This is a genomic window from Smaragdicoccus niigatensis DSM 44881 = NBRC 103563 (genome assembly GCF_000380645.1).
Lineage (GTDB): Bacteria > Actinomycetota > Actinomycetes > Mycobacteriales > Mycobacteriaceae > Smaragdicoccus > Smaragdicoccus niigatensis.
Genome location: NZ_AQXZ01000016.1, coordinates 171,156 through 227,455 on the forward strand (window position 1 = coordinate 171,156; position 56,300 = coordinate 227,455).

The 56,300-nt window shown below is 64.9% G+C and carries 58 protein-coding genes (2 of these 58 cut by a window edge); 30 read left to right on the forward strand and 28 right to left on the reverse strand.

Features of this window, described 5'->3' with window-relative positions; translation table 11 throughout:
- Window positions 1–311, forward strand: the end of a protein-coding gene (locus F600_RS0111260; RefSeq protein ID WP_018160717.1) for a wax ester/triacylglycerol synthase family O-acyltransferase. The gene continues 1,048 nt to the left of window position 1, outside the view; only the last 311 of its 1,359 coding nucleotides appear in the window; its start codon lies off the left edge, out of view; its stop codon occupies window positions 309–311.
- Window positions 308–1,516 carry an HRDC domain-containing protein gene (locus tag F600_RS0111265; protein ID WP_018160718.1) on the forward strand — a complete coding sequence of 403 codons (1,209 nt, stop codon included), beginning with the start codon at window positions 308–310 and terminating at the stop codon, window positions 1,514–1,516. Before F600_RS0111260 ends, F600_RS0111265 begins: the two co-directional genes overlap by 4 nt.
- Here the strand turns inward: F600_RS0111265 and dxs are convergent.
- The 3 genes from dxs to F600_RS0111280 all read right to left on the reverse strand — a co-directional run bounded on the left by dxs (window position 1,506) and on the right by F600_RS0111280 (window position 6,734).
- Window positions 1,506–3,386, reverse strand: coding sequence for a 1-deoxy-D-xylulose-5-phosphate synthase (gene dxs, locus F600_RS0111270; RefSeq protein ID WP_018160719.1), 1,881 nt, complete (start codon window positions 3,384–3,386; stop codon window positions 1,506–1,508). The two genes, F600_RS0111265 and dxs, sit on opposite strands and share 11 nt — an antisense overlap.
- Window positions 3,387–3,579: 193 nt before the next feature.
- Window positions 3,580–4,743: a class I SAM-dependent RNA methyltransferase gene (locus F600_RS0111275; RefSeq protein ID WP_018160720.1), complete on the reverse strand. Its 1,164-nt coding sequence runs from the start codon at window positions 4,741–4,743 to the stop codon at window positions 3,580–3,582.
- A 2-nt stretch (window positions 4,744–4,745) separates the two neighbouring features.
- Window positions 4,746–6,734 carry an APC family permease gene (locus F600_RS0111280; protein WP_026306428.1) on the reverse strand — a complete coding sequence of 663 codons (1,989 nt, stop codon included), beginning with the start codon at window positions 6,732–6,734 and terminating at the stop codon, window positions 4,746–4,748.
- A 127-nt stretch (window positions 6,735–6,861) separates the two neighbouring features.
- On the opposite strand from F600_RS0111280, the gene F600_RS0111285 reads away from it, so the two are divergent.
- Window positions 6,862–7,527, forward strand: a complete 666-nt coding sequence (locus tag F600_RS0111285) for a potassium channel family protein (RefSeq protein ID WP_018160722.1) — start codon at window positions 6,862–6,864, stop codon at window positions 7,525–7,527.
- A gap of 12 nt (window positions 7,528–7,539) precedes the next feature.
- Window positions 7,540–8,220: a potassium channel family protein gene (locus F600_RS0111290; RefSeq protein WP_018160723.1), complete on the forward strand. Its 681-nt coding sequence runs from the start codon at window positions 7,540–7,542 to the stop codon at window positions 8,218–8,220.
- Between the two features lie 3 nt (window positions 8,221–8,223).
- Here F600_RS0111290 and F600_RS0111295 read toward each other — a convergent pair whose 3' ends face one another.
- Together F600_RS0111295 and F600_RS0111300 are read right to left on the reverse strand one after the other, a co-directional pair.
- On the reverse strand, window positions 8,224–8,871 hold the full coding sequence (locus tag F600_RS0111295; protein ID WP_156024534.1) for a DUF3159 domain-containing protein: 648 nt from the start codon (window positions 8,869–8,871) through the stop codon (window positions 8,224–8,226).
- A 33-nt stretch (window positions 8,872–8,904) separates the two neighbouring features.
- Complete coding sequence (locus F600_RS0111300) at window positions 8,905–9,279, reverse strand: OB-fold nucleic acid binding domain-containing protein (protein ID WP_026306429.1); 375 nt, start codon at window positions 9,277–9,279, stop codon at window positions 8,905–8,907.
- A 266-nt stretch (window positions 9,280–9,545) separates the two neighbouring features.
- Here F600_RS0111300 and F600_RS0111305 point away from each other — a divergent pair, with 266 nt between their 5' ends.
- Complete coding sequence (locus F600_RS0111305) at window positions 9,546–10,148, forward strand: alpha/beta fold hydrolase (protein ID WP_018160726.1); 603 nt, start codon at window positions 9,546–9,548, stop codon at window positions 10,146–10,148.
- Here the strand turns inward: F600_RS0111305 and F600_RS0111310 are convergent, their stop codons facing one another.
- On the reverse strand, window positions 10,149–10,844 hold the full coding sequence (locus tag F600_RS0111310) for a DUF3710 domain-containing protein (protein WP_018160727.1): 696 nt from the start codon (window positions 10,842–10,844) through the stop codon (window positions 10,149–10,151). It lies immediately after the preceding gene.
- Window positions 10,845–11,324, reverse strand: coding sequence for a dUTP diphosphatase (dut, locus tag F600_RS0111315; protein ID WP_018160728.1), 480 nt, complete (start codon window positions 11,322–11,324; stop codon window positions 10,845–10,847).
- A gap of 69 nt (window positions 11,325–11,393) precedes the next feature.
- Between dut and F600_RS0111320 the strand changes: the two genes are divergently transcribed.
- The gene (locus F600_RS0111320; RefSeq protein WP_018160729.1) at window positions 11,394–11,861 is read left to right on the forward strand and encodes a DUF3093 domain-containing protein; all 468 of its coding nucleotides are present in this window, start codon (window positions 11,394–11,396) and stop codon (window positions 11,859–11,861) included.
- 74 nt (window positions 11,862–11,935) lie between these two features.
- On the opposite strand, the gene F600_RS0111325 is transcribed toward F600_RS0111320, so the two are convergent.
- Window positions 11,936–14,287 (reverse strand): ATP-binding cassette domain-containing protein, encoded by a 2,352-nt coding sequence (locus F600_RS0111325; protein WP_018160730.1) that lies wholly within the window; start codon window positions 14,285–14,287, stop codon window positions 11,936–11,938.
- Window positions 14,288–14,422: 135 nt separating this feature from the next.
- The gene (locus tag F600_RS0111330) at window positions 14,423–14,725 is read right to left on the reverse strand and encodes a DUF4193 domain-containing protein (protein WP_018160731.1); all 303 of its coding nucleotides are present in this window, start codon (window positions 14,723–14,725) and stop codon (window positions 14,423–14,425) included.
- Window positions 14,726–15,127: 402 nt separating this feature from the next.
- Between F600_RS0111330 and cei the strand changes: the two genes are divergently transcribed.
- Both cei and F600_RS27805 read left to right on the forward strand, forming a co-directional pair.
- Window positions 15,128–15,811 (forward strand): envelope integrity protein Cei, encoded by a 684-nt coding sequence (gene cei / locus F600_RS0111335; RefSeq protein WP_018160732.1) that lies wholly within the window; start codon window positions 15,128–15,130, stop codon window positions 15,809–15,811.
- Between the two features lie 110 nt (window positions 15,812–15,921).
- Complete coding sequence (locus F600_RS27805; protein ID WP_018160733.1) at window positions 15,922–16,101, forward strand: hypothetical protein; 180 nt, start codon at window positions 15,922–15,924, stop codon at window positions 16,099–16,101.
- Window positions 16,102–16,111: 10 nt separating this feature from the next.
- On the opposite strand, the gene F600_RS0111345 is transcribed toward F600_RS27805, so the two are convergent.
- The gene (locus F600_RS0111345; protein ID WP_018160734.1) at window positions 16,112–17,008 is read right to left on the reverse strand and encodes an inositol monophosphatase family protein; all 897 of its coding nucleotides are present in this window, start codon (window positions 17,006–17,008) and stop codon (window positions 16,112–16,114) included.
- Window positions 17,009–17,058: 50 nt separating this feature from the next.
- Between F600_RS0111345 and ppgK the strand changes: the two genes are divergently transcribed.
- The 3 genes from ppgK to F600_RS0111360 all read left to right on the forward strand — a co-directional run bounded on the left by ppgK (window position 17,059) and on the right by F600_RS0111360 (window position 20,192).
- Window positions 17,059–17,820, forward strand: coding sequence for a polyphosphate--glucose phosphotransferase (gene ppgK, locus F600_RS0111350; RefSeq protein ID WP_018160735.1), 762 nt, complete (start codon window positions 17,059–17,061; stop codon window positions 17,818–17,820).
- Window positions 17,821–18,058: 238 nt separating this feature from the next.
- Window positions 18,059–19,483, forward strand: coding sequence for an RNA polymerase sigma factor (locus tag F600_RS0111355; RefSeq protein WP_018160736.1), 1,425 nt, complete (start codon window positions 18,059–18,061; stop codon window positions 19,481–19,483).
- Window positions 19,484–19,544: 61 nt separating this feature from the next.
- Window positions 19,545–20,192, forward strand: a complete 648-nt coding sequence (locus F600_RS0111360; RefSeq protein ID WP_018160737.1) for a cyclase family protein — start codon at window positions 19,545–19,547, stop codon at window positions 20,190–20,192.
- Here the strand turns inward: F600_RS0111360 and F600_RS0111365 are convergent.
- The gene (locus F600_RS0111365) at window positions 20,189–20,821 is read right to left on the reverse strand and encodes a hypothetical protein (protein WP_018160738.1); all 633 of its coding nucleotides are present in this window, start codon (window positions 20,819–20,821) and stop codon (window positions 20,189–20,191) included. The genes F600_RS0111360 and F600_RS0111365 overlap by 4 nt on opposite strands.
- 156 nt (window positions 20,822–20,977) lie before the next feature.
- On the opposite strand from F600_RS0111365, the gene F600_RS27810 reads away from it, so the two are divergent.
- Entirely contained in the window at window positions 20,978–23,014 is a 2,037-nt protein-coding gene (locus F600_RS27810) for an ATP-binding cassette domain-containing protein (RefSeq protein ID WP_156024535.1), read from the forward strand.
- On the opposite strand, the gene F600_RS0111375 is transcribed toward F600_RS27810, so the two are convergent.
- From F600_RS0111375 to F600_RS0111400, 6 genes are all read right to left on the reverse strand, one after another.
- The gene (locus F600_RS0111375) at window positions 23,011–23,439 is read right to left on the reverse strand and encodes a QcrA and Rieske domain-containing protein (RefSeq protein ID WP_018160740.1); all 429 of its coding nucleotides are present in this window, start codon (window positions 23,437–23,439) and stop codon (window positions 23,011–23,013) included. The two genes, F600_RS27810 and F600_RS0111375, sit on opposite strands and share 4 nt — an antisense overlap.
- Window positions 23,440–23,452: 13 nt before the next feature.
- Window positions 23,453–24,010 carry a DUF6529 family protein gene (locus F600_RS0111380; protein ID WP_018160741.1) on the reverse strand — a complete coding sequence of 186 codons (558 nt, stop codon included), beginning with the start codon at window positions 24,008–24,010 and terminating at the stop codon, window positions 23,453–23,455.
- On the reverse strand, window positions 23,997–24,635 hold the full coding sequence (locus F600_RS0111385) for a hypothetical protein (protein ID WP_018160742.1): 639 nt from the start codon (window positions 24,633–24,635) through the stop codon (window positions 23,997–23,999). The genes F600_RS0111380 and F600_RS0111385 overlap by 14 nt, the downstream gene beginning before the upstream one ends.
- Window positions 24,636–24,772: 137 nt before the next feature.
- Window positions 24,773–25,192, reverse strand: a complete 420-nt coding sequence (locus F600_RS0111390; RefSeq protein WP_018160743.1) for a DUF4383 domain-containing protein — start codon at window positions 25,190–25,192, stop codon at window positions 24,773–24,775.
- Between the two features lie 88 nt (window positions 25,193–25,280).
- Window positions 25,281–26,450: a cation:proton antiporter gene (locus F600_RS0111395; RefSeq protein WP_018160744.1), complete on the reverse strand. Its 1,170-nt coding sequence runs from the start codon at window positions 26,448–26,450 to the stop codon at window positions 25,281–25,283.
- 46 nt (window positions 26,451–26,496) lie between these two features.
- Complete coding sequence (locus F600_RS0111400) at window positions 26,497–26,979, reverse strand: cation:proton antiporter regulatory subunit (protein WP_026306436.1); 483 nt, start codon at window positions 26,977–26,979, stop codon at window positions 26,497–26,499.
- A 177-nt stretch (window positions 26,980–27,156) separates the two neighbouring features.
- Between F600_RS0111400 and F600_RS31145 the strand changes: the two genes are divergently transcribed.
- The 9 genes from F600_RS31145 (at window position 27,157) to F600_RS0111450 (ending at window position 35,427) form a co-directional block, all read left to right on the forward strand.
- Window positions 27,157–27,339 (forward strand): DUF7455 domain-containing protein, encoded by a 183-nt coding sequence (locus tag F600_RS31145; protein ID WP_026306437.1) that lies wholly within the window; start codon window positions 27,157–27,159, stop codon window positions 27,337–27,339.
- A 162-nt stretch (window positions 27,340–27,501) separates the two neighbouring features.
- A complete protein-coding gene (locus F600_RS0111410) occupies window positions 27,502–27,747 on the forward strand; it encodes a hypothetical protein (protein WP_018160746.1) in 246 nt (81 codons plus the stop codon).
- 80 nt (window positions 27,748–27,827) lie between these two features.
- Complete coding sequence (locus F600_RS0111415; RefSeq protein WP_018160747.1) at window positions 27,828–28,679, forward strand: universal stress protein; 852 nt, start codon at window positions 27,828–27,830, stop codon at window positions 28,677–28,679.
- Window positions 28,680–28,752: 73 nt separating this feature from the next.
- Window positions 28,753–30,453: a GAF domain-containing sensor histidine kinase gene (locus tag F600_RS0111420; protein ID WP_018160748.1), complete on the forward strand. Its 1,701-nt coding sequence runs from the start codon at window positions 28,753–28,755 to the stop codon at window positions 30,451–30,453.
- Window positions 30,454–30,522: 69 nt separating this feature from the next.
- Complete coding sequence (locus F600_RS0111425; RefSeq protein WP_018160749.1) at window positions 30,523–31,398, forward strand: alpha/beta fold hydrolase; 876 nt, start codon at window positions 30,523–30,525, stop codon at window positions 31,396–31,398.
- A gap of 5 nt (window positions 31,399–31,403) precedes the next feature.
- The gene (locus tag F600_RS0111430; protein WP_018160750.1) at window positions 31,404–32,534 is read left to right on the forward strand and encodes an acyltransferase family protein; all 1,131 of its coding nucleotides are present in this window, start codon (window positions 31,404–31,406) and stop codon (window positions 32,532–32,534) included.
- A 13-nt stretch (window positions 32,535–32,547) separates the two neighbouring features.
- On the forward strand, window positions 32,548–33,687 hold the full coding sequence (locus F600_RS0111435) for a site-2 protease family protein (protein WP_018160751.1): 1,140 nt from the start codon (window positions 32,548–32,550) through the stop codon (window positions 33,685–33,687).
- Window positions 33,688–33,719: 32 nt separating this feature from the next.
- Window positions 33,720–33,974, forward strand: coding sequence for an acyl carrier protein (locus F600_RS32685; RefSeq protein WP_018160752.1), 255 nt, complete (start codon window positions 33,720–33,722; stop codon window positions 33,972–33,974).
- Window positions 33,975–34,752: 778 nt separating this feature from the next.
- Window positions 34,753–35,427, forward strand: a complete 675-nt coding sequence (locus F600_RS0111450) for a VIT1/CCC1 transporter family protein (RefSeq protein WP_018160754.1) — start codon at window positions 34,753–34,755, stop codon at window positions 35,425–35,427.
- Between the two features lie 45 nt (window positions 35,428–35,472).
- Here F600_RS0111450 and F600_RS27815 read toward each other — a convergent pair whose 3' ends face one another.
- From F600_RS27815 to F600_RS0111475, 5 genes are all read right to left on the reverse strand, one after another.
- Window positions 35,473–36,465, reverse strand: coding sequence for an alpha/beta hydrolase (locus tag F600_RS27815; RefSeq protein ID WP_018160755.1), 993 nt, complete (start codon window positions 36,463–36,465; stop codon window positions 35,473–35,475).
- Between the two features lie 116 nt (window positions 36,466–36,581).
- Window positions 36,582–38,864, reverse strand: coding sequence for a wax ester/triacylglycerol synthase family O-acyltransferase (locus F600_RS32620; protein ID WP_018160756.1), 2,283 nt, complete (start codon window positions 38,862–38,864; stop codon window positions 36,582–36,584).
- On the reverse strand, window positions 38,848–39,951 hold the full coding sequence (locus tag F600_RS0111465) for a 3-oxoacyl-ACP synthase III family protein (protein WP_018160757.1): 1,104 nt from the start codon (window positions 39,949–39,951) through the stop codon (window positions 38,848–38,850). Before F600_RS0111465 ends, F600_RS32620 begins: the two co-directional genes overlap by 17 nt.
- Before the next feature lie 14 nt (window positions 39,952–39,965).
- Window positions 39,966–40,844: a universal stress protein gene (locus F600_RS0111470; protein ID WP_018160758.1), complete on the reverse strand. Its 879-nt coding sequence runs from the start codon at window positions 40,842–40,844 to the stop codon at window positions 39,966–39,968.
- Window positions 40,841–41,797 (reverse strand): universal stress protein, encoded by a 957-nt coding sequence (locus tag F600_RS0111475; RefSeq protein ID WP_018160759.1) that lies wholly within the window; start codon window positions 41,795–41,797, stop codon window positions 40,841–40,843. The genes F600_RS0111470 and F600_RS0111475 overlap by 4 nt, the downstream gene beginning before the upstream one ends.
- A gap of 227 nt (window positions 41,798–42,024) precedes the next feature.
- Between F600_RS0111475 and F600_RS0111480 the strand changes: the two genes are divergently transcribed.
- Window positions 42,025–43,029 carry an Acg family FMN-binding oxidoreductase gene (locus F600_RS0111480; RefSeq protein ID WP_026306442.1) on the forward strand — a complete coding sequence of 335 codons (1,005 nt, stop codon included), beginning with the start codon at window positions 42,025–42,027 and terminating at the stop codon, window positions 43,027–43,029.
- Between the two features lie 2 nt (window positions 43,030–43,031).
- Window positions 43,032–43,442 carry an OsmC family protein gene (locus F600_RS27820; protein WP_018160761.1) on the forward strand — a complete coding sequence of 137 codons (411 nt, stop codon included), beginning with the start codon at window positions 43,032–43,034 and terminating at the stop codon, window positions 43,440–43,442.
- Between the two features lie 2 nt (window positions 43,443–43,444).
- Here the strand turns inward: F600_RS27820 and F600_RS0111490 are convergent, their stop codons facing one another.
- From F600_RS0111490 to F600_RS27825, 3 genes are read right to left on the reverse strand one after another with little or no spacing between them, the layout of a single operon-like run.
- Complete coding sequence (locus tag F600_RS0111490) at window positions 43,445–44,059, reverse strand: DUF47 family protein (protein ID WP_018160762.1); 615 nt, start codon at window positions 44,057–44,059, stop codon at window positions 43,445–43,447.
- Entirely contained in the window at window positions 44,056–45,060 is a 1,005-nt protein-coding gene (locus tag F600_RS0111495; protein ID WP_018160763.1) for an inorganic phosphate transporter, read from the reverse strand. Before F600_RS0111495 ends, F600_RS0111490 begins: the two co-directional genes overlap by 4 nt.
- 14 nt (window positions 45,061–45,074) lie before the next feature.
- Window positions 45,075–45,296 (reverse strand): three-helix bundle dimerization domain-containing protein, encoded by a 222-nt coding sequence (locus F600_RS27825; protein ID WP_018160764.1) that lies wholly within the window; start codon window positions 45,294–45,296, stop codon window positions 45,075–45,077.
- A 210-nt stretch (window positions 45,297–45,506) separates the two neighbouring features.
- Here F600_RS27825 and F600_RS27830 point away from each other — a divergent pair, with 210 nt between their 5' ends.
- Complete coding sequence (locus tag F600_RS27830) at window positions 45,507–47,450, forward strand: serine/threonine-protein kinase (RefSeq protein ID WP_425423177.1); 1,944 nt, start codon at window positions 45,507–45,509, stop codon at window positions 47,448–47,450.
- A gap of 21 nt (window positions 47,451–47,471) precedes the next feature.
- On the opposite strand, the gene F600_RS0111510 is transcribed toward F600_RS27830, so the two are convergent.
- On the reverse strand, window positions 47,472–48,047 hold the full coding sequence (locus F600_RS0111510) for a CBS domain-containing protein (RefSeq protein ID WP_026306443.1): 576 nt from the start codon (window positions 48,045–48,047) through the stop codon (window positions 47,472–47,474).
- Window positions 48,048–48,293: 246 nt separating this feature from the next.
- On the opposite strand from F600_RS0111510, the gene F600_RS0111515 reads away from it, so the two are divergent.
- The 6 genes from F600_RS0111515 (at window position 48,294) to F600_RS0111540 (ending at window position 55,395) form a co-directional block, all read left to right on the forward strand.
- On the forward strand, window positions 48,294–48,941 hold the full coding sequence (locus F600_RS0111515; protein ID WP_026306444.1) for a response regulator: 648 nt from the start codon (window positions 48,294–48,296) through the stop codon (window positions 48,939–48,941).
- Window positions 48,942–49,068: 127 nt separating this feature from the next.
- Window positions 49,069–50,163, forward strand: coding sequence for a zinc-dependent alcohol dehydrogenase family protein (locus F600_RS27835; RefSeq protein ID WP_018160768.1), 1,095 nt, complete (start codon window positions 49,069–49,071; stop codon window positions 50,161–50,163).
- A 28-nt stretch (window positions 50,164–50,191) separates the two neighbouring features.
- A complete protein-coding gene (locus tag F600_RS0111525) occupies window positions 50,192–51,172 on the forward strand; it encodes an Acg family FMN-binding oxidoreductase (RefSeq protein WP_018160769.1) in 981 nt (326 codons plus the stop codon).
- Window positions 51,173–51,269: 97 nt separating this feature from the next.
- Window positions 51,270–52,136 (forward strand): universal stress protein, encoded by an 867-nt coding sequence (locus tag F600_RS32375; protein ID WP_018160770.1) that lies wholly within the window; start codon window positions 51,270–51,272, stop codon window positions 52,134–52,136.
- Window positions 52,137–52,174: 38 nt separating this feature from the next.
- Window positions 52,175–54,490, forward strand: coding sequence for a heavy metal translocating P-type ATPase (locus F600_RS27840; protein WP_040631173.1), 2,316 nt, complete (start codon window positions 52,175–52,177; stop codon window positions 54,488–54,490).
- A 32-nt stretch (window positions 54,491–54,522) separates the two neighbouring features.
- Window positions 54,523–55,395, forward strand: a complete 873-nt coding sequence (locus F600_RS0111540; RefSeq protein ID WP_026306445.1) for a universal stress protein — start codon at window positions 54,523–54,525, stop codon at window positions 55,393–55,395.
- Here the strand turns inward: F600_RS0111540 and F600_RS31150 are convergent.
- Entirely contained in the window at window positions 55,392–55,661 is a 270-nt protein-coding gene (locus F600_RS31150; RefSeq protein WP_026306446.1) for a DUF1918 domain-containing protein, read from the reverse strand. The genes F600_RS0111540 and F600_RS31150 overlap by 4 nt on opposite strands.
- Window positions 55,662–55,762: 101 nt before the next feature.
- Window positions 55,763–56,300, reverse strand: the 3' portion of a protein-coding gene (locus tag F600_RS0111550) for a hypothetical protein (RefSeq protein ID WP_245541520.1). It continues 329 nt past the right edge of the window; 538 of the gene's 867 nt are visible here — the last part of the coding sequence; its start codon lies beyond the right edge, outside the window; it ends in the stop codon at window positions 55,763–55,765.

Sequence of the window (56,300 nt, forward strand, 5' to 3'; positions counted from 1 at the left end):
TCGCCGACGCGATGCGGGCCTACACACAGCTGCGACTCGGCGGTTCGCGTGGTTCGTACAACTTGCTCGTTGCCAACGTCCCCGGTCCGCAGCAGCCGATGTACCTCCTGGGTGCACGCATGGTCGGTTACTACGCGCTCGGTCCGGTCCTGCAAGGTGCAGGCCTCACGATCACCGTCACGTCGCTCGAGGACAAACTCAACGTCGCGCTCATCGCGTCCGCGGAGTTGGTGCCAGACCTGTGGTCCCTGGCCGACGCCTTCTCCGACGCGCTCGACGAACTCGCGGCGGCGGCCGACGCCACCCCATGACCGAACCCGAGTTGCGCTCGCTCGATCACCCGAGTGAGGGCGTTCCCGATGTCGTCACCACCGCGGCCGGCGTGGCGCAAGCGGCACAAGAACTCGCTGCGGGAACCGGACCGGTGGCAGTCGACGCCGAACGGGCCTCGGGGTATCGCTATTCGGCGCGGGCTTACCTGATCCAATTGCGGCGCAAAGGCTCCGGGACGTTCCTCATCGACCCGATCGGCGTCCGAATCGAAGAGTTCGCTCCCCTCGCCGAGGCGCTGCGCGAGCCCGAGTGGATTCTGCATTCGGCCGATCAGGACCTGCCCGGGCTCGCCGAACTCGGTTTGGTGCCCAAGCGCATCTTCGACACCGAGCTCGCCGGACGCCTCTGCGGACACGAACGGGTCGGTCTGGCCGCGATGGTGGCGAACACGCTCGGTTTCGAACTGAAGAAGGGCCACGGCGCCGCGGACTGGTCCCAGCGACCACTGCCGCATGAATGGCTCGTCTATGCCGCGCTCGACGTCGAACTCCTCATCGAACTTCGCGACCAGATCGCCGCCGAACTCGAGGAGCAGGGCAAGACCGATTGGGCGGCCGAGGAATTCGACTACGAGCGACTCAAGCCCCCACCGCGCCACAACCCGGAACGCTGGCGTCGAACTTCGCAGATCCACACGCTGCGAAAGCCCCGACAACTGGCCGCGGTCCGCGAGCTGTGGCTGGCACGCGATGAGATCGCACGTACCCGGGACATCGCACCGGGCCGGATTCTTCCCGATGCGGCAATCATCCAGGCCGCAGTCCAAGACCCGCAGTCGGCCAACGATCTGCGTCAACTCGCCGTGTTCGGCAGCCCCCGTCAGCGCCGCAACACCGTAGCCTGGCTGCAGGCACTCAATCGCGCACGCGCTCTTGACGAAGACGACCTGCCACCCGTCTCGCTCCCGCAGATCGGTCCGCCGCCGGCCAACCGCTGGGCTCGCCGCAATCCCGAGGCGGCCGACCGACTCACTGCCGCGCGAACCGAGCTGATGGCATTGAGTGAAGAAGTCAAGGTGCCGCTCGAGAACCTCGTGTCACCGGAGTTGGTTCGACGACTGTGCTGGGACTGGTCGCCCACGACGGACCCAGCCCAATACATCGATGAAACCTTCGCCGCCGGGGGTGCAAGACAGTGGCAGCGTCAACTGACAGTGCCCCGCTTGGCCGCAGCTATCGGCTGACGTTCACTCCGGCCAGCCAGTCCGAGACCGACTTCGCCACACCGGCGCCGGTAAGGCCCAGTTCCTTGAGGATCTCGCCGCGCGTCGCGTGGTCGAGGAACCGTTGCGGTACACCCAGGTTCCGGCACGCGACGTCGACACCCGCAGTGCGCAGCGCAGCCGACACCGACGACCCCACGCCACCGTGCAGCCCACTGTCTTCGACCGTGACGACGAGACGGAATTCCTCGGCGAACTTCAGGAGCGAATCCGACACCGGAATGATCCAGCGCGGATCGACGACGGTCACACTCACACCCTGATCGGTGAGCTGACGAGCCGCCTCCAGAGCAATCGGAGCCATCGCGCCGACGGCGACGACGAGCACGTCCTTGCGTGCCGAAGCATGCAGGATGTCGACACCGTCGAGATGGTCGATCGCTTCGACGTCTGCACCGATCGCTCCCTTGGGGAAACGCAGCGCGGTCGGACCGTCGGAGATGGCCAGTGCCTCCGAAAGCTCGGCGCGGAGCGTCGCCGCATCACGCGGTGCGGCAACGCGCATCCCGGGAACGATGCCCAGGAGCGAAAGGTCCCACATACCGTTGTGGCTCGCACCGTCGTTGCCGGTGATTCCAGCGCGGTCGAGCACGAGCGTGACCGGCAGCTTGAGCAGCGCAACGTCCATGAGGAGCTGGTCGAACGCGCGGTTCAGGAACGTGGAGTACACGGCGACGACCGGGTGCAGACCGCCGATCGCCAGACCTGCCGCCGAGGTCAGAGCGTGCTGCTCGGCGATCCCGACGTCGACCATCCGGTTCGGGAAGCGCTGCCCGAACGCGGCCAGGCCCGTCGGACCGGGCATTGCCGCGGTGATCGCCACGATGTCTTCGCGCTGTTCACCGTGTTCGATGAGCGCCTGGGAGAACACCGACGTCCAATCCATGGCCGGTGTGCTCTTCGCGCGACCGGTCAGCGGGTCGATGATGACGCACGCGTGCATCTTCTCGGCCTCGTCGTGCTCAGCGGGCTCGTAGCCCATGCCCTTGCGGGTGACGGCGTGCACGATGACCGATTCGCCAAAGTCTTTGGCGCGCTGCAGCGCCGCCTCGACTGCCGGGAGGTCGTGGCCGTCCACCGGTCCGAGGTACTTGAGACCGAGGTCGCTGAAGAGCTCCTGTGGGCTCATCATGTCTTTCACGCCGGCTTTCACGCCGTGCAAGAACTTGTAGGCCGTGTCGCCCGCGGGCCCCAGCTGCTGCAGCTGCTTCTTGCCGCTTGCCAGCACCTTCTCGTAGCCCGGCTTGAGTCGCAGCGACGACAACCGATCCGCGACTCCGCCGATCGTCGGCGCGTACGAGCGGCCGTTGTCATTGACCACGACGACCACCGGTCGGTGCTTGGATGCCGCGATGTTGTTCAGGGCTTCCCAGCACATGCCACCGGTGAGCGCGCCATCGCCGACGACAGCGACGACATGCCGTTCCTGACCGGTGAGCTCGAAGGCCTTGGCCAGGCCGTCGGCATACGACAGTGCCGCGGAGGCGTGCGACGACTCGACCCAGTCGTGTTCGCTCTCGGCGCGACTCGGGTAGCCGGACAGGCCACCGCGCTGGCGCAGCGTGTCGAACTGGTCCTTACGGCCCGTCAGGATCTTGTGCACGTACGCCTGGTGACCGGTGTCGAAGAGGATCGCATCGGTGGGAGAGTCGAACACCCGGTGAAGACCCAGAGTCAGCTCCACAACACCGAGGTTCGGTCCGAGATGACCACCCGTCGCCGAGACCTTCGCAACGAGGAAGTCGCGAATCTCATTCGCCAGGTCGGTGAGCTCATCGCCGCTCAGTTCACGGAGATCCTCCGGCCGGTTGATCCGGGAAAGAATTCCCAAACCGAAACTCCCTCCCGGTCGAGTTCATGTCGCACCGCGGGCCATGTTCCGGCGACGACGCTGTGTGGACACCGTACCCGGTGCGCTACCGGCACGGTTCCATGGCTATTGGCAAGTTTACGGAGCCAGCGGACTTTGTCCCACTTTAGGGGTGAAAGCCACACTTGGATCTAAGGCGTCGGCGCAGATCACCTCATGCGGTAGCGGGTGTCAGTGACGCCAGACATTCCATGTGATGGGTGAGCGGGAAGGCATCGAAGGCGCGGATTTCGTCGATTCGATAGCCAAGTTCTTGGAAAAGTCCCAGGTCACGTGCGAAAGACGCCGGATCACAACCGATTTGAATGATCTTCCCAGGCCGGTGCGCGGTCACGAGCCGGGCGACTTCCTTGCCGGTCCCTTTTCGCGGCGGATCCAGCACCACAACGTCCGGCGTTCCGCGGACCTTGCGTAGTCCCACCTCGGTTCGCGCGGTGATGAAATGGATCGGCAGGTCCTCGAGGGCGATCGCCCCGTCACGCACCGCTTCCTGGCCGAATTCGATCGCCACGACGTTCGCGCCACCTTCGGCAAGCCGCGCCGCGAACACCCCGACGCCGGCATACAGGTCCCAGGCGGTCGCCGGACTCCCCGCCCAGCCCGCGACGACGTCCGAATACGTCGAAGCTGCGGCGGAATGTGCCTGCCAGAACCCGCTTGCGGAAACCTCCCACCGGCGGCCGGCGACACGTTGCACCGCACGGCCGTTTCCCTTCACCACTCGGCGGTCCGCGATGACGTGTTGGGTGCCGTCGTCGTCGAACGCCGCGACCACCTCGGTGTCGACGGCGAATCGCCGATCAGCGATCCCGTCGAGCAGTCCGGCGACCGGCTGCGCGCACGCAACACCGGAAACCACCTCGCTGCCGCGGTACTTGCGGAATCCGGCATGACCGTCCGCGCCCACCGCCAGCCGCACGCGGGTCCGGTACCCGGTCCCGTCGGACCGTCCAGGCAGCGCTTCGACGGCTCCTGTCCAATCGATGTGTGCCAGTCGGCGAAGTTGCTCCGCGACGACGAAGGCCTTGATCGAGCGAGACGCCCCGATCTCCGCATGCGCGAGGTCGCAACATCCCGACCCGGCTGCCGCGGCCGCACACACCGGCGCGACGCGATCCTTCGACGCCTCGATGACCTCGATCACGTCGGCGCGACAGAAGGACTTTCCCCGGTCTTCGGTGATGTCGACGGCGACCCGCTCACCGGGGAGCCCACCGTGCACAAAGATCACGCGGCCTTCGTGGCGCGCCACGCACAATCCACCGTGCGCGGGGTTTCCGAGCTCAACTTCGAAGCGTTGGCCGTACCAGTCGGTCATCTCTAGGCGTCTTCGTAGCCGCGGCGAACCGCGCCGGCCACGGATTCAATGTCGTTGGCCTTGACGCGCGCCGACGAGCGAAGCTGCCACGGCACGCTCGTCACCATGACGCCGGGTTCGAAGAGCAGACGTCCCTTGAGTCGAAGCGCACTCTGGTTGTGCAGAATCTGCTCCCACCAGTGGCCGACGACGTACTCCGGGATGAACACCGTCACGACGTCCCGTGGGGCGTCCTTGCGAACGCGCTTCACATAGTCCAGGACCGGCTTGGTGACTTCGCGATATGGCGACTCCACGACCTTGAGCGGCACCGCGATCTCGGCCTTCTCCCATTCGCGGACAAGCCGGCGAGTGTCGGGTTCGTCGACGTTGACGGTGATGGCTTCCAGGTTGTCCGGCCGCGTGGCCCGCGCATAGGCGAGCGCACGGAGCGTTGGGAGGTGCAGCTTGGATACCAACACGATGGAGTGCGTCCGGCTGGGCAGGACGCCTTCCCATTCGTGCTCTTCGAGCTCGCGGGAGACGGAGTCGTAGTGCTTCCGGATCAGCGTCATGATCACGAAGATGATGATCATGACGAGGATCGCGTACTTCGCACCCTCGATGAACTTCGTGACGAGCACGATGACCAGCACCACGGCAGTGCACGTCAGGCCGATCACGTTGATGACCCGGGATCGCATCATCCGGAGCCGCGCCGCACGATCCGTCTCGGTCTTGAGCAGACGGGTCCAGTGGATCGTCATACCGGTTTGACTGAGAACGAACGAGACGAACACACCCACGATGTAGAGGTGAATCAGCTGCGTCACCTCGGCCTTGTACGCGACGACGAAGGCGATCGCGCCGGCGGCCAGGAAGATGATGCCGTTGCTGAACGCCAGGCGGTCACCGCGAGTGTGCAACTGGCGCGGCAGGAAGCGGTCCTGCGCGAGCACCGAGCCCAGCACGGGGAAGCCGTTGAACGCGGTGTTGGCGGCCAGAACGAGGATGAGCGCGGTGATCCCGGCGATGAAGTAGAAGCCGACGGGGAAACCGCTGAAGACGGCATTGGCGACCTGCGCGACGAGGGTCTTCTGCTGGTAACCGTCCGGTGCACCGATGAGATGCGACGGGTCGTGTGCCTGGACGACGCCGATCTTGCGGGCGAGGAAGAGAATGCCCATGAACATCGTGACGGCGATGACGCCGAGGATCAGGAGTGTCGTCGCCGCGTTCTTCGACTTTGGCTTCTTGAACGCCGGAACACCGTTGCTGATCGCCTCGACACCGGTCAGGGCCGCACAACCGGAGGAGAAGGCCCGAGCCAGAAGCATTGCGAACGCGAAGCCGACGAGATGTTCGGTGTGCTCCGGTATGAGGCCGTAGTTGGCGGACTCCGCGCGCACGTTGTCGCCCAGCACGTAGATCCGGAACATTCCCCAGATCAGCATCGCGATCATGCCGAACATGAAGGCGTACGTCGGGACCGCGAACACCACTCCGGACTCCCGGATGCCACGCAGGTTGATCGTGGTGAGGATGACGATCGCGATGACCGCGAACCCGACCTTGTGGTGCGCGATGAACGGGAACGCCGATCCGATGGTCGACGCCGCCGAAGCGATCGAAACGGCGACAGTCAGGACGTAGTCGACGAGGAGTGCGCTGGCGACGGTCAGTCCGGCGGTCCGTCCGAGGTTCGTCGTGGCGACCTCGTAGTCACCACCGCCCGATGGATACGCGTGCACGTTCTGCCGGTAGCTCGCGACGACGATCGCCATGACGAGCGAGACGGCGAGCCCGACCCAGACCGAATAGACGTACGACGTCAGCCCCGCGACCGAGAGCACCAGGAAGATTTCCTCCGGTGCGTACGCCACCGAGGACAGCGCGTCAGAGGCGAAAACCGGAAGCGCGATGCGCTTCGGCAGCAGTGCGTGTCCGAGCGTGTCACTGCGAAAGGGGCGTCCCACGAGGAGTCGCTTCGTCGCAGTCATCAGCCGAGCCACGGAGAAAACTGTAAGCCGTCGACGATCTTGCGCGCAGACGCCTGTAGACAATCGACGATCAAGCTCCACCAATCGGCAATAAAGGAAGGGGCGAAATGTTGCCGGAACGGCCGGTAGCGTGCGGGGCATGTATGTGGTGGTGATGGGATGCGGCCGTGTCGGCGCATCACTGGCCAAGGCGCTCGTGCGCGTCGGCCATGAGGTAGCAGTGATCGACCGGGACGGGAACGCGTTCCTCCGGCTCGGCGACAACTTCCCTGGGCGCACTGTCGTCGGCATGGGGTTCGACCGAGACGTGCTGGTCAAGGCCGGAATCGAGAAGGCTGACGCCTTCGCTGCGGTGTCGTCCGGAGACAACTCGAACATCATCTCCGCGCGCGTCGCCCGCGAGATCTTCGGCGTCGAGCGAGTGGTCGCGCGCATCTATGACGCCAAGCGCGCAGCGGTGTATGAGCGGCTCGGAATTCCGACCGTCGCGACCGTTCCGTGGACGACCGATCGCTTCCTGCACACGCTCATCCACGACGGCCAGCCCACGAAATGGCGCGATCCATCAGGCGCCGTCGCAGTGGCAGAGCTCACACTTCACGAGGACTGGATAGGCCACGCGGTGCGCGATCTCGAGTCCGCGCTGCACGCCCGCGTCGCATTCATCATCCGTTTCGGCGATGGCGTACTCCCCGACCGGAAGACCCTTATCCAGTCCGGCGATATCGTCTACATCGCCGCGGTGTCGGGCACCGTCGGTGAAGCGGTCGCGCTGGCCCACAACCCTCCCCCTTCGGAAAGCTGAGCGGACGGCACAATGCGAGTCGCAATTGCAGGCGCGGGTGCGGTCGGACGTTCGATCGCCCGCGAGCTCATCCGGAACAACCACGAAGTCACACTCATCGAGCGATTGGTTGAGCACGTCGACCGGGCCGCGATCCCGGAAGCCAACTGGGTGCTCGCCGATGCGTGCGAGTTGGCGCTCCTCGAAGGCGCGCACCTGGAAACGTTCGACACCGTCATCGCCGCGACGGGTGACGACAAGGTCAATGTGGTGGTGAGCCTGCTCGCCAAAACCGAGTTCGGCGTCCGCCGCGTCGTGGCCCGAGTCAACGATCCCCGCAACGAGTGGCTCTTTGACGCTCAGTGGGGTGTGGACGTCGCGGTCTCGACGCCGCGGATCATCGCCTCGCTCGTTGAGGAAGCGGTGTCGGTCGGCGACCTCGTCCGACTGATGACGCTCCGTCAGGGCCAGGCGAACCTCGTCGAGTTCACGCTGCCGCCCAACACTCCCCTGGCGGGCAAGCCGGTCCGGAAGCTGCAGCTACCGCGTGATGCCGCGCTGGTGACCATCCTGCGCGGCGGACGCGTCATCGTGCCGCAGAGCGATGATCCGCTCGAAGGCGGCGACGAACTGTTGTTCGTGGCATCCGGCGAGGTCGAGGACGAACTGCGATCCGCGGTGGGACTCGCGCACCGATCAAACGACGACGGATAAGGCTCAGCCGGCGGTCGGTTGAGTCTGGGTCGTTTCGTCTTCGTCCTGCGGCTTGGGGTCGGTGTGCCCAGCCCGGCGAACGGCCCAGATCGTCACGAGGGTCGCGAGCGCCGTGATGCCCCAACCCATCATCTTCACGATGCCGAGCAGGGTCGCCTGGTTGGTGACGTAAAGCCACGACTGCACGCTGCCGCGCACGAGAAACGAGACTGCCCAGACCGCGGTCGCGATGTCGTAGGCACGCAGCGCCCGGCGATCGTGACGCCAGTCCTGGCTCATCCCCTTGACGAACGTCCACATGACACCGGCAAGCGGGCGGCGCACCAGGATCGAAATGGTGAACGCGAGTCCCCAGACCAGGTTCAGCACGATCCCGTAGAGGTAGAAGCCCCTCGCCTCGCCGAGAAGGTGTGCGATGAGCGCCGAGATTCCGACTCCGATGAATCCGGATATCGCGGGAGTGAGGTTCTCGCGGCGCACAACGCGCCACAGCATGATCGCGGCGGCCACGCCGAGCGCCGAGTACAGCGCGACGTTCAGCGTCGACAGCAGATTGACGGGAATGAACACCGCCACCGGCAGTGAGGAATAGACGAGGCCGCTGATGCCGCCCATCTGCTCCATCAGCGTGGGTTCGCCTTGGTCAGTCACCAGACGAGGGTACAGCGTGGGCGGAGAACGCCCCTAGAGCGCTTCGCGCAGCTCGTAGTAAGGGTTGTAGATGACCTTCTCGCCGGCGCGCTCGCCGACGCGGCCACGGACCATGACGCGCTTGCCGGGTTCGATACCCGGGATGCGGCGCTGGCCCATCCAGACCAGTGTCACGGTGTCGGTGCCGTCAAAGAACTCGGCTTCCAACGATGCGCCAGCACATCGCGGCGCCATCTCGACGCTCCGCAGACGACCCAGCATGGTGACCTCATCACCACGGCAGCATTCGGAAGCTCGACACGCGCCGGAGGCGTCAGCAGTCTCCGCCATCTCCTCCGCATCAAGCCGATCAAGATCTTCTGTCAACCGACGGCCAAGCCGGCGCAGGTATCCTGCGTGTGCAGCCATTGCACGCTCCTTGAGACGGTGAGCCCAGATTTTGGTCTTGCCCTCTACCCAAACTCTAGACCTGACATGGACTCCTCGCGAGTAAGTCAAGTTTGCAGTGTCGGCCGCGATCAAGTTGTTGGCGCTTTGTGACACAAAGGAGATCTCTTTCCATGGCGTCTCCGAAATCCGTTGCACTGAAAGCTGTTTCGTTGCCCGGCACAGGCATGGACCAACACCTTGCACGAGCCGCATTCGGCCCCGGGTTGGCCTCCAGAGGCGTAGATGTGATCGCTATCACTCCCGCGCCCGCGCGGCTCATCGAGGGCTACTTCGAGGCCATCGAAAAGGTCGCGGAAACCGCCGAACGTCTTGTCTTGACCGGAATTTCGATCGGTGCGGTGGTGTCGGTGCAGTGGGCGCTCGCCAATCCCACCCGAGTGGCGGCCGTCATAGCCGCGCTGCCCCCATGGACCGACAGCCCGGCCGACGCGCCAGCTGCGTTGAGTGCCGCATACACCGCACAGTCCCTGCGAGCCGAAGGACTCGAGCCGGTTGTCGCGGCTATGCGCGGATCAAGTCCACCGTGGCTCGCGGACCTCGTCGAACGCGCCTGGCGCGCGCAGTGGCCTGATCTGGCCGTCGCGATGGAGGCCGTCTCGACCTACGCGCACCCGACGAGTGCCGAACTCAAGCACCTCGATGTTCCGGTGGCACTCGTGGGCGCGATCGACGATCTCGTCCACCCTGATCACGTGTGTGACGACTGGGCTGCGCTCATCCCGCGCAGCGCCGTCGCCAAGGTGCCGCTATCCGACATCGGACTCGACGTCGGGCTGATCGGTCACGCCGGGATTCGCGCATTGGAATCCCTCGGCGTCACTTTCTGATCAGGCTTCCTGCTGCTCCGACTGTTGCTCGATCCGCATCTGGTGCGCCTGTGCAAGCTGCTCGGCCATCGGCGGCGGCAGCGTGATCGGCAGCGGCGACTTCGGCGGGTGCGGATCGGTCCCCCGGCGGACGACGGTCGACGCCAGGATCGCGCGCGACGCTGCGGTCAGCTCGCTGTCCGCAGCAGCCGAGCCGGCCGGGCCGGCGGCCACGAGCCGGATCATCCAGCGGTAGCCGTCGACGCCGATGAACCGGAGCTCCGCCTGCTGAGTCAGTGCGACCAGCTCGTTGCCCCACGGGCCGGCTTCGAGCGACAACGCGGCCGACTGCGCTTCCATCGAGTTCGACAGTTCGCCGATCACCGATTCCCAGGTACCCGGACTCTTGGGAGCCGCGTAGGCGGCAACGGTGACGCGGCCAGACGGCAGCATCAGGTGCACGGCCTGCGGCGAGCCATCGGGGGCCATCTCGACCTGGAGCTGCCCGCCCGGCGGAATCGGCACATTCACAGATCCGAGGTCGAGGCGTTGATCGCCCTCGAGGACGTCCGAGTCGACCTCATCGGCGCTGAACGGACCACCGGTCAGTTCCGGTGCGAAACCCGGCTGCTCGGGCGCCTCGACCGCTGCTTCCTCGACGGCGTCCATGGTTTCCTCGACGACCGGTTGCGGGGCAGCCTTTTTACGACCGAACACTTATTCCCCCGATCCGTTCGCGCTCACGAGGCTCGCGTGGCCGCCGCTCGATCCGTAGCCGCCCTCGCCGCGCGCAGAGTCGGTCAGTTCGTCGACCTCGACGAAGTCGACGAGCTCGACCCGCTGGACCAGCAGCTGAGCGACACGGTCGCCACGCTTGATGTGGATCGGCTCCCGCAAGTCGTGGTTGATGAGGCACACCTTGATCTCGCCGCGGTACCCCGCGTCGACGGTTCCGGGCGTGTTCACGACCGACAGACCGGAACGCGCGGCCAGGCCGGAGCGCGGATGGATCAGTCCGACCGTTCCGAACGGCAGGGCCATCGAGATTCCCGTGCCGACGAGCACGCGCTCGCCCGGCGGAATCGTCACGTCGATGGTCGACTGCAGGTCCACGCCAGCGTCACCGGGGTGCGCTCTCGTCGGAACCGGAAGGTCAGGATCAAGCCGCACGATCGGCACCGCGTTCAGTCCGCTCACGGTGGCAGAGCCTACGCGCACCCGGAGTCCTCAGCAGGACGTAGGGCACACGTCGCTAGTGTTGACCGCGTGAGCGATGTTGTGCGATACCGGGAAACCCAGCCCGTGCCGTGGTGGTGGTATCTCATCGGCCTCGGCGTGGCGGCGGTTCTGGCCGCGGAGTTCGTCATGGGCGTCGAAGTGCCGCCCTGGATTTCGTTCGGCTTGCTATTGCCGATCCCCGTGATCCTGCTGATCGCGATGAGCCGTTCGCGCCTCGAGGTCACCGGTGGTGATGAGCCCGAACTCGTCGTCGGTCGCGCTCACCTTCCCGTGCACTTCATCAGCAAGGCTGCGGTCGTGCCGCAGTCGGCGAAGAGCGCGGCGATGGGCCGACAGTTCGACCCCGCCGCATTCCTCGTCCACCGTCCGTGGGTCAAGCACATGGTCCTCGTCGTCCTCGACGATCCGGACGACCCCACGCCCTACTGGTTGTTCAGCGCCAAGAAGCCGGAAGCCGTGGTGGCCGCACTGGGCGTGACGAGCGACCGGGCATAAAATCCCGATCGATTGCCGTATCGCCTACCTGATCAGGTTGGTGATACGGCAATCGATCGGGATTGGACAGGAGTTCAGGCCCCCACGTACTCCGCCAGATGCTGACCCGTCAGCGTCGACTTTCCGGCCACGAGGTCGGCGGGAGTCCCCTCGAACACGATTCGGCCGCCGTCATGACCGGCTCCCGGACCCAGATCGATGATCCAGTCCGCATGTGCCATGACCGCCTGGTGGTGCTCGATGACAATGACGGACTTTCCCGACTCGACCAGTCGGTCGAGAAGACCGAGAAGTTGCTGCACGTCGGCGAGGTGCAAACCTGTGGTCGGCTCGTCGAGAACGTAGATCCCGCCCTTCTCGCCGAGGTGGGTCGCCAGCTTGAGACGCTGTCGTTCACCACCAGAGAGCGTGGTCAGTGGCTGACCGATCGCGAGGTATCCCAGCCCGACATCTGCGAGCCGGCCCAGGATGGCGGACGCTGCCGGGATCTTCGACTCACCGTTCGAGAAGAACTCGAACGCCTCCGAAACCGGCATGTCGAGCACTTCGGCGATGTCCCGACCGGCGAGCTTGTATTCGAGAACCGACCCGTCGAAGCGCTTGCCTTCACATTCATCGCACACGGTGGTGACGCTGGCCATGATGCCGAGGTCCGTATAGATGACCCCGGCGCCGTTGCACGCCGGGCACGCACCCTCGGAGTTGGCACTGAACAACGCCGGCTTCACGCCGTTGACCTTCGCGAACGCCTTGCGAATCGGCTCGAGCAAGCCGGTGTACGTCGCCGGGTTGCTGCGGCGGGACCCCTTGATCGCGCCTTGGTCGACCGTGACGACGCCGTCGCGGCTCGCGACCGAACCCTGAATCAGCGAACTCTTCCCTGACCCGGCGACTCCGGTGAGGACGACGAGGAGGCCGAGCGGGATGTTCACGTCGACGTTTTGCAGATTGTGTGCGTTCGCGCCACGTACTTCCAATGCACCCGACGCGGCCCGTACGGAAGGCTTGAGCCTGGCCCGATCGTCGAGGTGCTTGCCCGTCAAGGTTCCGCTCGACCGCAGCCCGTCGACAGTCCCCTCGAACACGACCTGACCGCCTCCGATACCCGCGCCAGGCCCGAGGTCGACGACATGGTCGGCGATCGCGATCGCTTCCGGCTTGTGCTCGACCACGAGGACGGTGTTGCCCTTGTCTCGCAGCTGGAGAAGCAGGTCATTCATGCGCGCAATGTCATGGGGGTGCAGCCCGATCGTGGGCTCGTCAAACACGTAAGTGACGTCCGTCAGCGCCGAACCGAGGTGGCGGATCATCTTGGTGCGTTGGGCTTCGCCACCGGACAGCGTTCCCGAGGGCCGGTCGAGCGACAGGTAGCCCAGACCGATCTCGACGAACGAGTCGAGCGTCTCGCCGAGAACCTTCAGCAGCGGCGCAACTGACGGCTCGTCGAGTTCCCGAACCCAGGCGGCCAAGTCGCTGATCTGCATCGAGCAGACGTCGGCGATGTTGACGCCCTTGATCTTCGAGGATCGCGCCGGCGCTGCGAGCCGGGTGCCGTGACACTCCGGGCACGTCTGGAAGACGACGGCACGCTCGACGAACGCCCGGATGTGCGGCTGCATCGCGTCGACGTCTTTCGACAAGAACGACTTCTGGATCTGCGGAATCAGCCCGAGGTAGGTGAGGTTGATGCCCTCGACCTTGATCTTCGTGGATTCCTTGTACAGAAGGTCGTGAAGCTCGCGTTTGTTGAACTTGTTGATCGGCTTGTCCGGGTCGAAGAATCCGCAGCCGCGGAATATCCGGCCGTACCAGCCCTCCATGCTGTAGCCCGGGATCGTCAGCGCACCCTCGTTGAGGGACTTCGAAGCGTCGTACAGCGCACCGAGGTCGAAATCGGACACCGATCCGGTGCCCTCACAGCGCGAGCACATGCCGCCGAGCCGGTTGAAGGTCGCCTTCTCGGTCTTGGTCTTACCCTCGCCGCGGTCGACGGTGATCGCACCGCTCGCGCGGACCGACGGCACGTTGAAGGCGAAGGCGTTGGGACCGCCGATATGCGGTTCGCCGAGCCGGCTGAACAGTATTCGCAGCATCGCGTTCGCATCGGTCGCGGTTCCCACGGTGGACCGGATGTTCGCGCCCATCCGTTCCTGATCCACGATGATCGCGGTCGTGAGGCCCTCGAGAACGTCGACGTCCGGACGAGCCAACGTCGGCATGAACCCCTGCACGAAGGAGCTGTAGGTCTCGTTGATGAGGCGCTGCGATTCGGCGGCGATGGTGTCGAAGACGAGCGAGCTCTTGCCCGACCCCGAGACACCGGTGAACACCGTGAGTTGCCGCTTGGGAATTTCGACACTGACGTCTTTGAGGTTGTTCTCGCGGGCGCCGGTGACGCGGATAGAGCCGTGAATGGTGCTGTCCATGCGAGTCACGCTAGCGGCGGACCGCCGGGAATCGCTTCTTGATTCGTGATCATTCGGACGAAACCCATCGCGGGGGTGTCCGGACACGCAAACGGGCCGGGGATGTCGCCATCCCCGGCCCGTTCCGTCGTTCGATCAGGCTGCGCAGTCGGTGCAGATCAGCTCGCCGTTCTCGCTGCTGGCGAGACGGCTGCGGTGATGCACCAGGAAGCAGCTCGAGCAGGTGAATTCGTCGGCCTGCTTGGGGATGACGCGTACGGAGAGCTCTTCCCCCGAGAGATCCGCACCCGGGAGCTCAAAGGACTCCGCGGTATCCACCTCATCGATATCGACCGACGAAGACTGCGCCTCACTGCGGCGCGCCTTCAGCTCCTCGAGCGAGTCCTCCGCGAGTTCGTCGGCGTCTCCCCGTCGCGGTGCGTCGTAGTCGGTAGCCATCTTGGTTCCCCTCACACTCATCCAAATCATGGCGGCGGGCTTGACCGTTTTCTCCCGGTCGGGAGCGGCGCCGCCATCCCCCTGTGTCTTGCTTCAACGCTCGGGTACCCGGATGGGTCCCCTGGTCGCGCTCACTGAACGCACCGGCATGCCGGTTTGTTCCCGTGCGCCCGTCGCACCGCACATTCTCGTTGCGCCAGCGGCTGGTGTTACAGCCGACAACACAGTGGAAACGTTGGAAGCAGGCGGCGCAGACAATAACCGATTCAGACGCACAAGCGGGAATCAATCTCGGTGAGTTTCCTAGAATGTGGACACAAGTCCTCCACATGGGCCAATCGGAGCCGTGATCGGGCGCGCGCCGTGTGCGGAATCGCAGCCCCGACGCTCTAGAGTGACGACGTGGTTTCGCTGATCACCGATGGTTCCGCCAACGATCGCACCGGTCGACCGTACAAACGTCGACGGGTCCGTCCGTGGGGAATTCTCGTGGTGTGTCTTTCATTACTCTGCGTCGGTGTGTGGATCTCCGCACTCACGAAGCAGGACACGAACCGGGCTCCGGCAACGTGCAACAGCCCGGGGACGGCCAATGCCCAACCGGGCGATCCGACGCCGGCAAAACTCGGTCAACGCGTCGGCCAGGACGCCCTCGAGGACGTCCAGCCGGCCGCCCTGGTGAGCACCAAAGTCCGCGTGTTCAACGGCAACGGCGTGCGCGGCCAGGCCACGCACATCGCCTCACAGCTGTCGGACTATGGCTTCAACATCGCGCCCGATGGTGTCGGAAACGACCCCGTTTACACCAAGCAGGACTTGGAGTGCACGGGTCAGATTCGGTACGGCGCCAAGGGCAAGGCGACCGCATCAGCGCTCCAGCTCGTCGTCCCATGTGCGGAACTGATCGCGGACAACCGCAGCGATGATGTCGTCGACGTCGCGCTCGGCTCCTACATCGGAAACGACTTGTCGCCGAACTCGGACGCGGACGAGGTTCTGCGCACCCTCAAGGAAGCCACGCCGGGCCAGGCCGCCCCGCCGCTCGACTCCGCTCTCCTGAAGGCCGCGCGTAGCTCCGACTGCTGACGTCCACGCGCCGTCCAAAATTCTTTTGGATTGGTGGGAACTTTCTGCGGTGGGCCCGACTCTTACTTTCCGAATCGCCAAAGAGCGAACGGAACACAGAGAGGGACACCATGAACGGCTACTGGTACGACACCAACGCAGACGGCTACTACGAGACCGCAGAACTCGACACCAACGGCGACGGCTGGCTCGACACCATCGCGGTCGACAGCAACGTGGACGGTTACTTCGACTACGCCGAGACGGACACTGACGGCGACGGCTACACCGACACCGCCTACTACAGCTGAGACCCCGAAATCACACGGGAATAGGGCCCACCGCATTCAGATCGCGGAGGGTATTGGCAAAGGCCTCCGCGACGCTCGGCGCGGAGGCCGCCACTATGTGGCCGGCATTTCCAGCAGCATCTGCGGCCGGTAATTCCACGGCGGCGCCCGCTTCCTGGGCGATGAGGGCCCCGGCCGCCCAGTCCCAGACGTTCAGGCCGTGCTCGTAATAGGCGTCGACCTGCCCCGCAGCGAGCAGGCACAGATCGAGCGCCGCGGAACCCAGGCGCCGAATGTCACGCACGTGCGGCAGCAGTCCGGCCACGATTCGTCCCTGTTCCGCACGCCTCGAGGCGGCGTACCCAAATCCGGTCGCCACCAGGGACATCTGCAACGACGACGGCGTATTGACCCGGAGAGGCGTCCATTCGCCGGTGGGCGAGATTCGATGCGCACCCGCGCCCAACGCGGCCGTATAGGTCTCGCCAGAATTCACGTCGGCGACCGCGCCCGCCACGAAGACGCCCTGGTGCGCCGCAGCGATCGACACCGCATAGGCCGGCAGTCCGTACATGAAGTTCACGGTCCCGTCGATCGGGTCGACGACCCACTGGACCGCCGCATCGGTATTCGCCGGGCCACCGCCTTCTTCGCCGAGTACCGAATCTCCCGGCCGACGACTGTTCAGCGCCTTCCGGATGACTTCCTCGGATTCGGTGTCGACGATCGTCACCGGATCGGTCGGCGAAGACTTGGTCGAGGCGAAGTCCGGTTCCCTTGGGCCCGAATACAACTCAACGCGTCGGCGCCGGACGTGCGCAGCCGCCTCGAGCCCCACTTCGATGGCGACACGCTGCAGGTCGAGAGCAAATTCTCGGGACGTCGCAACGGCGGAAAGTCGACCAGTCGGCGGATTCGAAGTGAACACCTATCGATCGCACCACATGATCACAGGTGTTCGCACTACGGTTCGCGCCTATGAACGAGCGGACCAGACGCGCCTTCGGTGTCGACATCGGCGGCAGCGGAGTCAAGGGGGCACCTGTCGACCTGACCACGGGAGAACTTCTCGCGGATGTCGTCACCATTCCCACGCCGAAACCCGCCACTCCGGATGCGGTCGCGGCGACCGTGGCACAGCTCGTCAACGATGCCGGCTGGGACGGTCCGGTCGGCGTGACACTCCCCTGTGTCGTGGCGGGTGGTCAAGCACAGAGTGCGGCCAACGTCGACCCCGCGTGGATCGGCACGGACGCGCGCAAGTTGTTCAGCTCCGTGCTCGACGGTCGAGACGTCAGTGTCCTGAACGACGCCGATGCCGCCGGCCTCGCCGAGGCTCACTTCGGCGCCGGAAAAGGCACTTCGGGCTTCGTTCTCATGCTCACGTTCGGCACCGGAATCGGATCGGCGCTGCTGCACAACGGAGCACTGCTGCCGAACAGCGAACTCGGACACCTCGAAATCGACGGTCGCGAGGCCGAACATCGCGCCGCTGCTTCGGTGAAGACACGCGAGCAGTTGTCCTTCGAGGACTGGGCGGCAGAAGTCGATCTGGTCCTCAAACGGATCGAGGCACTCCTGTGGCCCGATCTTTTTATTGCGGGTGGCGGAATCAGCGCCGAACACGAGAAGTGGATTCCGCTACTCACCGCGCGTTCCCCTGTTGTCCCAGCTCAGCTGCGTAATACGGCCGGAATTGTCGGCGCGGCGATGGCCGCGGCGACCGGCGTGACGCCCTGATTGTCGAATTCTCACAAGGGCTACGTCGCGCCGCAGGACATAATTCGGCGGCGCGGCGCGCGCAGAACACACCGTCGAGGGTGCTTGTGCAATTCCGGTCGTTACAATGGTCGGTGTGCTTGGCGGTTAGTACCGCCGCAACCCGAAGACTTCCAGCGTCGGAACCAAACTCCGGCGGGTGCTGCTGTGCCGGATAGCCCCCGGCCTTGTGCGCATCGACATGACCGAAAGGGCGTAAGTGGTAGCCGCGAAACCCCGTAAAGCGACGGACACGGAACTCGCTGCCGACAACGCTGACGCAGCGCCAGCGCGCCGGACCCGTGCGACCGCCCCGGGTGGCGCAACCGCGACGAAGGCCCGCGCCACCAAGGCGCCCGCAACGAAGGCAGCGCCGAAGAAGGTCGCAGTAGCCAAGGCTGCAGTCCCTGCAGCCCCGACCGTCGCCGACGAAGACGCCGCGAGCGAGGACCTCGAGACTGAGGACATCGTCACCGAGGACATCGTCGTCGACGACATCGAAGACATCGCCGACCTCGAAATTCCCGAGGACGTCGAAGACATCGAGACCGATGACGACGAAGAAGCCGACGAAGAGGTAGTGCCCGTCGCCGCTGCGGTCGTCAAAGGCCCAGCCACGGTGGCCGCTGAGGCAGCCGAGGACAAGACCTCCGGCGACTTCGTGTGGGACGAGGAAGAGTCCGAGGCGCTCCGTCAGGCCCGCAAGGACGCCGAGCTCACCGCCTCGGCCGACTCGGTCCGCGCGTACCTGAAGCAGATCGGTAAGGTCGCCCTCCTCAACGCCGAGGAGGAGGTCGAACTCGCCAAGCGCATCGAGGCCGGTCTCTTCGCGGTCGAGAAGCTGCGCGAACTCATCGAGGACACCGACGGTATCCTGCCGATGCAGATCAAGCGCGACATGAACTGGATCATCCGCGACGGTAACCGCGCGAAGAACCACCTGCTCGAGGCCAACCTCCGACTCGTCGTCTCGCTCGCCAAGCGCTACACGGGCCGTGGCATGGCGTTCCTGGACCTCATCCAGGAAGGCAACCTCGGTCTGATCCGCGCCGTCGAGAAGTTCGACTACACCAAGGGCTACAAGTTCTCGACCTACGCGACGTGGTGGATCCGCCAGGCGATCACTCGCGCCATGGCCGACCAGGCCCGCACGATCCGTATCCCGGTTCACATGGTCGAGGTCATCAACAAGCTCGGCCGTATCCAGCGTGAACTTCTCCAGGACCTCGGCCGTGAGCCGACTCCGGAAGAGCTCGCCAAGGAAATGGACATCACCCCGGAGAAGGTGCTGGAGATCCAGCAGTACGCCCGGGAGCCCATCTCGCTCGACCAGACCATCGGTGACGAGGGTGACAGCCAACTCGGTGACTTCATCGAGGACAGCGAAGCCGTCGTGGCCGTGGACGCGGTGTCGTTCACGCTTCTCCAGGATCAACTGCAGTCGGTCCTCGAGACGTTGTCCGAGCGCGAAGCCGGTGTCGTTCGTCTGCGCTTCGGTCTGACCGACGGCCAACCGCGCACGCTCGACGAGATCGGCCAGGTCTACGGCGTCACGCGTGAGCGCATCCGCCAGATCGAGTCGAAGACGATGTCGAAGCTGCGTCACCCGAGCCGGTCCCAGGTTTTGCGCGACTACCTGGACTAAATCGATCCAACAAGTGCCTTGCAGGTTTTCCTGCAAGGCACTTGTTCGTTCTGGAGGACACATGTTCGTCGAACTGAGTCACGTGATCCGTGCCGGCATGGTCACCTACCCGGGGCTTCCCGAGCCGGCAATCACGCCGCACCTCACGCGTGACGACTCGCGCGCGCACTACGCGCCGGGCACCGAGTTCGCGATCGACGTCATCACGATGTGCGGCAACACCGGCACCTACCTCGACTCGCCCTTCCATCGGTATCCCGACGGCGGTGATCTCACGACCGTCAGTCTCGAGCAGACGGTCGATGTACCCACGATCGTCGTTCGTGTCGGATCCGGCCTCGCGATCGGTCCGGACCTTCTGAATTCGATCGACGTCGAGGGGAAGGCCGTCCTGCTCCACACCGGAGACGATGCCCGTTTCGGCACCCCGGACTACGCGGTGGGTGCGCACTATCTGACCGAAGCGGGTGCGCACGTGCTCGCCGACCGTGGAGCGGTCTTGGTCGGCATCGACGCCATCAACATCGACCACGTGACACCGCATGGCGCCCGACCAGCGCATACTCTCCTGCTCGCCGCCGGCATCCCGATCGTCGAACACCTGACGAACCTCGAGCAATTACCGGATTCCGGCGCCCTCTTCACCGCTGTTCCGCTGCGGATCGCCGGGTTCGGGACCGTGTCCGTTCGCGCCTTCGCGAAGGTCTAGGTCGCGGCTTTCGCCGCCGCAGACGCCACATACACCGCGATCGCACAGCCCAGCGGAAAGAGCAGTTCGTTGACGGCGATCGGCGCGAAATCACTCCATGCGAGCGACGTGGTCATCGAACGGATCAGGACGTTGAGCAGCCCGAACGTCACGCCCGCGCCCGCGCCGACCGCCATGAAGGTCAGCAGCCGATCGACTCCGCGACCCGACAGCCGATTCAGCATGAAGCCCAAGAAACCGTACTGAACGGCCTTGACCGCGGCGATCAGTAGCAGGGACGACGTCATCGCCTCGGGCTCGACCCCGGACAATTCGTTGACACCGCGCTGTGCGCCCTTCGCGACCCCGAGCGCGATCGGCGCGCACACGAACGCGATCACGGCGGCAACCGGCGCCGTCGACTTCCGAATCGTCGTTCCCGCAGTCACGCCGAAGCAGACGATGACCGACCAACTGACGTTTCCGACCGTCTCGGACAGCACGTTGTCGACCGAGTCCGCGCCGATGGCTCCGGTCACCATCATCGCGAGCTGGATTGCGAGGCCGAGCACGATGGCGAGGACCACGATCGTGCCGATGTTCCGGACGAGATTCTGAGTCGCGGTTGTCTCGGTTTCCGCGTTGGTCATGCGCCAAACACCAATCGGAGTGAGGTCCCGGCAATCTGTCGGCTTTGCGATCATTGTGCAGAACGCGGAACCTTCTCGGACCTTCTTTTCCTGCGTACGCTGCTTTTATCCGGCGTTAGCCGGAAGGAAACCGATCTTCTCGAGAGCAGGTCAGGGATGGCGACCAAAGTGCCTGAGGAGCCCTCAAGCGAGCCCACGATGGCGGTGCAGGCACCAATGATGAAGGCGCCCTTCAACGTCGCCCCGCCCCATCACGCAGGCCACCACGCCCCGGTTCCTGCCGGCGGGGCAGTACGGACACTCGGTCGCGCGTCCGACAACGACATCCAAGTGCCCGACATGCTCGTCTCCCGGCATCATGCTCGCCTGTTCCGGAGCACTGAGGGTCTGATCATCGAAGACCTGTCGAGTGCCAACGGCACGTTCATCAACGGTCAGCGCAGTAAGCGTTCGACGGTGCACGAGGGCGACGTCGTGACGGTCGGAAACACCGATTTCGTGGCCAAGGGCAATACGCTGGTCGCCCGCGACAAGATCGTGCAGGAGACGGGCCTGGCTCTCTACGACGTCGGCTTCGCCGTCGGCAAGAGCAAGTATCTACTGTCGGGCGTTTCGTTCGCCGCACCGCCCGGGACACTCACCGCGATCATCGGCCCGTCCGGTGCCGGCAAGTCCACGCTTGCGAAACTCATCGCCGGATCGACCTCACCGACGGACGGCGCCGTCACGTTCGACGGCCACAACCTGCATCACGAGTACGAGGCCCTCCGAAATCGCCTTGGCATGGTGCCCCAGGACGATGTACTCCACCGTCAGTTGACCGTGAGGCAAGCGCTCTCCTACGCCGCCGAGCTTCGACTCCCGCCCGACACCACCCCCGAGGACCGCGACCGGGTCGTCGCTCAGGTACTCGAGGAGCTTTCGTTGACGAATCACCTCGATACGCGAGTGGACAGCCTCTCCGGCGGTCAGCGGAAGCGAGCATCGGTCGCCCTCGAACTCCTCACGAGCCCGTCGCTGCTGATCCTCGACGAGCCGACGTCGGGACTCGATCCCGCTCTCGACCGCCAAGTCATGACCATGCTCCGCGAGCTTGCCGACCACGGCCGGGTCGTCCTCGTCATCACCCACTCGCTGACGTATCTCGACATGTGCGACAAGGTGTTGCTCCTCGCGCCCGGCGGAAAGACCGCCTACTGCGGTCGGCCGTCCGGCGTCAACGAGGTCAACGGCTCGTCGGATTGGGCCGAGATCTTCGCGACCGTCACCGACGATCCGAACGGTGTCGCCGAGAGGTACATCGCCCGTCATCCGAAGGCCGCGGCTCCCCCACTCGAGCCACCCCCGTCGCCCGCCAAGCCCGTCCTGCCCAAGATCAGTCACCAGGTCTCAACCCTCACCCGCCGACAGCTGCGGCTGATTCTCGCCGATCGTGGCTACCTGGCATTCCTGGTCGTCATGCCGTTCATCCTGGGTGCGCTCACTCTCATCGTCCCTGGTGAGGATGGATTCAAACTCGGCCCGGAGTCGTCGCCCGACGAGCCCCGATCGATCCTTGTGCTGTTGATTCTCGGTGCGTGTTTCATGGGCACGACGCTGACCGCACGCGATCTCGTCGGTGAACGATCGATCTACCACCGGGAACGAGCCGTCGGGCTCCGTCCATCGGCGTACCTGCTCGCCAAGACCGTCGTCTTCTGCGCCGCCGCGATTGCACAGTCGGCGGTTCTCATGGGGATCACCCTGGCCGCGAAGCCCGGGCCTGGAAAGGGCGCGTTCTTCTCGTCGGGCGCTCTGGAACTGTCGATCGACATCGCGCTCACCGCGTGCTGCTGCGTCATGGTCGGACTGTTCTTGTCGACGCTCGCGCGCACTGCAGATCAGGTCATGCCGTTGCTCGTGGTCTCGATCATGGGGCAACTGGTCATGTCGGCCGGACTCATCGAAATCAACGCGCGACTCGGACTGAACCAGCTGTCGTGGCTCTTCCCCTCGCGGTGGGGTTTTGCCGCCGGTGCCGTCACCATCGACCTCCGCTCCTGGGGAATCGGGATCGAAGCGGACACGTTGTGGCAGCACAACTCAGCGCACTGGCTGCTCGCAACCGAGATGTTGGTGCTCCTCGGCGTCGTGTTCGCGCTGCTGACGTTCCGCCGCCTCGAGTGGCGAGCGGCGGTGCAGCGTAAGCCCTAATCGAGGACGACGAAGTCCCCGCTGACGGAGACGTTCTTCGCTGGGAGCGGCTTGGCCGCCGGCCCCTTGGCGACCGTGCCGTCGAGGTTGAACGCACTGCCGTGGCACGGGCAGTGGATGAGGTTGTCCGAGATCTCGGCGACTGTGCATCCGGCGTGCGTGCACGTCGATGAAAGGCCCTTGAACTCGCCTTCCGTCAACTGAGTGACGACAACGCCCTTGTCACCGACGATGAGGCCAGAACCGACCGGAACCTGCGACTTCGACGCGACCGCGTTCGCCGGTGCCGACTGCCCGGCACTCGTGGCGACAGTGACCGATGGTTCGTCCTTCTTCTTCCCATACACCGAGCACCCAGCGACGGCTCCGACAGCCACGACTGCGCCGCTAGCGGCGATGACCTGTCGCCTCGACAGCTCCTCCATGAATTCCCCCGTGTCAGAAGATCGGCTTGCCACTTTGGAAGAACCATAGCGACGATGTCAGCCAGAGGACGACCAGACTCGTGAACACGAGACCGCCGAAAACTGGAAGACACCAGCCAGGTACGCCCTTTTTCAGGAGCAGCAACATCTTCGTGACGAATACTCCGTAGAGAAAGCAACCGGCGATCGAGTGGATGAGGACGCGGCTGCTGCCGGTCGCCATCCCGAAGGCATGAAGGCAGTGCACCGCGACCGGGACGGTCGCCAGGACCGCCAAGCGACCCGACCACACGTGCAGCTTGCCGATCCAACTCGGCGCCGTGATCGGTACTTTCCCGTACATCACGAGCGCAGAGCCGACCTGCACGAATGCCAGGAGGAACGCCACGGTCCCGAGGGCCGACTTCACCGCACCGAAGCTCGCGAAACCGGGGATGTTGACCGAGAAGAACTGCGGATCATGCGCAACGGAGTAGACCCCCAGCGCGAGCGAGGTCAGCAGCCCCGCGACTAGCGGGACGAGGATGACCGTCGCACCCGTGTTCTTGGCGGGCACGTTAGCCTGCGTCATCGCCGTTCACCTTCTCCGCGTGGACCTGGCGTCCCTCGATGTAGAAGTTCTGGTTCTCGTCAAGCGGTGGAGCCGGGCTCGTCGAACCATCGGGGGCTCGAACGACTCCCGTGTTATCGGTGCTATTCCGGTACACCCAGCTGTAGCGGTACCCGTTGTCGTTGTACCGGTACATACCCGCTGGTGGCTCGGTTTGATTGGCCGAGAAATCCCAGCTCCGGCCACCGATGGTGAGCGTGCCGGTGACCGTCGTGCCGTTGAGCTGACCGGTGAGCTTGTCGCCCGATTTGCTCGTGAGATTGAGCTTTCCGTTCTCCGCCGGGCCGCGCAGCCAGGACTCGACCGAGTTGCCGTCACAGGCGTAGGCGGTGGCCTTGGTGCCGGTGACGGTGATGTTCAACGCGATCGAATCGCCGGCGTAACCCGAGTAATCGACCTGTGCCGGGAACCCGCTCTCGACCGGCGCCGCGGTGGTCGTCGTGGTGGCGGCAACCGTCGCCTTCGAGGAGGTCGCACCCGTCTTGTTCGAATCCTTGTCCGAGCCGACCAGGGCGTTGGCCGTGAGGATTCCAATGATGAGGACGCCGATTATCCCGAGCGTCAGTATCGGGCCGCGGTTTCGCACCAGGCCTCCTAGGGAGCGGTGGCTGATATGTCTGAATCAGATTGTCGCGGCCGTAACGCAATTCGGCAATGGTGGGAAATTGCCCAGAAATGCCAAAACCTCCCCGCCGGTAGACGGGGAGGTTGCCGTACGGCAGATTACTCGGCGGTCTTGCGACCGAGAATCACGCCGGCCGCCGCCATTGCCCCGCCGACCACGATGTGCAGACCATTGTCGAGACCGTTGAGCGCAATGAGGTTCAGGTCCGTGCCGATGATGGCGAGACCGACGACACCGACCAGGAGGTAAACCACGCCCACCGCGATGTTGGCGAACCGAGCGATCGCCTCGCCGGCCAGAGCCGCGGCAATCAGGACGACGCCCACCGCGAGGTGAACGAGGTTGTGGGAGACGTTGACTTCGAACAGGCCGAGCAGGTGGCCGCCGTCGTGGCCCAGTGCATCGTGACCGCCCGAGACAGTGAAGCCGAGCAGACCGAGGAGCGTGAAAACGGCGCCGAAAAGTCCTGCGGCGATGCGGTTGAGCTCCTTGGAACGCGTGATCGTTTGAATCGACATTGGTTCGTCCTTCCATGATGTTCGAGAACCTTCACGGATAGTTCGAAGACCCTGCTGCTGCGGATGGTGCGGATTACTGTCGCCCGCGTCACGCCTGCTGACGATTGCGCACGGCGGTCACCGCCGGCTCGGCCAGGCGGGCCGAGATGGGACCGATCACGGCCATGATGAGCACATAGCCAGTCGTGAAGGCCGCCATCTGCGCGTCTGCGGCACCCGCGGTGACGGCGAGGCCCGCGATGACGATGGAGAATTCCCCGCGCGCGACGAGTGCGGTGCCCGCGCGGACGCGGCCCATCACACCGATTCCGGCGCGGCCGGCCGCCCACCACCCGGTGTAGACCTTGGTCGCGGTCGAGAAGAACGCCAGCAACAGCGCCCAACCGATGACCGGCGGCAAGGCGGACGGGTCCGTGTTCAGCCCGACCACGACGAAGAACATCGCGGCGAACAGATCGCGCAGCGGTTCGAGAAGCTTGGCTGCCTTGCGGGCCGTCGACCCCGAAATCGCGATGCCGAGCATGAACGCACCGACCGCGGCGGACACCTGGAGTGCCTGCGCGAGTCCGGCGACCAATAGCGCGGCACCCAGGATCTTCAGCAGGAACACCTCCTTGTGCTCGCTGTCCAGGACCGCCGAGACGAGGTGGCCGAGCCGCAGCGCGACGACCAGGACAAACGTGATGACGACGAGAGCGATGCCGAGCGCTTTCGCCCCGCCCCAGAAGCCCACCCCCGCGAGGGTTGCGGTGAGGATCGGCAGATAGAGCGCCATCGCAAGGTCTTCGAACACGAGGATCGACAGCACCGTCGGGGTTTCGCGGTTACCGAGCCGCTTCAGGTCGGTGAGGACTTTGGCCACGATCCCGGACGAGGAAATGTAGGTCACGCCGCCCAGAACAAGTGCACCCACTGGTCCCCAACCGAGCAGCAGCGCGGCGATTGCCCCCGGGGTCGCATTGAGGGCGAGGTCCAGCAAACCGGCGACCCAGGTCCGGCGGAGACCTGTCGTGAGCTCACCCGCGGTGTATTCGAGACCGAGCATCAGGAGCAGCAGGACCACGCCGATCTCGGCCGCGAGATGGCTGAATTGCTCCGCCGACCCGAGCGGGACGACTCCCCCATGGCCAAACGCCAATCCGCCCAACAGGTACAGCGGAATCGGCGATAACCCGAATCGACCCGCGACGGACCCGAGCGCGCCAAGACCCACAAACACCGCGCCGAGCTCCAACAACGCCAACGCGGTCTGATTCATCGCTACACCTACGCCCTCTTACGGGGCGGACCGTCGGTCATGGCGATCACCCGTGGGCAAGGATCTTGGCGGCCGAGTCCAGACCATCTGAGGTACCGACAACCACCAGGACGTCTCCCGCGGTGAAAACGAAGTCGGGTCCCGGTGACGCGAGAACCTGTCCGGCGCGCATAACGGCGACGATCGACGTTTTCGTCCGGGTACGCATGCCGGTCGCGCCGAGCGTTCGGCCGTCGAAGGGAGAGTCCGCTTCGAGCTCGAATTGCCGCGTTGACACCCCCGGGAGATCGCGGTGCTCCTCTTGGAGCTGCGCGACGAGTTGCGGAGTTCCGAGCAGGTTCCCGAGAACGGCCGCCTCATCCTGAGTCAGCGCGACTTGCAGCTCACAGGTATCGGGATCGTCAGCCCGGGACGCGATCAGGTCGGTACTACCGTCGCGGCGCACGACGACGCCGATCCGGCGGCCGGAACCGGACTCGAAATCCTTACGCACACCGATACCCGGAAGCGGCGTGACTTCGACGTTCACGATTTGAGCGTATCCCGGTGGGTACACAGACGTTAGGAAGATCTCGATGTTGCATTCGGGTCACTATCCGATGTGATCGCAGACACACTTGTCCGATTTTCGGGAACATCCGATGCATCTCGAGCGCTTTTATGGGCACGACCCACAAAAGGGCCGTCAGACAGTGAGGAGCTGCCAATGCAAGCCACCATGACACCGTTGACCGCTGCGGATCGCTGCGATCGCTGTGGTGCCCGTGCGCGCGTACGTGCCACTCTCGCCTCTGGCAGCGAACTCTTGTTCTGCCAGCATCACGCGAATGAGCACGCGCCTCGACTCGCTCAGCTCTCCGCTGTAATCGACACCGCGTCGGCGGAATAGTCCCCCGTTCCCAGCGCCCCTCGCCTCTCGGCGAGGGGCGCTTTCGTTTGTCCCGACTCACGCTGAGACGACGACCACAAACTGCATTGTTTTCGGCCCGGGCGGGGTACCTCAAATCTTGACGACGTAGTGATCGAACTTCAGCCCGGGAGGTGGAACCGAATGCTCGACGGCTACCTGTCCGCCATCGACAGTCTCGACCTCGACGCGGTCGAAGAGATCCAGCAGGCGTTTGGCGGCGCAAACGCGGATGAAGCAGTCGCCAACGCCAAACGGTGGGCACTCACCACCACTGTCCGGCACGGGGTCCGGCCCGCCGACGAACGCGCCATCGTCTCGGTACTGCGGCAAGCGAACCCGGGACTCGGGCCACGATCCGTCCAGTACTTGGCGCACCACCTCGGTTAGGCCGAACAAACAACTCAGGTGGACGTTTTCACTGACTTTGGTCCCTCGCGGCGACGTTGCGGGAGGCGGAGCTTAGAGGCATGAACTTCGCAGATTCCACGTCCATCGTCGCGGGTGTCGACGGCTCGCCAACGGCCACCCGAGCAGCGTTGTGGGCGGCCGGCGTCGCCCACGACGTCAACGCTCCGTTGGTGCTCGCATCCGCATTCACCATTCCCGGCGCCTACCTCACGGATGCGACGCTCTTGGCTGAGCCGCTGACCACGGACGCCGCGGCCGAGGCACAGGAGCACCTCCACGAGGCCGAGCAAGCGGTTCTCGAGAAGTTCCCCGATCTGAACGTCCGGCTGCTGCGCCAACAAGGACCTGCGGATCTCCTGCTCGTCGCACTCAGTGAACAGGCCCAACTCGTTGTCGTCGGTGCCCATCGCACGGCGAGCCTGGAGTCACTCATGGTCGGCACGACGGCGATGCTCGTCGCGAACCACGCCAAGTCCCCGGTGGTGGTGTGGCGCGGCGCCTGCCCGCCTGGCCCCGTTGTCGTGGGAGTGGACGGCGGACCGCTGAGCATCACCGCGATCGAGCACGCCTTCGACTACGCAAGCCGGAATCGCGCCCCGCTCCTGGCGATCCACGCATGGGATGAGAGCCGCCTCATGAGCGCCGACGTCGACCACGCCCAGCACCGGTTACTGCTCTCCGAGAGCCTTGCCGGCTGGAGTGAGAAGTACCCCGACGTCACTGTGAAGGCCATCTCGGAGCCCGGCGACCCGCGCGATGTCCTGGCTGATTACGCCGGCCGCGCACGCCTCCTCGTCGTCGGCAGCCACGGGCGCGGACGAGCAGCGGCGCTGATCCTCGGATCCACCAGTGCGCACCTGCTCAAGCACAGTCCCTGCCCGGTCATGATCTGCCGACAGTCCGACAGCTAGGAAGCAAGGCACGTGTCTTTTTCCCGCAGTGCCGCATTAGGATTGCGTCACACGCGGAAGGACAAAACTCGGGATGTCAAGCCTCGAACCGTCGCTGATCACTGGCACGCTATCGCAGCTGCGGTTACGCGAGCTACTCAGCGAAGTGCAGGATCGCATCGAGCAATTGATGGCGTCTCGTGATCAGGTCGATGGCCTGCTCGAAGCGATGCTGACGGTCGCGTCCGGCCTGGATCTGGACACGACTCTCAAACGGATCGTGCACGCGGCCATCGAGCTGGTCGACTGTCGATACGGCGCGCTCGGGGTGCTCAACCGTAGCGGCGACGGCCTACAAGAGTTCGTGTACGAAGGCATCGACGAAAACACGCGCCATCTGATCGGGGAGCTGCCGACGGGTCACGGCCTTCTCGGCCTTCTCATCGAGCAGCCGAAGCCCATTCGGCTCGACAGCCTCGCCAACCACGCCGCGTCCGTCGGCTTCCCCGCGAACCACCCCCCGATGCGGACGTTCCTCGGTGTGCCGGTCCGGGTGCGCGGCGTCGTCTTCGGCAATCTGTATCTGACAGAGAAGGCAAACGGCCAATCCTTCTCCGAAGATGATGAAGTCATCGTCTCGGCACTTGCCGCAGCTGCCGGTGTCGCGGTCGAGAACGCTCGACTGTTCGAGGAGGCAAAGCTTCGCCAGCACTGGCAGGCCGCGACGAGCGAAATCCGGGCACAGCTACTCGCCGATGCCGACCTCGAAGAGGTGATCGACCTCATCGCGTCCCGCGCGCTGGAACTGACGGACGCATCGAACGTCTTCATCGTCGAACCCGAAGATCGCGAGTTGCAGACGGCGGACGTCAAGACCCTCGTCGTCTCGTCCTCGACTGGCAAACAGGCACCAGCAGTTGGAGAGACCTTCCCCGTCGAGGGCACCATCGCCGGCGGCGTCTTCCGTAGCGGCGAGCCCCGTCAGTTCGCCATCCTGGAACCCGAGGACGCGACGTGGGGACCCGGCCTCGTTCTACCGTTGCTGGTCGCGCCCGGAGTCACGTCCGGCGTACTGGTGATCGCGCGGCGCCACGACGAACCTGCCTTCGACGACGGTCTGCTCCCCCTTGCCGCGGCGTTCGCCGAGCAGGCCGCGCTCGCGCTGAAACTGGCCGAAGACCGCCGGGAGATCAGCGCACTCAAAGTCGCCGCCGACCGCGACCGGATCGCACGAGACCTACATGACCACGTGATCCAGCGACTGTTCTCGCACGGGCTCAACCTGCAAGGTGCCCAGATGCGCGTGCGCTCCCCCGAGCTGCAGCAACGCCTCTCCGAGATGGTGGATGACGTGCAATCGATCATCACCGACGTGCGCACGGCGATCTTCGATCTGCACGGCCGCATCGCCGGAACGTCGCGGCTGCGGGCCGCCCTGCAGGAGATCATCGCCGAACTGACCGACAACTCCGGGCTCCGAACTTCGGTGCGCATGTCGGGCCCGCTGAATGTGGTCACCGGGCGCCTCGCCGAACACGCCGAAGCCGTCGTTCGCGAGGCGGTGAGCAACGCACTCCGGCATGCCCACGCGAAGTCGTTGACCATCACCGTCTCGGTCGCAGACGACCTGGTCATCGACGTGACCGACGATGGCGTCGGGATTCCCGAAACAGTGGCCAGTAGCGGACTACACAACCTCAAGTCCCGGGCCGAGGAAGCTGGCGGGACGTTCACCGTCACGAAGAAACCGTCCGGCGGCACCCAACTCCTGTGGTCGGCCCCACTTCCGGACTGAGGACGAGGACTCCGGAATCGAGGACCAACGGCTCTGCTTCGTGCCGTCGGGCCGAAACAAGATGGAGTCGTGAGCGGTCAGGATTTCGGATCGAGCGGCGGCATCGCCCAGCGGTCGACGCTGGTCGATGGCGCGCCCGCGAAGTACCTGGTCGGCGGCGACGGCCCAGCGGTGCTGTTCGTTCACGGCTGGGGCCTTGCCTCGAGCCCGGTCTACCTAGACGCGATTCGCCAGCTGCCCCGCAGCGGATTCGAAGTCTATGCACCCGTACTCCCTGGGTTCGGCTCGAGCTCACTGCCCCAGGATCAGTTCTCGCTGCATGGGTACGCGGCCTGGATCTCTCGATTCGCGGAAGCCGTCGGCATTCGTCGACCATTTGCACTCGTCGGCTATTCGTTCGGCGGCGGAGTCGCCATTCGACTGGCCCACGACTTTCCAGACCTGGTCGAACGACTCGTTCTGATCAATTCGATCGGCGGGTCGGCCTGGACGAACCGGAAGGGATCGCCCATCGGGCTGCACCGGCGGCCGCTATGGGATTGGGGTCTGCACCTGCGTGCCGACTTCAGCGCCCGGCGCGAAACCACGAGGGTCTTGCCCGTCATCCTCCGCGATGGTCTGCCTCCGCTTATCCGGAACCCACGGGTGCTGTGGCGGACCGCAACGCTCGCGAGAAGGACGGACTCGACCACGGAACTCGAAGAGCTCAAACGACGCCGACTTCCCGTCGCGATCGTCTGGAGTCGGCGCGATCGGTTGATACCCGACGTCACGATCAACTCTCTGCGCGCTGCGGCTGGCGACCATCTCTATGTCACCGTCGACGGCAGCCACAGCTGGGTCAACAGTGACCCAGCAGCATTCTGCGAGGTGATCACCAACATCCTCAACCTCGCATCGGCGGACCTGACTGGCGAGATCCACCACTCGACAGAGCCGCAGTGACACCGATGGCCGTCTCACTCGCGCCGCCTCAAACCCGTCGCCTGCCCTACCTCGATAATCTGCGAACGGCGCTGGTCGCGTGCATCATCGCCGCGCACGGGCTCACCGGATACTCCGCGGTCGGCGGCTGGGCCTACGCCGAAGTCGCCGAATCGCGGGTCCATCCGGTCGTCGAACTCGTCCTCATCTCGCTGGTCGGCGTCAGCGGACTGTTCATCATCGGCGCGCTGTTCTTCATCTCTGGTTTGTTGGCGCCGATCTCGCTGGCACGGCGCGGGCCCGACAGCTACGTATCTGAACGGCTGCGGCGGTTGGGACTGCCATTCCTGCTGTCCGCCTTTCTCGTCTGGCCGCTGTCGGTGTGGGTCGCCTACCGTGCGGCCGGACACGACGTGTCCCCGTGGTGGGTGTTTCGGCACCGCGATCCGTTCCTCGATTCGGGTGCCATGTGGTTCGCCGAAGTGCTGCTGGTGTTTTCCGTGGGGTACGCGGTGCTCTGGTCACTCCATCGGCCAGCGCGTACGTTGCTGGCCGCGCGCCATCTTCTGATCGCCGTCGCGCTGATCGCCGCACTCAACTTCGCCGTGCGACTCGGGTTTCCAGCCCGCAGCAAACAACCCGGCGACCTGCACTTCTGGCAGCTGCCTCAATGCCTCGTCATGTTCGGGCTCGGCACCGTCGCCGGCGGGTTTCGATGGCTCGACACGCTCGACCCGAAACTCGTCGCGAGATGTCGTGCCGTGGCACTGGGCACGACGATCGCCCTGCCTATCGCGGCGTTGTTCGCCGGCATCCACGACTTCGCGCGGGACAGCCTGCCGTACCTCGGCGGCTGGACGTGGCAGTCCCTCATCGCTTCCGTGATCGAGGGGGTCGTCGTCGTCTCGTATTCGATCTGGCTCCTCGGCGCGGCCCAACGGCACCTCGAATCGGACTTCCTCGGACGACACCAGCGCGAAGCCTTCGCCGCCTTCTTCCTGCAAGGACCGGTTCTCATGCTGCTGGCGACGAGCCTGCGTTTCCTGGATGTCCCCGCCGAATTCAAAGCCGTCGCCGTCGCGATCGGCGGGGTCGTCGGCAGTTTCTGGATCGGCGGAATGCTGATCCGCCACACCGTCTTGCAAAGACTCTTCTGAAAGTGTCCAGAAAATGCGTGGAATACCCCTCTTCCGAATCGCCGGAATCCGGATCGAAGCGCACTGGACTGCGCTGGTCACAGCGGTGCTCTTGACCGTGATGCTGGGCGGCGCGGTCATTCCGCAACTGGCCCCGGACGTGGACCAAGTGGAGCGCTGGCTCATCGCTCCGATCGGGGCGATCGGATTCCTGGCCACACTTCTGGCACATGAACTTGCGCACTCTGTGACGGCTCGACGGGCTGGGGTGCACATCGACCGAATCACCTTGTGGCTCCTCGGTGGCGTTTCCGAGATGCACAACGAGCCGGACGATCCCCGGACCGACCTGCGCATCGCCCTGGCCGGGCCGGCCACGAGCATCGCGATTGGCGTGGGCCTTTTCGCCGCCATTGCGGCAGTGAGTTCTGGCTTCAGTCTCGGGCTCATCGGTGCGGTTGTGGGCTGGCTCGCCGCGACCAATGTCGTGCTTGCGGTGTTCAACCTCCTGCCGGCCATGCCTTTGGACGGTGGCCGGGTGTTGCGGGACATCATCTGGATCCGCACCGGAGACCAACTGCGGGCCGCCTCCATCGCCGCACGCGGTGGGCGATACTTGGGAGTCGGCCTGATCGCCCTCGGGATTTGCGAGGTCGTCTTCCTCGCGTCTGCCGCCGGAATGTGGCTGGTGCTGCTCGGGCTGTTCCTTCGTTCGGCGGCCGGGGCGGATCTTGCTGCCGCAACGGCGCGTCATCAGCTGGGCAGCACCACCGTCGCTGAAGTGATGACTGCGCACCCGTTCACCGTGCTCGCCGGCACGTCGGTCGAGGACTTTCTCCGGTCCGGGCTGCCGACGTGGCATCGGGTGTTTCCGGTCATCGATGCAAGCGAGCATCCGATCGGAGTCGTGTCCCTTCTCGAATTGGCCAGAAGGCCTCATCTCCGACGGGACGCACGCGTTGAGTCGGTGGCACACGCCCTGCCGCCCGCGGCGAAGGTCACGGCAGATACCCCGATGACGACGCTTCTGTCGACGGTGTTGTTGCGGCCGGGGCTCGATCTTGTCGCTGTCGTTGACGACGCGAACCGACTGATCGGCGTTGTCACCGCAACTGACCTTGTCACCGCTTCCGCGCGCAGCGCATTGGGGATTCCTGTCTCACATATGTCGTGAGTGGGCTTTGCAGTTTGGGAGGTCGTGGACATATGTCGTCATTGCACGAACCAGACAAGACACAGGCCGAGCTACAGTGGCTGATTCGAATCGCCTGCGAACTGAACCGAACGGCCGAATTGCACCGGATCGGACCGCACTCGACACTCGACAATCTTGGCCTCGATGTTTTGACCCGAAGCGTCCTGTCGGGGGCCATCGAGCGGCGCCATGGGATCGTCTTGGGTGCCGACGAAATCACGGGCAGGACCACCATCGGAGCCTTGGCGTCCCGGCTGGCGGATTAGCGGCTCAATTTCGGGAATGACATTCGGGGCCTATCGGCTAGCCGCGATCTCCGGGTGAGAATTCGCCCGCTGATCGGAATTTCGCATCATTTCGGCTATCTTGAACGATTCCGCCCGGGCCAGCGATTCATATGCACCGGCAAGGTGACTGCCAATACTGACATACCATTGTCCGACAATGCTCGAAAAGTTGATTGCAGCCTGACTCAACGGCGAATCGCTCGGATTGGCGACCCGGTCTCGCATCGAATGCACGCTCAGCCACAACGCGCGGCAGTCGTCTCGGCGAGATCCGATAGCGAGGGCATTCATCAGCTGAATACTTCGATGGACCAGCTCACAGGTAGCAGCGGTCTCAGCTACGGATCTGTCCACCTTTGCACACTCCTCACGCACCACAGACATGTCCCGGCCAAGCGGACCGAATCTCTATCCTCCGCATTGAAACAAGACTGATCGGTCTGATACGACAAAGGATAGCCCCCGAGACGAGACTCACGATAATAGTTGACTCAACTGAAAGAATTCTGCGCCGGCACTTTGCCGTCCCTTCACATCCACCATCGCCGGTAATTCGTCGCTCCCCAAATGATGATCGGATACGGAGCGACGAAGGTCCCTAGGGTCGGTGACTCGCGGCCGGAGACGTTCGCTCGTGCAGCTCATAGCGTCGAAGCAAAGCGATTTCCGTGCGACACGGTGGTTCTGCCATTGGACTCGCAGAGAGGACAGTCCAGTGATTACACGCGGACACCGCAACGAGCCGCACGCGCCCGGGATGGGTGGAAGGCTCAATTGGCTGCGCGCCGGCGTGCTCGGTGCAAACGATGGAATCGTCTCAATCGCCGGCCTGGCAGTCGGTGTCGCCGGCGCAACCACTGAACGCGCGCCGATCCTCACCGCAGGCGTCGCCGGACTCCTCGCCGGTGCGATTTCGATGGCGCTTGGCGAGTACGTGTCAGTGAGCACCCAGCGCGACACGGAGAAGGCGCTCCTGGCAAAAGAACGTCACGAACTGGAGAACCAGCCGGAAGCGGAGCTCGACGAGCTCGCCGGAATCTATGAGTCCAAGGGACTGAGACCGGAAACAGCCCGCCAAGTCGCCATCGAACTGACTGACCACGATGTATTCGCCGCGCACGTCGAGGCGGAGCTGAAGATCGACCCCGACGATCTGACGAATCCGTGGCATGCGGCCGGAGCGTCCGCGCTGGCCTTCACCGCGGGAGCCCTCCTGCCGCTGCTCGCGATCCTCGTTCTACCGGTCGCCGTTCGCGTTCCGGTCACGTTCATCGTGGTTCTGATGGCTCTCGCGGTGACCGGTGCGCTGAGCGCCACACTCGGTGGGGCGAGCGCTAAGACCGCCATGTTGCGGGTCGTTGTCGGTGGCGCAATCGGCATGGTCGTGACCTACGGCGTCGGCCACCTCATCGGCGGAGTCGGCCTCGGGTAATGACCATTCTCAATGCCTCAGTACGGCATGCGCACCGGCGCACGGTCACGACGCCTCACGCCGTTGCACTCTGTGGACAATTCGATCGATGAACGCGACTGCGCTTCGCACCGCATGCGCAGCTTCCGGGGCAATGCTCGCCGCCGCCTGAAAGACGTGCACATTGGTGTCCCAGGTCTGCAGTTCACACGAGACATCGTGCTGTGCCAGTCTTTCGGCGACCGCCACGGCATCTGGATAGAGCATTTCGCGACTGCCGGCCTGGATGAGCGTGGGCGGAAGTCCCGTGAGCTCGGACTGAGACGGAGAGATCAACTCGACGCTTCCATCGCCATAACGTCGGACCGCGCGTGTGAACGCAGCCACCGCGGATCGCGGAAGGACCGCACATTGGCCGGCGGTAACAGCCTCGACCTTCGTGGTGTGGTCCCAGTCGGTCAACGGTGACATCGCGACGATCGCGGCAGGCATGGGAAGTCCGGCACTCTTCGTCTGCATCGCGGCCACCAACGCCAAGTACCCGCCCGCCGAATCGCCCATGAAGACGATCCGGTCCGGACTTATCCCCTGGCTCAGCGCATACCGATATGCGTCAAGGCAGTCGTCCATTGCCGCCAACAGCGAGTGGCGGGGCATCTTGCGGTAACCCACGGCGAGGACCCGGGTGGCGAGTTCGGTCGAAAACCGGCTGATCATCTGACGGTGCAGGTGGTTCCCGCCAACAAGAAATGCGCCGCCGTGGAAGTAGAGCACGAGGCGGTCGGAATCGAGGTTCTTCGGGGAGTACAACTGCGCGGAACAATTTGGCAATTGAACAGCCGCGGTTTCCACATCGGCGTCTCGCGCCAATACGCGGCCCAAATGATCGACCAGGCCGGTCGGCCACGGCAGGAACCAGGTCTTCGACCACGTCCACAGGAACGGCTTCACACTGACTTTCAGCAGCCGGCTGATTGCCTCCAGTTGCGGAGTTCGCCCGGACGTGTGCGTGTAGATGGGCCCCGATGAATTGATCGGGCTACGCGCGAAATCAGACATGCGCACTTTCCTAGTGACAGCACCATTGCTGAAACCGTATTCCCAGCTCTGGGGTACCAACTGAACGACTGCGAGCCTCAGAAAATTCCAAGAACCTCTGCGCTGGATCGGTCCGGCTAGACCGTCGAACCCGGCCCACGACTCAGCTCGACCAGACGTTCCACCGCCCGCTCGATACCGGCCGCGATCTCGGCGACATCGGGGGCCGCGTCGTGGTCTGCGGTGACTCCGAACGTGAGAGTGTCGGCGTAGCTGAGCATCGCGATTCCCGTTCGGAGCCGCATCGCAATCGGCGGGACCGGGATCATCTCGAGGACTTGCCGCCCAAGGATGTGGAGCGGCTTGCGGGGGCCCGGCACATTCGTCGCGAGTGCGACGATGCCACGCTGCGGAAAATGCGCAAACATCCGAACGGCCGGAGCGGTGAGCAGGAACGGGAGATACCGCGCAGCATCGACGAGCGAACTCCCGGCTTCCCGCTGACCCGACGACTTCGCGACGTGCATGCGCGAATGGACCGCCTGGAGTCGTTCAACGGGGTCGGCGATGTCGACCGGCAGCAAGGGCAACATCACCGAGACTCGGTTGCCGAGGTCTCCCGTCGCGTCGGCCGTTCGAACCGATACCGGCACCAACGTGCGCATGGTGTCCGGATGCGGCGTTTCACCACGTCGCAACAGGACGTCGCGGTACGCGTCGGCAATCGCTGCCAGCGCAACGTCGTTGACCGTGACATCGAACGCGCGACGCACCCGGGCGATGTCGGCCAGCGACACTCGCGCGGCACCGAAACGGCGCTGTTTGGAAATCGGTCCGTTCAAGGACGAATCCGCGGACGGCCAGACAATGCTCTTCACTATCTGAGCGGCACCGGTCGCCGCCCGCAGCACGGCCGCCGGCGCACCGAGCGATCCGTGCACTATCTCGCCTGGCCACCGAAGCGGGTTGTGGCTGAACACGTTCGGTGCCGGCGACTCGGTGGCGGCCCGAATGTGGTCGGCATAGGACGCGAGTTCGGCGTCGTCACACAAACTCGTCACCGCGCGTGCCGCCGAGATCCCGTCGGCGATGCAGTGATGAATCTTGATCAGGATCGCCCATCGCCCGTCGGACAGACCCTCGATGATCCAGCTTTCCCACAACGGGCGATCACGGTCCAGCCGGTGCGACATGGCCTCAGCCACGAGGTCGTACAGGGCGGAATCGTCACCCGGCGAAGGCAGAGCGGTGCGGTGGATGTGGTGTGCGAAATCGAAATCCGGGTCATCGACCCATTCCGGCGCACCGAGGTCGAATGGTTTGAACCGCAGTACCTGGCGGTAACGAGGAAGCGAAACAACCCGGCTGACGAGGGCATCCATGAGTTCTCGTTCGTCGGGCACCGGCCCGCCAACGACGCTGACACCGCCGATGGCGAGATTCACATGGCGATCGGAGTCTTCCAATTCGAGGAAGGCGGCATCGAGTGCGGTCAAATAATCCGTGCCTGCGGCCGCGAAGTCCGGACGAAGGGGTTGGGCCTCCGGTTCGGGCGCAGCGCGGTAGAGGACTGCGCCAGCGGTGACGCCCGCACCCGCCGAGACGAGCAGGGCCGTCGATCCGGGACGCAGCGTGTCGATGATCGAGTGCATGCTGAAGAGCAGTGCTGACGTGTGCGCGTCGTGTCCAGCTGCAACGACGTCTTCCAGCCGGGTCCCGATCCGCGTCGCGAGTGCGGCACGAAACTCGGGATCACCCGGTGCCGTGACGACCACATCGATTGCCTCGAGGGTGAGGTTCTCCGCCTCGAGGCACGCCTGAACCGCGTCGGCCGCCACGTCGGCGAACGCCACCGCGCGGCCGGCATTTCCATCGAATTCGAGGGTGTTGTGACCGTTATGCAGGCCGACGGTGGCGCGGAACGCGTCGCCATGGTCCGGCCTCGATGCCCAGTAGAACTTCCCGAATCCGTAGTCTTCCTCGGTCCAGGTGCACAACATTGCCGCACCAGCCGGGGCAAACGGAAAATCCTTGCTCATTCCGAAGCCCGGATCGGTGTCGCTCGCGACGACGAGGGCGCGTTCGATCGCACCGGACCGGAGGAACCCGTCGGCGACCTGTGTCGCGGACAGGACGCCGCACGCGCCGTTTCCCAGGTCGAAGGAGAACGTCCCATGCGCATCCTCGTGCGGGTCCTCGGGGTGGGCGCCGACATCTTCTTGGATGAGCGCCGCGAGGGCCGGTTCGGCGAGGTTGCGTTCTCGGTAGAGGCCCGTGTTGATGAGGAGGTCGATGTCGTTCGGGGCCCGGCGGGCGCCGCGAAGACAATCGCGCGCAGCAGAAACCGCAAGGTTCAGCGCGCTGGGGCCGACATGCCAGTTGGGCCGCACCACGCTGATCTGCTCAATGATCGTTCCCATAGCTGTCCAGCAGCTCCTTATCCGGTTGAAATAGGACCACACCGATCTCAAGGCCGGACGCAAGGGCGACGAGCGCCACCGTCTCCCCCGGCTTGATTCGGTGGGCTTCGAATTCCTCGACCATCGCGACCGTGTGCGTGGTCGACGCGGTGTTCCCATATCGATCGACCGTGATCACCGCATCGTGGGCGGGCGCGTCACCGAACTTGGCCGTCAGCTCTTGCATGCCCTTCCGGATCGCGCGCGCTGAGGTCTGGTGCGTGATGACATGGTCGATGTCGTGGAGCGCGAGCCCAGCCGTCTCCAGAACTTCCTCGAGGAGTACGGGCGTATCGGCAATCGCGACCTTGTGGATTCCACGGGAATCGGTGAACATCCGGGCGCCCGGGTCATCCCCTTTCGGGTAGGCCAGACAAAGCCGGCTGTGATCGGCAATGGTCGTGAACCCGGAGACCGAAATCGTGCCGGAACTTTCGGTAGCTCGCTCGAGCAGCAACGCCGCGCCGGCATCCCCGACAGTCAGCGAAGCAAGTTCCTTGCCCAGGATCGAGCGCAGATGCTTGGCGGCGTTACGGCTGACCTGCGAGATGTACTCGCCGCTCACGACGAGGCCGTTCTTCACCACGCCTTGACGAATCCAGTTGTTGAGGATGGCGACACCGGTGAGCATTCCCGCGCAGGCGTTCGAGATGTCGAATGTGATCGCGCCGCGGGCTCCGATCGCCTCGGCAACCGCGATGCTCGTGGTCGGCTCGAGCCAGTGGGTCAGCCCGCCGCGGAACTTCGTGATGCTGCAATTGATCACGACTTCCACGTCCGCGCCGGACCGAGAAGCGTGCCCGAGGCAGTCAATGGCCGCGGCCGTCGCCAGACTCAGCGAATCCTCGTCGCCGACCGACACCCGGCGCTCATGAATACCGGTGAGTCGTTCGAGATCGACATGCGTGTGATGCCGCGTGGACGCCATCAGGTCGGCTGTGGTCAACCGAGTCGGCGGCAGGCAACGTCCCGCCCCCGCAATGCGCGTACGGAACGGAGAGCGGGCTTTGTCCTGCTCGCTTTCCATCACCAGCCAGTGTTTTGCCATCCTGATACTCCTGCTCACATCGGGCTGCGGGCGATGATGATCGGGCAGTCCACGCTGTGGAGCAATGCCCGGCTCGTCGAACCCAACATCATCCCGGCGAACCCGCCGCGACCGTGGCTTCCGACGACGATGAGGTCGGCTTTTTCAGACTCCTCGAAGAGCCTTCGCGTCGGTCGATCGATGACGACGACCCGGTGCACGGCCACGTCCGGATAGCGGTCAGCCCAACCCGCCAAGCTCTCGGCCAGCACTGCTTCCGCGGACGTTTTGATCTCGGACCAGTCAATGCCGAACGGGACACCGCCGTTGACATCGGACCAGGCGTAGACGGCGACGAGGTCCGCGCCCCGAGTCGAGGCCTCGTCGAACGCGATCTCGATTGCCGGCACACTGTTTGGTGTGCCGTCGACGCCCACCACGACGCGTCCCTTGACCGGAACGTCGTCACGTTCCGGACGTTCATGAACAACCGCCACCGGACAGTGCGCATGTTGCGGCAGCGCGCTGCTGACCGAACCGAGCAAACCCCGCCCGAAGGCGCTTAACCCGCGGCTGCCGACGACAACCAAGCGGGCATCCTTCGACTGGGTGATCAGGGCGCCTGTTGCCGGACCCGACAAGACCTTGGTCGTCACTTCGACACCGCCGAAGTCCGCGGCCGATTCCTGCGCTAGTTTGGTGGCGCTTTGCAGGAGGTCCTGGGCCTCGCTTCTCGCCAACCTGAAGTCGATGGGCGGGAACGACAGTCCTGGTCCGTAGATATCCGCAGTCGGCAACATGTTGACGAGCAGGAGTCCCACACCATGGCGTGCGGCGTCGGCGGCTGCCCAGCGCACGGCCGCTTCCGACGATGGCGTCTGATCCACGCCGACGACGATGGGTTTCGAATTCATTTCTGCTCTCCTGCATACGGATTGGAAACGGAGTCGGGTCGGACGACCATGACCGGGCAGCGGGACTGCGCGATGAGGGCGGCGCTGGTTGAACCGAGCAACATGCCGGCGAGGCCGCCTCGACCGCGACTTCCGACGACGACGAGCTGCGCGCGCTGGGACCAGCGCAAGAGGTGTTGGCGTGGGCCGTCAAGGTAGACCCGGCGGCTCACCGTGACGTCCGGATACTTCTCCTGCCAACCCGCAAGTCTCTCGGCCACGACCACGCTCTCGGCTTCCTCGAATGCCTGGGGCGGGGTGAGGAGTTGATGCCGTTGGGCGAATACGCCGAGTGAGAGATCGCTCCACGCGTGCACGACGACGAGGCCAGTCCCCCGCCACGACGCTTCGTCGAACGCCAGTCCGATCGCTGCATCTCCGGCCGGATGGCCGTCGAGCCCGAGCACGACCGGCGCGTCCGCCGGACGCGGTGATCGGTCGAGATCTCCGCGCACCACGACGACCGGCGCGTGCGCATGGCTGGCCACGGCCGTGATCGTCGATCCGATTCGACCGACGATCGAGTCCGCCCCACTACCCGCGCCAACGACAACCTCATATGCGGATTCCGATCGACGGGTCAGCACGCGAGCGGCGGATTCGGGTGAAATCTCAGTGACCACAGTCAGATTGGGGTCGACCGCGTGCGCGGTGCGGCGGGCCCGTTCAACTGCGTCCTCCGCGCGCCTGCGGAGTCGAGCGACGAGGTCGTGGACCGCCAAATCGGGATAGTCGACCGCCGCACCGAGCGCCGCAAGGTCAAGGCCATGTGCGATCCGCAGCGTTCGGCCACGCTTCGATGCAGTACGTGCAGCACACCGGACCGTACTTTCCGACGTGCGCGAGTCGTCGACCCCGATGACGATTTCATTTCCATGAAGCGCGGGGCTCCGCGGGTCTGGATGTGATGGCATCTCTGGTCCTGCCTTCGGGAATTGATTCTGACCCCAAGTCTTCAAGATCCCCGATCCGGAGAACACGGCCGTTCGTCACCAATCGGATGGGCCAAACGGTGTCCAGCGCTCCTGCGACACCCCGTCCGCAGCTAACGGCGAAGGTCATCGGAAATCGGGCCCTGCGCCCCTGCCGATGGCGCACTTTCGCAGGTGAACTTGATTACCCAGGACGAAAGGTGATGACGATGGAACGCGGACTTCCCGACGACAAAACGGTCCGGACGGCGCTTGCTCTTGCCGTCCGTGCGCCGTCGGTGCACAACACGCAGCCGTGGCGGTGGCGGATTGGCGACCGCACGATTCACCTCTACGCGGACCTGAGTCGCCATCTCGAGTCCACCGACCCCGACCGGCGTGACTTGATGCTCAGCTGCGGCGCGGCCTTGCACCACCTGCGCGTTGGTCTCGCCGCGCTCGGCTGGTCGACCGCTGTCCATCGGCTGCCGGACCCGTCGCAGCCGGACCACGTCGCGTCCGTCGAGGTCTCTCGGCACACTCCGACCGATGAAGACATTGCGCTCGCCGCCGCGATCTCGCGGCGCCGGTCCGATCGGCGCCGCTACAGCAGCTGGCCCGTCCCGAACGCCCACATCCGTGCGATCTCCGATGCGGCCGCCCGGGAAGGCGTCCTCGTTTATCAGACGGACGGGCCAGCGCGCGCGACCATCGAAGACGCAGTCTTCGCGGCCTCGCAAGTTCATGCGAACGAACCGGAATACCTGACCGAACTCGCGATCTGGACCGGCCGGAACGTCTCCGCCGACGGGGTACCGGCGAAGAACGCGCCCGTTCCTGGTTCATCCGACCCCTCCTACACCCGTCAGTTCGCGGCCGGCACCCTCGCCGACCCGGTTTCGACGGATGAGAGCGCGGGCGAGCTCCTGGTCTTCGGGACGAGCTCCGATGATCCGATGTCGCAGCTGCGCGCTGGTGAAGCGATGAGCGCGGCACTCCTGACCGCGACCGCAGCCGGACTTGCCGCGTGTCCCCTCACCGAGCCGCTGGAAGTCTCACACCTGCGCACGATCGTGCGCACCGACGTCCTCGACGACAACGGATTCCCGCAGATGATCCTTCGGGTCGGCTGGGCGCCGATCGCCGCCGGGCCGCTGCCGGAGACACCCCGCCGCCCGCTCGACGAAGTCATCGACCCGTTTGATCGCGCGCCCGCAACCGCAGATCGGGCATAGCCATGGCTTCGATATCGGTGACCGAATTCGACAACGATCGGTTCGAGATCCGTACCCGCAACCACGCTGTACTCGTGGATCAACCACGCGCCGACGATGTCGAGGTCGGCGCCTCACCCGTCGAGTTGATGGTCATGTCGCTGGCCGGCTGTGCCGCGTACTACGCGGCACGTTATCTGCGTTCGAACGGGCTTCCCCATAAGGGTCTACGGGTGGACTGTCAGTGGAACATGCGGGCGAATCCGGCTCGGGTCGCCCGCGTGCAGCTAACCATCGTTTCGCCCAGCGAGCTCGATCGCGACCACCGCGATGGAATGATCGCGGCGGTTTCACACTGCACCGTGACCAACACCCTGAACGATCCGCCGAAGATCGATGTCATTGCGTCGGCACCCGTCCCGAGCGTGGACTGAACTCACTCGGTCTTGAAGACCGCGTACCACACCCGGCGGGCCAGAGCCTGCGTCGCGGCACCCAGAAGCTCACTGCGCCGATAGAGTTCGCGGCGGCGAAGTTCGTGCCGCAGATCGGTCTCGAACTCGAGGTCCGCGATCGCGGCGCGATAGCAATGTTCGGCAACAGCGAGCCGCTGCAGCGATTCGTCGGCCTTCGTGGCAGCGCGCCCATGCGGCAACATCCGGACTGCGGAAGCCAGCGGTTGGAACGCGTCGAGATTCGCCTCGACGATCGCCCGCAGACATGCGTCCGGTCCGGTGTGCGAAAGGTCCGCTTCCCGCACCAATGCGTAGATGCATTCGGCGATCTCACCAAGAGCCTCGCCGAACTCGAACAGATCCTCGGACTCAAGAGGGGTGCTGAAGCTCTGCCGAACCTCCAGGTTCAGCTGTCGGCGCAGCTCGTGTTCTTCCTTGGTCAGGCGGCGAAGTTCGGTCACCGAAGCATCGGACTCGGCCCCCTCGATCCAGGCCGAAACGGTTCCCAGCATCTGCTCGACCACCTCGAGTTGGCGCACGAGAGTTCCGAGAGTGTCCAGGTTGCGAGGGAGAAACCAGGAGCGGTGCAGCTTCATGACATGACCTTCCAGATAGACAACAACACCGCTCCCGCCACTGCGGTCACGGGCAATGTGACGAGCCACGCGGCACCGATCTCGCGGACGACCGCCCAGTGCACATGGCCGATTCTTCGCTGCACGCCGACCCCGACGACCCCGGAGGCGACCACGTGGGTGGTACTGACAGGAGCGCCCACCGCGGCAGCGGTAAGAATCACGGCTGCCGAACTACCTTGGCTGACCAGTCCATCCAGCGGGCGCATCCGGTAGATGCCGTGCCCGACCGTTCGAACGATCCGCCAGCCGCCGAGCATCGTTCCGATCGTCAACGATGCCGCTGCGGCGAGCCGCACCCATAACGGAACCTCGAACCGATCGAGGTGCCCGGTCGCGACCAACAGCAACGCGACAACGCCCATCGTCTTCTGCGCGTCATTGGCGCCGTGGCTGAAGGCCAGGGCCGACGCCGTGACCCACTCGCCGCGCCGCACGACCCGATTCACCCGACGTGGTGCCCGACGCAAGCAGCGGCGCGCGAGCGCACTCGCCGCACCCCCGACGACAACCCCGAGAATCGGGGAAATCGCAAGTCCGGCAAGCACACCCATCACGCCGTACGGGCGCCATCCCGCGAATCCGCCCCAGTGGACGCCATCCCATCCGCTGAGCAAAGCGGCACCGACGAGACCGCCGATGAGCGCGTGCGAGGAGCTCGACGGCAGCCCGAAGCGCCACGTGATGAGGTTCCACGCAATGGCGGAGGTCAGCGCGGCACACACCACCGGGACCGTGTCGCCCAGCGGCACATCGACGACTCCGCCGACCGTGTTGGCGACCGCCGTACCCGCGAGGAGTGGTCCCGCGAGGTTTCCCAGCGCGGTGATGACGAGTGCCTGCCCCGCGGTGGCGGCCCGCGTCGAAACGAGCGCGGCCACCGAATTCGCGGAGTCATGGAATCCGTTTGTGACGTCGAATGCCATGGCGAGAACGATCGTCAGGATCAGTGCAAACAACATCGCGCCGGTCCGGCCTAGCCGACCGGGGCAGCGGCCCGGGCGAGAACCTCACGAGCTCGATGTGCGGTGAGCGGAATCAGGTGCGCGACGATGCGGGCGCGAGCGGCCAGGTACTGATACGCCTCATCGACGACACCGCGCACCTCGTCGCGATCCCGTTCGGGGAACTTCGCGTTCAACGTCTGAGTGATCGAATCCAGCTCGTCGACCGCAAGATGTGTGCGAGGCGCTTCCATTCCTCGATTGTTCGATTTCTCCGCGCGCGACGGTAGGGCCTGAGGGCCCTTGCGCCGGGGCCAATCGCCCTGCGCCACACTGAGCCTCGCCCGTCTGGTTCGACCCCGCGTTATGCTGATCTGACCTCGGGTTTGAGAGTGAACATGAGTCCAGAATCGAGCGCGACGCAGTTCGGCCGGAGCGCCCGGGCGACGGCCGCAAGCCGATCGATGGCTGGACGCGACCCCGAGTCCGACATCGTGGCCGAACTCCAACGTGCCGGACTGGAATCGCCGACCGAGATCGGTCGCGGCGGGTTCGGCACTGTCTACCGTTGCTTCCAGCCATCGTTGGACCGCGACGTGGCGGTCAAGGTGCTGGCCGCCGATCTCGATGACGAGAACCGCGAGCGCTTCATCCGCGAAGAACACGCGATGGGTCGCCTTTCGGGCCACCCGAACATCGTCGACATCCTTCAAGTCGGATCGACATCAGACGGCAGACCGTACATCCTGATGCCATTCCACGCGCGCGGATCGCTCGACCGCGCAGTGCGGAGAAACGGCTCCGTCACGTGGCAGGATGCCGTTCGCATCGGGATAAAACTCGCGGGCGCCATCGAGTCGGCGCATTGGATGGGGATCCTGCATCGTGACGTGAAGCCGGCCAACGTCCTGCTCACCGCCTATGACGAACCGCAACTCACCGACTTCGGAATCGCACGCGTCGTCGGAGGTTTCGAGACCACGTCGGGTGCCATCGTCGGCTCCCCCGCCTACATCGCGCCCGAGGTGCTCGCCGGCGAGCCGCCGACGGAACGTTCGGACGTCTACAGCCTGGGTGCCACGCTCTTCACGCTCGTCACCGGGCATGCCGCGTACGAGCGCCACGCGGGTGAGGGCGTGGTGGCACATTTCCTGCGGATCACCGAACAGCCGGTTCCCGACCTGCGGCGGCTCGCGGTCCCCGCAGACGTGAGCGCGGCGATCGAAGCGGCCATGACGTCGGATCCGGCAGGACGTCCCCGTTCCGCGGCCGAATTCGGACAGTTGCTCCAACAGGTCGAGCTCGATCACGGATTGCCCGCCGAGAAGATGGCGCTGCCGGCCGACGTGCATGAGAAGGCGAGTGTCCGGTCACCCATTTCTCGCTCAATCCCCGTCACCGACGAGACAGCTCCCCAGGAGCACGTCCGTACCAGTCGGGAAATTCACGTTCAGAGGGCGGGCGAACTTCCGAGAACCCGGCTGCTCGACGTGCTCGGCTCCGCGCGACAGAAGGTTGTCGCGATCGTCGCGCCCGCCGGTTATGGCAAGAGCACCCTTGCTGCGCAGTGGCGGGACACGTTGCGCGCGGACGGCGAGGCCGCGGCATGGGTCCACATCGGGACCGGCCGTTCGTTCGAGGCGGATCTCGCGAAAGCCGTTCTCGCCGACCCGGGCTCTGCGGGTGTCGAGTTGGTTCGGGAGATAGTCGAGCACCTTGGTCGGCGCCGCACGCCCCTCACGCTGTTCATCGACGGCTACGACCGCATCCTCGATGACACCACGCGCGATTCCGTGCAGTTGCTGCTCGACGCCGACTGTCCTGCGCTGGATCTCGTGATCACCAGCCGAACGCCACTGCCGGCGACGACCGGGGGTCGACTCGAAATCGACGCAGACGCACTGCGATTCGACGCCGCGGAGACCGCGGAACTATTCGTCAAAACCTACGGACTGCCGCTGTCTGACACCGAGACCGATGAACTGACGGAGGCGACCCGCGGCTGGGCCACCACACTGCGACTCGCGGCGGTCGCCCTACGCGGTGGCACGGACGCCGCCGGTGACACTGCAACACTTCTCGTGCCGGGAGCGGTCGAGCGCGCCGTGAAAGCGATCCGTCGCGTTCGCGGCGGCCAGGAAGCGGCCGCCGGGTTCCTTATCGACAACCTGTTGAATTCGATGGAGCCGAAGATGGCCGAGTTCCTGCTGTCGATCTCGGCGGCAGACCCCGAGACGCTGACTCACCTGCCCGACAATCCCACTTCGCGCGCGCTCCTCGCCTCCGCCGAGCGGCGAAGTCTGTTCGTGCACAGAATTGAGCCCGACAACGTGTCGGAGTTGATCCCGCCGGCGATCGCTGACCTGTTGCGAAACCGGCGGGCCGCAACGGTGAAGAAGAAGCCCTAACCGTGTCCGGCAGTCTGACCGTCAGTCGGCCAGTTGGAGTTCCGGTGCGGTCGGGACGATCTGCACGTTCCGCACTCCCTCGACGGTGCGCGCGAGCGCGGCCACCAAGCGCCGTTCGTCCTCGTCGGCGAAAGCTCCGCTGACCTCGACAATCCCGTTGGTGACCACGATGGACCATTGACGCCGGCTTCCGGCGTACTCGTCGAGCAACGACCGGACCTTCGACGCTATGCCGCGGCCCTCGTCGACCATGCTCCGCAGCAGATCCTGTCGGGAAACCATGCCGACGAGCAGCCCCAGTTCGACTACCGGCACACTGCGGAGCCGTTTGGCCTCCATGCGCGCGGCAAGATCCACGACATCAGTTGTCGGGCCAACCACCTCGACCGGGACACTCATCACCTCGGACACGAGTGCGTCGTTGCTGATCGCCCTGATCGCGTCCGATTCGGAGATGACGCCGACGACGAGGCCGCCATCGTCGACAACGGGCAGCAGCGCGAAACCGTACTTGGTCAGCTTCGTGATCGCTTCCTCGACTGTGCTTTCCGGAGTGACAGAAACGGCCGGCCTGGTGAGGATGTCGCGTACCAACATGGAAACGCCTTTCTCGTTGGAGTCTGCTTCCAACCTAGGGACGCGACCGTCGCGTGAATGCTGTCGTCGGTCCCCCATCGAGAGGACCTTCGTCGGTTCGGAGTCGATAAATCCATGCGCCCCAACGCTGATCACTGTGAAACGAAGGACTTAAGTCACCAGAACTCGTGACCAATCAGGGGGCGTGCACGAAGCAGACCGACTTACGCTGTGTCAGTCATGCTGCGTATGCCGGGGAGTGAATCCATGGTCAAGGTCTTTCTTGTCGACGATCACGAGGTCGTGCGTCGTGGCCTGATGGGGCTTCTTCAAGCCGACCCGGATCTCGACGTCATCGGTGAAGCGGGGACCGTCTCGCAGGCCCTCGCCCGCATCCCGGCGCTGAACCCGGACGTCGCGGTGCTCGACATTCGCCTTCCAGATGGCAACGGCATCGAATTGTGCCGCGAGCTGCGCTCCATGCTGCCCGACCTGCGCTGTCTCATGCTGACCTCGTTCACCGACGAGGAGGCGATGCTCAACGCGATCCTCGCCGGCGCCAGCGGATACGTCGTCAAGGACATCAAAGGGATGGAGTTGGCCCAGGCGATCAAAGACGTCGGCGCCGGAAAGTCGTTGCTCGACAACCGGGCCGCCGCCGCATTGATGAGCAAACTCCGGACCCGCACCGAGGAGTCCGACCCCTTGTCGGGGCTGACCGAGCAGGAGCGAACACTGCTCACGCTGCTCGGCGATGGGCTCACGAACCGTCAGATCGCGGCGCGCATGTTTCTGGCGGAGAAGACGGTCAAGAACTATGTGTCGCGACTTCTGGCGAAACTCGGGATGGAGCGCCGGACGCAGGCCGCCGTGTTCGTGTCGAAGCTCGATCAGCAGAAGCCACACGAGCGGTAACCGCCGTTTGTGGTGACCGAGGTCCTCCGGCACCGGGCCTCATGCCTCTCCTGAATGCCTTGTCAACGCACAACGATCGACTCAAGACGTTCGATCCAGCGTTATCGGCAGTCAGAAAGGCGACCACATGCGAGCGATGGTTTTCCACGGTCCCGGCAAGAAGTCGTGGGACGAGGTCCCCGATCCCACCATCCAGTTCTCGACGGATGCGATCGTACGGGTCGATGCGGTCACCATCTGTGGCACTGACCTGCACATTCTCAAGGGAGACGTGCCCGAAGTGACTCCGGGTCGCGTGCTCGGTCACGAGGCCGTCGGCACCGTCGTCGAAGTCGGAAGTGGTGTGGCACGAGTCAAGGTCGGAGACCGGGTGCTGATCTCGTGCATTTCTTCGTGTGGTTCGTGCCGGTTCTGCCGCGAGGGTCGCTACGGGCAGTGTCTCGGCGGCGGTGGCTGGATTCTGGGCCATCTGATCGACGGCACCCAGGCCGAGCTGGTTCGCGTCCCCTTCGCCGACAACTCGACGCACCCCGTGCCGGCAAATCTGACCGATGAGCAGATGTTGATGATGGCCGACATCCTCCCGACCAGCTACGAAGTCGGCGTGCTCAACGGGCAGGTGCGCCCCGGCGACGTCGTTGTCATCGTCGGCGCCGGCCCGATCGGATTGGCCGCGATCATGACCGCACGCCTGCACAGCCCGAGCCACATCGTCGCGGTCGACGTCGCCGCAAGCCGTCTTGATGCGGCACTGAAGGTCGGCGCGGACATCGCACTCAACAGCACCACCGACAACGTCCTCGAGGTCATCCGCGGCCTCACTGACGGCCTCGGCGCCGATGTGTCGATGGAGGCGGTCGGCGTGCCCGAAACCTTCGAACTTGCGGTGCAACTCGTGCGGCCCGGCGGGCATGTTGCGAACATCGGCGTACACGGTTCGCCAGCCACTCTGCATCTCGAGGACATCTGGATTCGCGACCTCACGATCACCACCGGACTGGTCGACACCTTTTCGACTCCCACGCTGGCGAAGCTCGTCAGCAGCGGTCAACTCGATCCCGCCGCGATTGTCACGCACCGGTTCACCATGACCGAGTTCGACCAGGCATACGACGTGTTCTCGCGGGCCGGCGAAACCGGTGCGCTCAAGGTCGTTGTCGCCGCCGAACAATCACCTCACCGCGACACTCACGGTCTCCCCCGATGGGACACCACGGCGTGAACTTAGTTCACATGCGCACGGAGCAATCATGACCACCACCCTGCCGGCCACCGAAACCATCACCCGCGCTGTGGCTCTGGCAAGCCGTGCACCCTCCCTGCACAACAGCCAGCCCTGGCGCTGGAAGTTCGACCGGGCGGGCCTGAACCTCTTCACCGACCGGACCCGCCTGATCCCGTCGACGGACCCGACGGGCCGGGAACTCATGCTCAGCTGCGGTGCCACTCTCGACCATCTTCGGGCGGCGATGGCCTCGATCGGCTGGAAGACAGCCGTCGAGCGATTCCCGAACCCAAACAATCTCCTCCACCTGGCCCAGGTCACATTCGCTCCCTCCGAGTTCGTCACCGAGGCGGACCGAAAACGGGCACGGGCGATCGAGGATCGGCGGACCGACCGCCTGCCATTCGGGCCGCCGATCGGTTGGACCATGTTCGAAACGGTGGTCCGGCCGCTTCTTCCCGACGATGTGGAAATGACTGTCGTTTCCGAAGGAGCGATGTCCGACATCCGGAGGGCGTCCGAACTTGCGGACAACATCCGCCGGTACGACTCGCGGTACCACGCTGCGCTACACGACTGGACAAGTCGCCGAGACACCAATGACGGAGTTCCAGCCGACGCACTCCTGACCGCCGACGAAAACCAGCGAGTCCCCGCCGGCCGAGCGTTTCCCATGCACGACGGTGGGAATCGTCGCCCCGCGGTCATCGAGGACTCCGCGAAGATCGTCGTCCTCTCCACCGACAGCGATCAACTGACCGACCTCCTGCGCTGCGGCGAGGCGATGTCAACGGTGCTGCTCGAAGCCACGATGTCCGGCTACGCCACCTGCCCGCTGACCCATATCGTGGAACTCCAGAGCAGCCGGTCCAGCGTCAAGAAGGGCGTCGGCGGCGACCGGCTTCCGCAGGTACTCATCCGCATCGGGTCGCGTCCGGAACAGGACTTCACCCCGCCGCAGACCGATCGCCGACCGGTCTCCGAGATTCTCGAGATTCAGTCCTGAAGACAGACACGTGCCGGTGAGCAGGCAGGCTGTTGGGCCTACCGGACAATGACGAAGGGCCCTGTCGACGCCGATCACATCGCGACAGGCTCAGTACATGACTCTCGCAGACAGAACATCGATCGTCGTCGGCGTCGACGGCTCACAAACCTCCGTGGAAGCGGCACTGTGGGCGGCGGACCTCGCCCACCGCATGCACGTACCGCTCGTCATCGCGCACGCGGTCACGGACGCGGCCTACTTCTACACAAGTGCCGCGGTGATGGTCCAGTATCCACTCGGTGAAAGCGAACGCGAGGCCGCGAAAGAGTGCTTGGACCCCGCGCGCGACGCAGTGTCGGCGAAGTATCCCGACCTCCCGCTTTCAACGTGGAGTCAACGTGCGCCGGCCGATCTCGCGCTGCTCGCCCTGAGCCGCAAGGCGCAGATGATCGTGGTCGGAGCACACCGGAACGTGTCGGTCGACTCGCTCCTGCTCGGCAGCACAGCTGCGCGGGTTGCCAACCACAGTGAATGTCCGGTTGCCGTGTGGCGAGGCCATCCCGGCAACGGTCCGGTGGTCGTCGGTGTCGACGGCAGCCCGCTCAGTGCGCTGGCCGTCGAGCGCGCATTCGAGTTCGCCAGTGCATTCGGGACCGGTGTGCGAGCCGTCCATGCGTGGGCGCCGGGGGTTGCGGCGGACCTCGAGCAAGAAGAGGCGGAGCACGAAGCCCTGCTTGCGGAAAGCCTGGCCGGCTGGTCCGAGAAGTATCCAGATGTCCCGGTCGAGCGAATCATCGCATCAGTCCACGCGGAACTCTCGCTTCCGTTGTATGCCGCAGCGAATGCACGCCTGGTGGTCGTCGGGAGCCATGGTCGCGGTCGGGCATCGTCTCTGCTGCTCGGTTCGACGAGTCGACACTTGATCGAGCACTGTCCCTGCCCAGTGCTCGTGTGCCGCAGCGAGATCCACGATCTAGCGTGAGGTCGCGGGCTGCGGTTTTCCGCGCATTCACGAAACACGTGAGCGAGGCAAGCACCGCAATATTGCTGGTGGTGACCGTCGCGGCGCTCATCGTCGGCATCGGGCTCAGTGCCGCGGGCTTGACGACCGCGGCTGACTGGAGCTGGACGACCGCCACTGTGGTCGCGACCCTGCCCGCCGTGTGGTGGGTCATTGTCGCTGTCCGGCGCGGTCAGTTGGGAGTGGATGCAGTCGCGGTCCTTGCTCTCGTCGGCACGCTGTTGGTCGGTGAGTATCTGGCAGGTGCGCTGATCGCGACCATGCTGGCCACCGGCCGAGCGCTCGAATCGGCCGCCAGTCGCCGCGCGAACAAAGACCTGCGTGCACTGCTCGACCGAGCACCGCGAACTGCCCGACGACTTCGTGCCGGCGGCATCGAGACCGTGCCCGTCGGCGACGTGCTGCCGGGCGACGTACTGGCTGTCGGCCCGGGAGAAACCATCCCGGTCGACGGCGAGATCACGTCTCCGCTCGCCGTGCTCGACGAATCAGCGCTCACCGGTGAGCCGCTGCACACCCGACTCACCGCCGGAAGTCGCGCCCGATCAGGGGCAGTCAACGCCGGCTCGGCGTTCGAACTCCGGGCTCTGGTGACTGCGGCCGACAGCACCTATGCCGGCATCGTCCGGCTCGCGCAGGAAGCCGCCGCAGAGAGCGCTCCGGTCGTCCGGCTCGCGGACCGAGCCGCCGCCTGGTTCCTGCCGATAGCACTCGCGGTGGCCGGCCTCGCGTGGCTCCTCACCGGAGACCCTGTTCGGGCAGTCGCGGTGTTGGTCGTCGCGACACCGTGCCCGCTGTTGTTGGCAGTGCCCGTCGCGATCGTCTCCGGCCTGTCACGCGCGTCGCGGCTGGGTGTCGTGGTGCGCGGCGGCGGCACGCTCGAACGTCTCGGCCACGCGACGACCCTCGTCATGGACAAGACCGGCACGCTCACCACCGGCCGTCCGGGGGATGCGGAGGTTGTCGCAGCACCGGGCCGCGACGCGGCTGAGGTACTCCGTGTGGCGGCGAGCGCGGAACAGATGTCCCCGCACGTGATCGCGGAGTCGATTGTGCGCGAGGCACACCGGCGCATGCTCCGGCTTTCGATGCCCACCCACGTCGACGAAGACCATGGCGTCGGAGCTGCGGCAACCGTCGACGATCACCGTGTCACCGTCGGCGCCCTCGATTTAACCCCGGACTCGGCGCCATGGGCACGCGCAGTGCTCGAACAAGCGGAGCTGGACAATGCCGCCATTGCCTGGGTAACGATCGACGACTTCCTCGCGGGAGCCATCCTCCTACGTGACCCGCTGCGCAGCGATACCCCGCACACGCTGCGCCGGCTGCGGTCGGCCGGGTTCACGCGCATGGTCATGCTGACCGGAGACCGCTCCGCACCGGCGGAGGAGATCGGACTGCGACTCGGCCTCGATGCGGTCCGCGCGCACCAGACACCTGCCGACAAAGTCGCCGGCGTTCGCAAAGAGTCACGCGGAGCCGTCACCGTCATGGTCGGAGACGGTGTCAACGACGCCCCGGCCCTGGCTGCCGCACACGTCGGGGTCGCGCTCGGCGCCCGGGGATCAACCGCGAGCTCAGAAGCTGCGGACATCGTGCTGACGAGCGACCGCATCGACCGGCTTGCCGACGCCATGGAAATCGCCCGCCGCTCCCGCCGCATCGCCATCCAATCCGCGACCGTCGGAATGGGCCTGTCGCTGGTGGCTATGGGATTCGCCGCTTTCGGCCTTCTACCTCCCGCGGCCGGCGCACTGCTGCAGGAGGGCATCGACGTCGCAGTGATCGTCAATTCGCTGCGCGCGGTACGCGGGACGAGCCGGGCTACCGCTGCTCCCCTACCGCCCACGACGGTCGCGCTACTGCGCAAGTTCTCGCACGAACACGAATCGTTGCGCGAAAAGCTGCCACTGCTCCGTCAGGCAGCGGGAGCCATCAGTAGTGAAAGCCCCAGCGCGCTCGCCGCCTTGCGTGCCGCAGATGCCTTCCTCTTCCAGGACTTGCTGCCACACGAGGATGCCGAGGAAACCGCGCTCTATCCGGAACTCGCAGTTTCGCTCGGCAGTGGTGAAGCCACGACGGCAATGAGTGGAACGCACGTCGAAATGGGTCGCTTGGCCCGCCGCATTCATGCCCATCTGAAAGTGGCCGAAGCCGCCGGAACGATCCGGCAAAGCCAGGCCGAGGATCTCGCCGCCAGTCTGTATGGACTACACGCGTTGGCTCGCCTGCACTTCGCGCAAGAAGAGGAAAACTACTTCGTCCTCGCAGCCAGCGATGAAATATCCAGCGCTGCGAGCGAATACCAGTGATCTCTCAAGATTCGACCAAGGAGCGAGCGCCCATGAATATGACTGCACCAATCGTTGTCGCGGTCGACGGCTCCGCCGCGAGCGAATCCGCTGTTCGATGGGCAGCGCAGGAGGCCGCGCTGTGTATGGCACCACTCCGCATCGTCTTCGTCGTCGACCGCTCGGAGTACTTCATTCCGGGATTCGGCAATCTCAGCTCCGACGCCATGTACGTGGATCCGTCGCGTCAGGTTCTCGAGTCCGCGGCGAGGACGGCAGCCCAGGTCACTGCAAAGATCTGTGACACGGAGATCCATACCGCCCTGCTAAAGGGCCCCTTGGTCCCGACCCTGCTGACGGAATCCCGGACCGCTCGGACTCTCGTTGTCGGCAACCGCGGACTGGGGGCATTCTCGAGCAAGGTTCTCGGATCAGCGAGCTCTGCCCTCGCGCGGCATGCGCACTGTCCCGTGGCCGTCGTCCACGCGATGAGATCCATTGCCGACCGCGGACCCGTCGTGGTGGGCGTCGACGGAACTGCGAACAGTGAACCGGCCATCGGGACGGCATTTGAAGAGGCCTCTCGTCGCAAGGCTTGCCTCTATGCCGTGCACGCCTGGAGCGATGCGAGCGAGTCTCTCGTGCGCGGTCTGGACTGGGCCGCGGTTTCCACCGCGCAGGCCGTGGCGTTGGCCGAGAGCCTGGCGGGTTGGCAGGAGAAGTTTCCGGATGTCGACGTTCAGCGGGTGGTGGTCCGAACCGGGCCGGCGCGTGAACTGCAGGTGCTCTCGCGGGATGCGCAACTGGTCGTCGTCGGCAGCCATGGACGAGGCGGATTCGCGGGCATGCTGCTCGGGTCGACGAGCGAAGCCCTACTGCACTCGGTCGAATGCCCGATTCTGATCGTTCGCGGAAGCCGGGACTAACGATGCGCTCGCCGCGCAGCGATTTCGGCCTGCACGGCCGCTGCGCGCGCGACCGCTTCGGCCTCCTGACGTTCAAGCTCTTCTTTGGTGACCACGTGGGAATCGGGACCGGGAAACATCAGCACCTCATGACCCGAATCGGTCCAACGGATGACGTACGGCGGGCTGCCGTCCGCTGAGTGGACCTCTTGGATCAACGCCCGTCGCGAATGTTCTCCGTCGCTGCGGCTTTCAACGACCAGCCAGTCACCAGGTTTTGCTCTCACCGGATGTCCTCTCCTAAGGCAGCGCGACTCGTCCATCCGTATCCATCGTCCAGTCGAGGCGAGCACCTGCTTAGGGGCCAAGGTCATCGATTCGTGCGCCTTCAGTAGCTCACGCCGGTGATGGCAAATCGCTCGACGGGCGCGATATGGCCTCCGGTTGAAACGACGACCGTGAGCGTGCGACCAGGCGAAACGGCGAATGGCACGGTCGCTGACCACGGCGACATGTCGCCGCCGGCCGAGATACCCGAAACGACGCCTACGGGGTGCGGGTCGAATAGCGTTCTGACCTCGACCCGCAGGCTTTCGTCGACACCCGAGAGCAGCCCACCGACCGTCACGGGCGACGACACCTTCACTCCGTATAAGGGCGTCGTGATCGTGAGAGTCGTGTCCTGGGTCCCGACGACTTCCCACGGCGCCTCGTCACCGGCGCCGATCCGCACCAAATGCAGCTCCGCGGAGGTTACCGGCGCTCCATTGGGGTTCGTGAAGCCGACCGTCACCCACGCTTGACTCGTCCACAACCGCACCCGAAGTACGGTGTCGACGTTGGTGAATCCCAACTGGTGTTCGGTGAAGTTCAATGCCACCTGACGGGCGTCGAGATGCCATGGCTGGTGTCCGCTCGCGGCGTAG

Bases quoted from the DNA above. Each gene is read 5' to 3' on its own strand.
- F600_RS0111375 (WP_018160740.1), bottom strand. From the start codon at position 23,439: ATGGAGGAGCTGTCGAGGCGACAGGTCATCGCCGCTAGCGGCGCAGTC.
- ppgK (WP_018160735.1), top strand. From the start codon at position 17,059: ATGAACGAGCGGACCAGACGCGCCTTCGGTGTCGACATCGGCGGCAGC.
- F600_RS32620 (WP_018160756.1), bottom strand. From the start codon at position 38,864: ATGGGAACGATCATTGAGCAGATCAGCGTGGTGCGGCCCAACTGGCAT.
- F600_RS0111475 (WP_018160759.1), bottom strand. From the start codon at position 41,797: ATGCCATCACATCCAGACCCGCGGAGCCCCGCGCTTCATGGAAATGAA.
- F600_RS32375 (WP_018160770.1), top strand. From the start codon at position 51,270: ATGACTCTCGCAGACAGAACATCGATCGTCGTCGGCGTCGACGGCTCA.
- F600_RS27835 (WP_018160768.1), top strand. From the start codon at position 49,069: ATGCGAGCGATGGTTTTCCACGGTCCCGGCAAGAAGTCGTGGGACGAG.
- F600_RS0111470 (WP_018160758.1), bottom strand. From the start codon at position 40,844: ATGAATTCGAAACCCATCGTCGTCGGCGTGGATCAGACGCCATCGTCG.
- F600_RS0111275 (WP_018160720.1), bottom strand. From the start codon at position 4,743: ATGACCGACTGGTACGGCCAACGCTTCGAAGTTGAGCTCGGAAACCCC.
- F600_RS0111330 (WP_018160731.1), bottom strand. From the start codon at position 14,725: ATGGCTACCGACTACGACGCACCGCGACGGGGAGACGCCGACGAACTC.
- F600_RS0111480 (WP_026306442.1), top strand. From the start codon at position 42,025: ATGGAACGCGGACTTCCCGACGACAAAACGGTCCGGACGGCGCTTGCT.
- F600_RS27825 (WP_018160764.1), bottom strand. From the start codon at position 45,296: ATGGAAGCGCCTCGCACACATCTTGCGGTCGACGAGCTGGATTCGATC.
- F600_RS0111290 (WP_018160723.1), top strand. From the start codon at position 7,540: ATGCGAGTCGCAATTGCAGGCGCGGGTGCGGTCGGACGTTCGATCGCC.
- F600_RS0111265 (WP_018160718.1), top strand. From the start codon at position 308: ATGACCGAACCCGAGTTGCGCTCGCTCGATCACCCGAGTGAGGGCGTT.
- F600_RS27815 (WP_018160755.1), bottom strand. From the start codon at position 36,465: ATGTCTGATTTCGCGCGTAGCCCGATCAATTCATCGGGGCCCATCTAC.
- F600_RS0111465 (WP_018160757.1), bottom strand. From the start codon at position 39,951: ATGGCAAAACACTGGCTGGTGATGGAAAGCGAGCAGGACAAAGCCCGC.
- F600_RS0111390 (WP_018160743.1), bottom strand. From the start codon at position 25,192: ATGTCGATTCAAACGATCACGCGTTCCAAGGAGCTCAACCGCATCGCC.
- F600_RS32685 (WP_018160752.1), top strand. From the start codon at position 33,720: ATGTCGTCATTGCACGAACCAGACAAGACACAGGCCGAGCTACAGTGG.
- F600_RS0111415 (WP_018160747.1), top strand. From the start codon at position 27,828: ATGAACTTCGCAGATTCCACGTCCATCGTCGCGGGTGTCGACGGCTCG.
- F600_RS0111285 (WP_018160722.1), top strand. From the start codon at position 6,862: ATGTATGTGGTGGTGATGGGATGCGGCCGTGTCGGCGCATCACTGGCC.
- F600_RS0111515 (WP_026306444.1), top strand. From the start codon at position 48,294: ATGGTCAAGGTCTTTCTTGTCGACGATCACGAGGTCGTGCGTCGTGGC.
- F600_RS0111490 (WP_018160762.1), bottom strand. From the start codon at position 44,059: ATGAAGCTGCACCGCTCCTGGTTTCTCCCTCGCAACCTGGACACTCTC.
- F600_RS27830 (WP_425423177.1), top strand. From the start codon at position 45,507: ATGGCTGGACGCGACCCCGAGTCCGACATCGTGGCCGAACTCCAACGT.
- F600_RS0111495 (WP_018160763.1), bottom strand. From the start codon at position 45,060: ATGTTGTTTGCACTGATCCTGACGATCGTTCTCGCCATGGCATTCGAC.
- F600_RS0111430 (WP_018160750.1), top strand. From the start codon at position 31,404: ATGGCCGTCTCACTCGCGCCGCCTCAAACCCGTCGCCTGCCCTACCTC.
- F600_RS0111525 (WP_018160769.1), top strand. From the start codon at position 50,192: ATGACCACCACCCTGCCGGCCACCGAAACCATCACCCGCGCTGTGGCT.
- F600_RS0111435 (WP_018160751.1), top strand. From the start codon at position 32,548: ATGCGTGGAATACCCCTCTTCCGAATCGCCGGAATCCGGATCGAAGCG.
- F600_RS0111325 (WP_018160730.1), bottom strand. From the start codon at position 14,287: ATGGACAGCACCATTCACGGCTCTATCCGCGTCACCGGCGCCCGCGAG.
- F600_RS0111395 (WP_018160744.1), bottom strand. From the start codon at position 26,450: ATGAATCAGACCGCGTTGGCGTTGTTGGAGCTCGGCGCGGTGTTTGTG.
- F600_RS0111450 (WP_018160754.1), top strand. From the start codon at position 34,753: ATGGGTGGAAGGCTCAATTGGCTGCGCGCCGGCGTGCTCGGTGCAAAC.
- F600_RS0111360 (WP_018160737.1), top strand. From the start codon at position 19,545: ATGTTCGTCGAACTGAGTCACGTGATCCGTGCCGGCATGGTCACCTAC.
- F600_RS0111540 (WP_026306445.1), top strand. From the start codon at position 54,523: ATGAATATGACTGCACCAATCGTTGTCGCGGTCGACGGCTCCGCCGCG.
- F600_RS27810 (WP_156024535.1), top strand. From the start codon at position 20,978: ATGGCGACCAAAGTGCCTGAGGAGCCCTCAAGCGAGCCCACGATGGCG.
- F600_RS31145 (WP_026306437.1), top strand. From the start codon at position 27,157: ATGCAAGCCACCATGACACCGTTGACCGCTGCGGATCGCTGCGATCGC.
- F600_RS27805 (WP_018160733.1), top strand. From the start codon at position 15,922: ATGAACGGCTACTGGTACGACACCAACGCAGACGGCTACTACGAGACC.
- F600_RS0111410 (WP_018160746.1), top strand. From the start codon at position 27,502: ATGCTCGACGGCTACCTGTCCGCCATCGACAGTCTCGACCTCGACGCG.
- F600_RS0111365 (WP_018160738.1), bottom strand. From the start codon at position 20,821: ATGACCAACGCGGAAACCGAGACAACCGCGACTCAGAATCTCGTCCGG.
- F600_RS0111380 (WP_018160741.1), bottom strand. From the start codon at position 24,010: ATGACGCAGGCTAACGTGCCCGCCAAGAACACGGGTGCGACGGTCATC.
- F600_RS0111300 (WP_026306429.1), bottom strand. From the start codon at position 9,279: ATGGCTGCACACGCAGGATACCTGCGCCGGCTTGGCCGTCGGTTGACA.
- F600_RS0111510 (WP_026306443.1), bottom strand. From the start codon at position 48,047: ATGTTGGTACGCGACATCCTCACCAGGCCGGCCGTTTCTGTCACTCCG.
- F600_RS27820 (WP_018160761.1), top strand. From the start codon at position 43,032: ATGGCTTCGATATCGGTGACCGAATTCGACAACGATCGGTTCGAGATC.
- F600_RS0111420 (WP_018160748.1), top strand. From the start codon at position 28,753: ATGTCAAGCCTCGAACCGTCGCTGATCACTGGCACGCTATCGCAGCTG.